The sequence below is a fragment of the bacterium genome (assembly GCA_037147175.1).
In the GTDB taxonomy this organism is placed as follows: domain Bacteria; phylum Cyanobacteriota; class Vampirovibrionia; order Gastranaerophilales; family UBA9971; genus UBA9971.
The window spans coordinates 1-42,610 of the sequence record JBAWVS010000024.1; the positions used below are offsets into that span (position 1 = coordinate 1).

At 33.7% G+C, this 42,610-nt stretch carries 44 protein-coding genes and 1 pseudogene; 14 read left to right on the forward strand and 31 right to left on the reverse strand.

All coding sequences use genetic code 11. The annotated features are described in order from the left end of the window. A partial coding sequence (locus WCG23_07100) for a hypothetical protein (GenBank protein MEI8389638.1) occupies window positions 1-725 on the reverse strand: 725 nt, incomplete at its 3' end. A 921-nt stretch (window positions 726-1,646) separates the two neighbouring features. Here WCG23_07100 and WCG23_07105 point away from each other — a divergent pair. Next, a complete protein-coding gene (locus WCG23_07105; GenBank protein ID MEI8389639.1) occupies window positions 1,647-2,255 on the forward strand; it encodes a tetratricopeptide repeat protein in 609 nt (202 codons plus the stop codon). An 8-nt stretch (window positions 2,256-2,263) separates the two neighbouring features. Here the strand turns inward: WCG23_07105 and WCG23_07110 are convergent, their stop codons facing one another. The 6 genes from WCG23_07110 to WCG23_07135 form a co-directional block, all read right to left on the reverse strand. Then, on the reverse strand, window positions 2,264-2,653 hold the full coding sequence (locus WCG23_07110) for a hypothetical protein (protein MEI8389640.1): 390 nt from the start codon (window positions 2,651-2,653) through the stop codon (window positions 2,264-2,266). 94 nt (window positions 2,654-2,747) lie between these two features. Further along, window positions 2,748-3,269 (reverse strand): hypothetical protein, encoded by a 522-nt coding sequence (locus tag WCG23_07115; GenBank protein MEI8389641.1) that lies wholly within the window; start codon window positions 3,267-3,269, stop codon window positions 2,748-2,750. 144 nt (window positions 3,270-3,413) lie between these two features. Further along, window positions 3,414-3,677 carry a YtxH domain-containing protein gene (locus WCG23_07120; protein MEI8389642.1) on the reverse strand — a complete coding sequence of 88 codons (264 nt, stop codon included), beginning with the start codon at window positions 3,675-3,677 and terminating at the stop codon, window positions 3,414-3,416. Window positions 3,678-3,718: 41 nt separating this feature from the next. After that, entirely contained in the window at window positions 3,719-4,093 is a 375-nt protein-coding gene (locus WCG23_07125) for a hypothetical protein (protein MEI8389643.1), read from the reverse strand. A gap of 83 nt (window positions 4,094-4,176) precedes the next feature. Continuing rightward, entirely contained in the window at window positions 4,177-4,497 is a 321-nt protein-coding gene (locus WCG23_07130; GenBank protein ID MEI8389644.1) for a YtxH domain-containing protein, read from the reverse strand. 44 nt (window positions 4,498-4,541) lie between these two features. Further along, window positions 4,542-4,928, reverse strand: a complete 387-nt coding sequence (locus WCG23_07135; protein MEI8389645.1) for a hypothetical protein — start codon at window positions 4,926-4,928, stop codon at window positions 4,542-4,544. A gap of 233 nt (window positions 4,929-5,161) precedes the next feature. Between WCG23_07135 and WCG23_07140 the strand changes: the two genes are divergently transcribed. Then, window positions 5,162-5,464, forward strand: coding sequence for a hypothetical protein (locus WCG23_07140; protein MEI8389646.1), 303 nt, complete (start codon window positions 5,162-5,164; stop codon window positions 5,462-5,464). Window positions 5,465-5,614: 150 nt separating this feature from the next. Then, window positions 5,615-7,015: a Mur ligase family protein gene (locus WCG23_07145; GenBank protein ID MEI8389647.1), complete on the forward strand. Its 1,401-nt coding sequence runs from the start codon at window positions 5,615-5,617 to the stop codon at window positions 7,013-7,015. On the opposite strand, the gene WCG23_07150 is transcribed toward WCG23_07145, so the two are convergent. The 4 genes from WCG23_07150 to WCG23_07165 all read right to left on the reverse strand — a co-directional run bounded on the left by WCG23_07150 (window position 7,010) and on the right by WCG23_07165 (window position 10,871). Then, window positions 7,010-7,234 (reverse strand): hypothetical protein, encoded by a 225-nt coding sequence (locus WCG23_07150; GenBank protein ID MEI8389648.1) that lies wholly within the window; start codon window positions 7,232-7,234, stop codon window positions 7,010-7,012. The genes WCG23_07145 and WCG23_07150 overlap by 6 nt on opposite strands. 463 nt (window positions 7,235-7,697) lie before the next feature. Continuing rightward, window positions 7,698-8,999: an asparagine--tRNA ligase gene (gene asnS / locus WCG23_07155; protein ID MEI8389649.1), complete on the reverse strand. Its 1,302-nt coding sequence runs from the start codon at window positions 8,997-8,999 to the stop codon at window positions 7,698-7,700. Window positions 9,000-9,458: 459 nt separating this feature from the next. Then, window positions 9,459-10,097 carry a prepilin-type N-terminal cleavage/methylation domain-containing protein gene (locus WCG23_07160; GenBank protein MEI8389650.1) on the reverse strand — a complete coding sequence of 213 codons (639 nt, stop codon included), beginning with the start codon at window positions 10,095-10,097 and terminating at the stop codon, window positions 9,459-9,461. Window positions 10,098-10,238: 141 nt separating this feature from the next. After that, on the reverse strand, window positions 10,239-10,871 hold the full coding sequence (locus tag WCG23_07165) for a prepilin-type N-terminal cleavage/methylation domain-containing protein (protein MEI8389651.1): 633 nt from the start codon (window positions 10,869-10,871) through the stop codon (window positions 10,239-10,241). Between the two features lie 320 nt (window positions 10,872-11,191). Here WCG23_07165 and WCG23_07170 point away from each other — a divergent pair, with 320 nt between their 5' ends. Beyond that, window positions 11,192-13,033 (forward strand): helix-turn-helix transcriptional regulator, encoded by a 1,842-nt coding sequence (locus WCG23_07170; GenBank protein MEI8389652.1) that lies wholly within the window; start codon window positions 11,192-11,194, stop codon window positions 13,031-13,033. Here the strand turns inward: WCG23_07170 and WCG23_07175 are convergent. The 5 genes from WCG23_07175 to WCG23_07195 all read right to left on the reverse strand — a co-directional run bounded on the left by WCG23_07175 (window position 13,014) and on the right by WCG23_07195 (window position 17,697). Beyond that, window positions 13,014-13,520, reverse strand: a complete 507-nt coding sequence (locus WCG23_07175) for a shikimate kinase (protein MEI8389653.1) — start codon at window positions 13,518-13,520, stop codon at window positions 13,014-13,016. The genes WCG23_07170 and WCG23_07175 overlap by 20 nt on opposite strands. A 4-nt stretch (window positions 13,521-13,524) precedes the next feature. Next, on the reverse strand, window positions 13,525-14,721 hold the full coding sequence (aroC, locus tag WCG23_07180) for a chorismate synthase (GenBank protein ID MEI8389654.1): 1,197 nt from the start codon (window positions 14,719-14,721) through the stop codon (window positions 13,525-13,527). 15 nt (window positions 14,722-14,736) lie between these two features. Further along, entirely contained in the window at window positions 14,737-15,102 is a 366-nt protein-coding gene (locus WCG23_07185) for a phosphomannose isomerase type II C-terminal cupin domain (GenBank protein MEI8389655.1), read from the reverse strand. A gap of 54 nt (window positions 15,103-15,156) precedes the next feature. Continuing rightward, window positions 15,157-16,299, reverse strand: a complete 1,143-nt coding sequence (locus WCG23_07190; GenBank protein ID MEI8389656.1) for a glycerate kinase — start codon at window positions 16,297-16,299, stop codon at window positions 15,157-15,159. A 198-nt stretch (window positions 16,300-16,497) separates the two neighbouring features. After that, a complete protein-coding gene (locus WCG23_07195) occupies window positions 16,498-17,697 on the reverse strand; it encodes a phosphoglycerate kinase (GenBank protein MEI8389657.1) in 1,200 nt (399 codons plus the stop codon). Between the two features lie 229 nt (window positions 17,698-17,926). Here WCG23_07195 and WCG23_07200 point away from each other — a divergent pair, with 229 nt between their 5' ends. Then, the gene (locus WCG23_07200; GenBank protein ID MEI8389658.1) at window positions 17,927-18,232 is read left to right on the forward strand and encodes a hypothetical protein; all 306 of its coding nucleotides are present in this window, start codon (window positions 17,927-17,929) and stop codon (window positions 18,230-18,232) included. Window positions 18,233-18,331: 99 nt separating this feature from the next. Further along, a complete protein-coding gene (locus tag WCG23_07205; GenBank protein ID MEI8389659.1) occupies window positions 18,332-18,628 on the forward strand; it encodes a hypothetical protein in 297 nt (98 codons plus the stop codon). A gap of 181 nt (window positions 18,629-18,809) precedes the next feature. Here WCG23_07205 and WCG23_07210 read toward each other — a convergent pair whose 3' ends face one another. Genes WCG23_07210 through WCG23_07230 form a run of 5 tightly spaced genes read right to left on the reverse strand, consistent with a single transcriptional unit; the run spans window position 18,810 to window position 25,163 of the window. Next, window positions 18,810-19,463 (reverse strand): HAD family hydrolase, encoded by a 654-nt coding sequence (locus WCG23_07210; protein MEI8389660.1) that lies wholly within the window; start codon window positions 19,461-19,463, stop codon window positions 18,810-18,812. Beyond that, on the reverse strand, window positions 19,463-22,396 hold the full coding sequence (polA, locus tag WCG23_07215) for a DNA polymerase I (protein MEI8389661.1): 2,934 nt from the start codon (window positions 22,394-22,396) through the stop codon (window positions 19,463-19,465). The genes WCG23_07210 and polA overlap by 1 nt, the downstream gene beginning before the upstream one ends. A gap of 15 nt (window positions 22,397-22,411) precedes the next feature. Beyond that, a complete protein-coding gene (metF, locus tag WCG23_07220) occupies window positions 22,412-23,308 on the reverse strand; it encodes a methylenetetrahydrofolate reductase [NAD(P)H] (GenBank protein ID MEI8389662.1) in 897 nt (298 codons plus the stop codon). Window positions 23,309-23,350: 42 nt separating this feature from the next. Further along, entirely contained in the window at window positions 23,351-24,313 is a 963-nt protein-coding gene (locus WCG23_07225; GenBank protein MEI8389663.1) for a methionyl-tRNA formyltransferase, read from the reverse strand. Window positions 24,314-24,359: 46 nt separating this feature from the next. Continuing rightward, window positions 24,360-25,163, reverse strand: a complete 804-nt coding sequence (locus tag WCG23_07230) for a carboxypeptidase-like regulatory domain-containing protein (GenBank protein ID MEI8389664.1) — start codon at window positions 25,161-25,163, stop codon at window positions 24,360-24,362. 361 nt (window positions 25,164-25,524) lie between these two features. Here WCG23_07230 and WCG23_07235 point away from each other — a divergent pair, with 361 nt between their 5' ends. From WCG23_07235 to WCG23_07260, 6 genes are all read left to right on the forward strand, one after another. Next, window positions 25,525-27,396, forward strand: a complete 1,872-nt coding sequence (locus tag WCG23_07235) for a hypothetical protein (GenBank protein ID MEI8389665.1) — start codon at window positions 25,525-25,527, stop codon at window positions 27,394-27,396. Window position 27,397: 1 nt separating this feature from the next. Then, a complete protein-coding gene (locus WCG23_07240) occupies window positions 27,398-27,721 on the forward strand; it encodes a hypothetical protein (protein MEI8389666.1) in 324 nt (107 codons plus the stop codon). A 106-nt stretch (window positions 27,722-27,827) separates the two neighbouring features. Continuing rightward, a complete protein-coding gene (locus tag WCG23_07245; GenBank protein MEI8389667.1) occupies window positions 27,828-28,175 on the forward strand; it encodes a hypothetical protein in 348 nt (115 codons plus the stop codon). Between the two features lie 75 nt (window positions 28,176-28,250). Continuing rightward, the gene (locus WCG23_07250) at window positions 28,251-28,634 is read left to right on the forward strand and encodes a hypothetical protein (protein ID MEI8389668.1); all 384 of its coding nucleotides are present in this window, start codon (window positions 28,251-28,253) and stop codon (window positions 28,632-28,634) included. A gap of 132 nt (window positions 28,635-28,766) precedes the next feature. Beyond that, window positions 28,767-29,099, forward strand: a complete 333-nt coding sequence (locus WCG23_07255) for a hypothetical protein (GenBank protein ID MEI8389669.1) — start codon at window positions 28,767-28,769, stop codon at window positions 29,097-29,099. A gap of 156 nt (window positions 29,100-29,255) precedes the next feature. Continuing rightward, complete coding sequence (locus WCG23_07260; protein ID MEI8389670.1) at window positions 29,256-29,942, forward strand: lysophospholipid acyltransferase family protein; 687 nt, start codon at window positions 29,256-29,258, stop codon at window positions 29,940-29,942. Here the strand turns inward: WCG23_07260 and WCG23_07265 are convergent. From WCG23_07265 to WCG23_07285, 5 genes are all read right to left on the reverse strand, one after another. Continuing rightward, the gene (locus WCG23_07265; protein ID MEI8389671.1) at window positions 29,939-30,502 is read right to left on the reverse strand and encodes an EF-hand domain-containing protein; all 564 of its coding nucleotides are present in this window, start codon (window positions 30,500-30,502) and stop codon (window positions 29,939-29,941) included. The genes WCG23_07260 and WCG23_07265 overlap by 4 nt on opposite strands. 90 nt (window positions 30,503-30,592) lie before the next feature. Beyond that, a complete protein-coding gene (locus WCG23_07270) occupies window positions 30,593-32,320 on the reverse strand; it encodes a proline--tRNA ligase (protein ID MEI8389672.1) in 1,728 nt (575 codons plus the stop codon). A 322-nt stretch (window positions 32,321-32,642) separates the two neighbouring features. Continuing rightward, window positions 32,643-33,089, reverse strand: coding sequence for an OmpH family outer membrane protein (locus tag WCG23_07275; protein ID MEI8389673.1), 447 nt, complete (start codon window positions 33,087-33,089; stop codon window positions 32,643-32,645). A gap of 250 nt (window positions 33,090-33,339) precedes the next feature. Beyond that, a complete protein-coding gene (locus WCG23_07280) occupies window positions 33,340-34,626 on the reverse strand; it encodes a (Fe-S)-binding protein (protein MEI8389674.1) in 1,287 nt (428 codons plus the stop codon). Further along, window positions 34,619-36,025: an FAD-linked oxidase C-terminal domain-containing protein gene (locus WCG23_07285; GenBank protein ID MEI8389675.1), complete on the reverse strand. Its 1,407-nt coding sequence runs from the start codon at window positions 36,023-36,025 to the stop codon at window positions 34,619-34,621. The genes WCG23_07280 and WCG23_07285 overlap by 8 nt, the downstream gene beginning before the upstream one ends. A gap of 157 nt (window positions 36,026-36,182) precedes the next feature. On the opposite strand from WCG23_07285, the gene WCG23_07290 reads away from it, so the two are divergent. Continuing rightward, window positions 36,183-36,917: a glycine zipper family protein gene (locus WCG23_07290; GenBank protein MEI8389676.1), complete on the forward strand. Its 735-nt coding sequence runs from the start codon at window positions 36,183-36,185 to the stop codon at window positions 36,915-36,917. Window positions 36,918-36,929: 12 nt separating this feature from the next. Here the strand turns inward: WCG23_07290 and lipB are convergent, their stop codons facing one another. The 5 genes and pseudogenes from lipB to WCG23_07315 all read right to left on the reverse strand — a co-directional run bounded on the left by lipB (window position 36,930) and on the right by WCG23_07315 (window position 40,929). Next, on the reverse strand, window positions 36,930-37,529 hold the full coding sequence (gene lipB / locus WCG23_07295; GenBank protein MEI8389677.1) for a lipoyl(octanoyl) transferase LipB: 600 nt from the start codon (window positions 37,527-37,529) through the stop codon (window positions 36,930-36,932). Next, window positions 37,529-38,650 (reverse strand): DegT/DnrJ/EryC1/StrS family aminotransferase, encoded by a 1,122-nt coding sequence (locus WCG23_07300; GenBank protein MEI8389678.1) that lies wholly within the window; start codon window positions 38,648-38,650, stop codon window positions 37,529-37,531. Before WCG23_07300 ends, lipB begins: the two co-directional genes overlap by 1 nt. A 142-nt stretch (window positions 38,651-38,792) precedes the next feature. Beyond that, window positions 38,793-39,776, reverse strand: coding sequence for a deoxyguanosinetriphosphate triphosphohydrolase (locus WCG23_07305; protein MEI8389679.1), 984 nt, complete (start codon window positions 39,774-39,776; stop codon window positions 38,793-38,795). Between the two features lie 160 nt (window positions 39,777-39,936). Beyond that, a pseudogene (locus WCG23_07310) lies at window positions 39,937-40,482 on the reverse strand (IS30 family transposase). 252 nt (window positions 40,483-40,734) lie between these two features. Further along, a complete protein-coding gene (locus tag WCG23_07315) occupies window positions 40,735-40,929 on the reverse strand; it encodes a helix-turn-helix domain-containing protein (GenBank protein MEI8389680.1) in 195 nt (64 codons plus the stop codon). Window positions 40,930-41,246: 317 nt separating this feature from the next. Here WCG23_07315 and WCG23_07320 point away from each other — a divergent pair, with 317 nt between their 5' ends. Then, a complete protein-coding gene (locus WCG23_07320) occupies window positions 41,247-42,500 on the forward strand; it encodes a methyl-accepting chemotaxis protein (protein MEI8389681.1) in 1,254 nt (417 codons plus the stop codon). Window positions 42,501-42,610 lie beyond the last annotated feature (110 nt).

The following is a 42,610-nucleotide window of genomic DNA, read 5'->3' on the forward strand; positions in this document are numbered from 1 at the left end:
CCGGTGGAAAAATGACCATTTCCTCCTGCAGTGGAATATCCAGCATTTAGATTTACCCCTTTTTTAGGTGAATATCCTAAACTTAAATTTGCTTCGTCACCTCTCGGGCTGTTTTTAGAGTAATCAACAGAGGCATTCATTCTTTCATCGCCTATTTTTGCTTGGAAGTTTAAGCTATTTTTTGAGCCAGCGCCGTATGTACTACTAATATTTACCCCTATTCCATTTTCGTTCTGATATTCTATTCCTGTTGTATTGGTAATTTGCAAACTGTCATTATCTTTTTTAACGCCAGCATGAATGGACTGGTAAACAGAGAAGGAATCTTTGGTAATTTTTACTTTTGTACTTACTTCGAGTGCTGCGTCATTACCACCATGACCTATTGTTGTTTTCCCCAGTAATGAATTTTCCAAATTTACGTTTTCCGCTAAAGGAATGTTATTTACAGCGTTAATACTTTTTATGTCAGACTGTTTTGTTTCACAAGTATTAATCTGTGGTATTTTTTTTGATTCAGGCAATTCAAGCCGTAAGTAAATTTTTTTGCGTATAGATAATACTGGCTCGTCTAAAGCATTTGCCCCATATTTAAAAGCACCAAATATTGAACTGTTTTCTAAGAGGTCATCTGAATCACTTTGATCAACACATCCGTATTTTCCAACATTTCCGTTAATAAAAGCTGTTTTGTTAAGACCTTGTCCACCAATCTCAAAGCCCATGATTTCTCTCCTCTTTTTACCCGACACCCCTTATGTTTATAAAAACAATAAAGAGACAGAAATTGCCTTTTTAAATAAAAAATCTTAAAAAATTTTTATTCAACACCTTCATGGCCAATAACCCCTAAACTCATGCCCCATGAGAATTATGCATGTTTTTGTATAGTGCTTAATGAATAAATTATTTATTAAGAACTAATTTATTCTAAAAAAGGCAATTTTTTAAAGTCCGATGTTTTTAATTAATTAAAGGGCAATTTGGATTGTTAAAATATAACCCTGAATTTTATTCAAAGTTATAAAGACCTGTTATTATTACCTACTAAAAGCACTTATAGATAAGGGGAAAGATGCATTCTGATTTAAAAATCGACAATAAGTTTATTACTCCTGTGAGTTATCGAATTCAAAAGGCAAGGGAAGAAATACCCCATCTAGACTTGTTTAAGTCAAAATTGTTACTCTCCTCAAGAGAAAAATCTTGTTCAGAAAGACGGCTGGATACCTTGGGATAAAAAATTTTGATTAATTAGAGGCAATAATGTGTAATTAGTATTAAGCGAAGCTAATTTGTTTTAAATAAAAAAACTTAAAAAAGTTTTACTCAACACCTTCATGATCAATAACCTCAAAAGTCATGCTCCATGAGAATTATGCATGTTTTTGTATAGTGCTTAATATAGCTATATTACAAAGCGTTAAGTTGAATTTAAAAAAGTTTTTTCATGCATGAAATCTGATTTTAAGCATGATGACAGGTTTAAAACCAAAACGGCAAGCATGATTAAGAAATAGCTTATCTCCGAATTAAAGTAATTGCCTACTTTATCATGAGTCAATTTTTTTATGAATCGTTTTGATATAAAAAGATTTTTAGTATTATTATATTAAGTCGTTTCGGAGGTTGGGGAAATTAGTTAAATGATGAATTTATTAAGTAATAATAATGATGTAAAACTAAGACCTGTAAAAAAAATTTTTAATATAGAAGCAGAAAAATTGGTTCGTGAAGCAAGTGATAATTTTATTTATTTCAGAGATTACGAAAAAACCATTGAACAACTAACCAGAGTGCTTGAAATTGAACCTAATCATGTTAAAGCCTTGATTTTAAAAGGAAACATTTTTTTCTGTATAGATAAAGATAATGAAGCTCTTGAATGTTTTGAAAAAGCGCTGAGTCTTGATCCTTTTTCTGCTGAAGCACATGGCTCAAAAGCAAATACCCTTGATGTTTTAGGCAAAGTAAAAGAAGCTTTTGCCTGTTGTGAAAAAGCTTTTAAGAACATTACCGCAAAAGATAAAGATTTGCTTCCTTCTTTATATGACCAAAAAATAGCGTTGTTAATCAAATTAAAAAAATATGAAGACGCAAAACAGACATTAAAACAGTGTTATAGATATTTAAAAACCGAAGATTCTTTCAAAATTGCTTCATGCTACAGAGATATCATTGATACTCTTTTAAAAGAACAAAGATACAGAAAAAAAATTGCTACAGAAAGATTTAAAATTATTCACAGCATTTAGGTGGCTCTTTAGTAAAACTTTGAATTATTATTTTGCATGGCTGTCAGCTTGCTGATGACATTTAATAATAAGTTTTTAGAATTATTAGCAGAAGTTGTTGTGGTTGTTTCTGTTGTTGAAGCTAGGAATCCTTTACTTACAAGATAAGCTTTTACTTCAGCTGAAGTTAATTTTCCGTCATGGTCGGAGTCTGCCGCATCAAAATCCTGAATCATATTTTCAATACCGGCAGGTTTGGTCAGTCCCATCGATATTAACTGTGTATTAAAGGCAGAAAGCTGCTCTTTAGACATACTTGTACTTGTAGACCCAAAATAAGTACTATCTACGTAAGTATTAGAAGTTGCAGCCGGATAAGTCCCGGACGATATTTTAAATATTTTTTCGAAAAAATTCATTTATCGTTCCCTTTGCAGGTTAAATATTCTTTCTTTAGCATCATTATAATAATAATTCTGATAAAATCATCATTTGAATATATTAAGATGATTTTCAGGAAAGATAATCTGCAATGCTTAAAGTTTTTCCGCTGGTTTCACTGTTTGATAATCCATAACTTTGTTTTAACTTATCCAGATATGAGGAAGAAGAGTCTAAAAGAGTAGAACTGTCAGATGAATTTCCGCCAAATAACCCTGAATTAAGAAGGCTGGATTGTTGAGAGGATGTTGAAGTGTTTGAATTGTTCAAATAACTTAGCAAACTTGAGTTTATCGAGTTGTTTACAGAGGTTGAAGACAAGCCTAGACTGCTTAACATTCCTGCGGGTGTACTTTTATAAGTGGTAAATTCTTTATAGCTCACTCCGTCACCGTTTTTGTCTATTTTGTCGTAGGAATCAATTATCCCCATAAGGTCAGAAGAAGGATCCTGTCCTTGAGTTATTTCGCCGGATAAGATATTGCCCAAATCTTTTTTCGTAATGTTAATCTTTCCGTCTTTAAAATCCTGTATTTTTTGTTGATTAACAGTATTAGTATCTTGCGCAGATACCCCCTGAAGTGATATTGTCATTGTTTTCTCTTCCCCGATTTTTTGAACATATGCTATTAAAATTATAAATTATCTATTATTAACTTCATCGTTTGTTTAAACTATAAAGACTAAAGCCTCCATAATTAAAATGGAGGCTTTAGTCTTTATAATAATTTTAATTTCTTATGCTTCACCGCGTTGCTGTTTGATTAAGTCCTGTACTTTGTTAAACAGTTCATCGCCTTTTTGCTGAATATTATCCATTACATGATTTGCTTTTGTTTGAAGGTCTTTGATAGAATCTTCAGAAGTTTTACAAACTTCTTCTGTTTTGTCGAGAAGCAGTTCTCTGGTCTCTTCACCGGAATGCGGCGCAAGAAGAAGTCCCAGAACCCCGCCAAAAGCAGCTCCGAATACAAAACCGCCCAGAAATTTTCCTAAACTCATAATTTAATCTCCTTTTGAAAACTATAAAACTTTAAAAAAAATTATTTTTTGCGGCTTAATAATAAGTAAAAACCTGAAAGAAGGTTTTTGCCGATGTATTTGCCGACTTCTTTTGCCTGGCTGCCTATAATAGCGCTCGCCCCTAAAAAAGCTTTAGCTCCTTTCTTGATTCCGATATTCATATTATTTAATTGACTGCTTACATTTAAAGAAAGCTGATTAATGCTAACCAGTGTGGTTTTTATCTCTTTTATTGTCGGCTCAAGCTCTTCTTGTGTGGCTTTAACAAAATTCTGTAAAGAGTTTACCAATCCTGAAAGATCGATAAGAAGTTTTATCAGAAATACACCAGTTATAATAATTAAAACTACTGATGTATAAATTAAAAACTCCAGCGGTTGATGTAAATTTTCCAATTTGTTTCTCCTTTGCGATGAAGGAGCGTTAATAGCGGAAATGATTAATTTTCGTATTTATAAGCTCATTCTTTCTCTGATGTCTATAAGTATTTATAAGCAGATTCCAGTTCTTCTCTTTTTTTGGCGGCAGCCATTCTGCCCGCTTTTATTGAATCAATAACTTTGTTGAACTGGGATTCAATTGTATATTGAAGCCTTACAATCGCATCCGAATTTATTTTATTGGTATAAATTATTTTAGGGGTTTTTTCCGTAATGATTTTTTTAGCAGCAACTGTTAAATCTTTTCTCATTTCTGCACCTGACTTTGGAGAGAATAAAATTGCTGCAACAACTCCGGCCAGAACGCCTACGAGTGTTCCTATTCCGAAAGATAGTGCATTTTCTGATTTTCCTGACATTTGTGTCCTCCAATTATATAATCTATAAACACGTATTTAAATAATTATCTTATAGTTTTAAATAAAAATAAGGGTTTTAATAATTTATTAATATTTAAAGCTTTTAAAATTGTCGACAAGATAAAAAATTTTTTGCCAAATTTTAAGGTTTTAACTCTAAATAAAATAATTTCCGTAAAAATTTGCCCGATTATAAAACCCAGTTTTTGAGGAGAAATAGGTTCAATATAAAGATGTTCGGACAATTCGGCATTGAAGCTTATTAAATCAGTTCTTATATCTCTTATAATCAGAGGCAAGCACAAATGTAATTCGTCAACTTCCTGCTGAAGCAGTTTTACCATTATATTTGCTCTGATAATAAGGTAAATAATAAGAACGAATGTTAATAACTCTATCATTCCAAAGATAATAATGTGATTTTGTATCATAATTTCAACTTATTTTATTTTGATTCAAATTTTGTAGTAAATAGTCTAACATATTTTACGTTTTCACTTTATAAAAACGAACTTTATTTATTATAGTATTTTTTTCGTTCTTTAATTGTAACAAATTGTTAAAAAACAAACAAATTTGTATCAACTTTTTTGTTCACGAGATTTATATAAGTATGGAAAATAATTTAATTTAAAAAATAAAAACGAAAGGAAAAATTATGTTAATGTCAGTAAGATCTTTGCAACCCAAATTAGCGTTTAAAGCGATTGAGTATGATAGACCTCATCCTCCAACTAATGAATATAATCAAAAAGAAGCAAAACTCAATAACGATGATGAGTATAAAAGAATTATGGGTGATAATGGTCATAGTTGTGATGTTGCAACATTTCAAAATAAGAAGGACACTGCTAAAATAGATTTAGCATTTAGTAGACCGGGAAATCCTAATAATGGAAGGGACGAAAAAACTTTATTTGAATTATTGCAAATTAATGGATTAAACCCAAGAATAGTTAAGGATTAAAATTATTAAAAAAAGTTTAATTCTTCTTTAAAACTGTCATTCTTTTTCTGGATGGCAGTTTTTGTACGTATGATTCAGCAGAATATTTTATTAACTAAAATAAAAAAGCTTTATAAAGATATATCCATTTATTTCACATATAATATATTTATGAAGAAAAAATTATCTTATTTTATATCAATACCCTTTACAAAACTGCTTGTACAACTCATAAAATTATCAGGAGGCGGAGCAGGAACGAATTTACCTGGCAAGATAGCAAGGAGACTTTCTCCTGATATACTTTCTTATCTTGTTAAACAAACAAAAAAAGAGATTCTTGTTGTAACGGGAACAAACGGAAAAACTACAACATCAGGTTTTATAGCGGGAATACTTAAAGCGGACGGGAGAAAAGCCGTACATAACAAAAGAGGGGCGAATATGCTTACCGGCATCACAACAGCTGTTGTGAGCAAGAGCAGTTGTTTTGCCGAATTAAATCCCGATAATTGTCTTTTAGAGATTGATGAAGCTTATCTTGTTAAAGCTGTTGATGAATTTACACCTGATGTTATACTTGTTACCAATTTATTCAGAGACCAGCTTGATAGATACGGTGAATTGAATACTACCGCGAAAAAAATTGATCAAGCAATAGAAAAAACTTTTGCTTCTGTGGAAAAATTGACTAATTCCCCAAAAACAAAACTTCCGAAGTTACTCTTAAATGCCGATGATCCTATAGTTTCATCTTTAGGCGAAGATTTTTCGGAAAGCCGTATTTTTTACGGGTTTGAAGATATAAAATTTGTTAATCAGGACGAAGCTATAAATTCTCCGCAGGAAACTACAAATTGCAAATGCGGTAATAGATATAATTATGAAAAAATTTTTTACGGGCATCTGGGGCATTTTTATTGTACATGCGGAAATAAAAGACCGATACCGCAAGTGTCTGCAAAAGCCATAATTGACGTAAACAGCTCAAAAATAATAATAAACTCGCAATATCATGAAGAATTCAGTATTAATATAAGAATGCCGGGTCTTTATAATGCTTATAACGCTCTTTCTGCCATAACTATGGCTCTTAATATCGGAATAAGTGCCGAAAATATCAGGCAGGGAATTGAAAATTATTCGACAATTTTTGGCAGAGCGGAAACACTTTGCATGAAAGGCAAGAAAGTACTTATTCAGCTTATTAAAAACCCGATAGGAGCAACAGAAGTCTTAAGAACAGTAAAAGATGATGTTAACGGCAGACTTTTAATTATCATAAATGATAATTATGCTGACGGGAGAGATGTTTCATGGCTTTGGGATGCAAATTTCGAGCTTCTTTCAACTTACAATAAAACTGTAATCGTCAGCGGAGTAAGAGCTTCTGATATGGCGGTAAGATTAAAGTATGCGGGAATCAAGTCAGAAAATATAATTATAATTGAAGACATAAATAAAGCTCTGGAAAAATCCCTTTTTGATGTAAAAAAAGAAGAAAAACTTTATGTTTTGCCAACTTATACGGCTTTATTAAGTCTTCAAAAAATTCAGAGAAATTTTTTATAAAGCTCGATTAGTAAATTGAGCTTTTTTTACTTTATTAATTTTTTTATTTTCTGATTCATTCTTTTTCGGAGAAATATTTATAAATCCCAAGCAGACAACAAAAATCAAAGAATTAAAAGCTGAGTGAATTTGTTGCATGGAACTAATAGAATGAAACTCCTTCAGAGCAGTTAATCCTGATACTATAGCTATTATTCCTAAAATAATTTTTATAAGCATAAAACCTTCTCCTTATAACAATTTCATTTGTTTTGGGCTGACTTGTTCATAATCATAGCATCCAATCTCATTATATACAGCTGAATTTCTAGCAACATTTATCAACTTTGCTTTACCTGAGGGACACTTATCAAAATAAATACAATTACCGCAAATGATCCATTCTCTTTTAGCCATTTGAACCCTCTTAATGTTACGACATGTTAACCGTAATATCTATAAAATATATAGAAAATAGCAATTTTTTCAATACCGGTGTTTTTATATATGTACAAGGATAAAACACACACAACACACTATCTACAAAACATTATATTTATTAAACAACGAGGCGCTACTAGATAATTAGAGAATGAGGTCAATGCCGGGGATAGTCTTTATTCCGGTTTTCACACTCGATTTTCATCGGAGGATTTAAGGCAGTTTTATAAACTGTCTTTTTTTTGCAATTTTTTATAAAATTTTAAGGTTTAATTCTATCCATAAGTCTTGCAAAAGGAATAGTTTCACGTACGTGATGTAGTCCGCAAAGCCAGCTTACTGTTCTTTCAATTCCCAATCCAAATCCTGAATGCGGAACGCTTCCATATTTTCTTAAGTCCAAATACCAGTCAAAAGCTTCTTCAGGAAGGTTATGTTCTTTTATTTTTCCGAGAAGAACATCAAGATCCTCTTCTCTTTGTCCGCCGCCTATAATTTCTCCGTAGCCTTCAGGAGCAATCATATCAACACAAAGAGCAAGTTTAGCGTTTTCGGGATCTTGTTTCATGTAAAAAGCTTTACATTCGGCAGGGTATCTGTGAATAAGAATTGGGCGGTCGAATTTTTCGGAAATAACCGTTTCTTCATCGCCGCCGAAATCATCGCCCCATTCAACTTCTTTGCCTGCATCTTTAAGAATTTGAATAGCTTCGTCATAGGTGATTCTGGGGAAAGGTTTTTTAATATTTTCCAGTTTTGACACGTCTCTTTCAAGAATTTCAAGTTCTTTTCTTCTGTTTGTTACAACCTGCTGAACAACGTATTCAACAAAATCTTCAGCTAAATCCATATCCATTTGCAGGTCAAAATAAGCCATTTCAGGTTCAACCATCCAGAATTCCGTTAAATGTCTTCTTGTTTTTGATTTTTCTGCCCTGAAAGTCGGACCAAAACAGTAAACTTTTCCGAAAGCCATTGCTGCTGCTTCCATATAAAGCTGACCGCTTTGTGTTAAATATGCTTTTTCATCAAAATAATTCACTTCAAACAGGTTTGTGGTTCCTTCGCAGGCAGCAGGCGTAAAGATAGGTGCGTCTACAAGTAAAAACCCGTTATTATTAAAATAATTTCTTACAGCGTTTATAATTTCATTTCTTATTTTCATTATTGCATGTTGTCTTGGGGAGCGCAGCCAGAGGTGTCTGTTTTCCATAAGAAAAGCAACACCGTGTTCTTTAGGGGTTATCGGGTAGTCATGAGATTCTCCTACGACTTTTATGTCTTTAACCCCGATTTCAAAGCCTATGGCTGATCTTTTGTCTTCTTTAACGGTTCCGTAAACTTCGATAGAGGTTTCTTGTGAAATTTTGTCCCCAATTTCGAAAGTTTCAGGAGAAACATCTCCTTTAAATATGACCGCCTGAATAATTCCGCTGCCATCTCTTATCTGGAGAAAATGCAGTTTGCCGCTGGATCTTTTGCCGTAAAGCCAGCCTTTTAAGCAGACATCTTGACCTTCATAATTTGCTATTTCAGAAATATAAACATGTTTTAATTCAGACATAATGTTTTAATACCTTTTCATTTTAAATTATTAGCCGATAACCAAGAACACTACATTATTATATTAAATAGTAATACTAAATTGCAATCTATCAAGTAAAAACATAAAGATATCATTCTGAGGCAAAGCCGAAGAATCTGTCTAATTAACTCGAATTACTGGTTAGCGAAAATAAGCATGAATATAGGTATTGTCATTCTGAGCGACCAACGGGAGCGTGAGAATCTATCCAATTAATAGCCAAAACAGATTGCCACGTCAACTCTTTGGCTGCCCCCTCCTTTTTTGATAATTAATCAAAAAAGCGGGTACCCTTCGCAATGACAGGTTGATTAATTTCCGTAACAATTCGAGTTAATTAAGCTTATAGACTTGATTCTCAAATGGACGGATGCTTCGTTTCACTTAGCAAGACAAAAAGAAAATACGCTACTATAGAAAACCATATTTATGCTAAATCTATGTTGTACCGCCTGTAATAGCGTTTAGAGAAGCATTTCCCGGGGTAATGGTTACGGGGTAAGGAATACCAGGAGAAGTAATATCAACTCCATTAATATCTTTAACGAAATTAGCGGGAAGAGTTATGGCTGTATCTAACCCGCCTGCCGGAACTACGCCATTTGCCGAGACACCAAGTACATATATATCTTTAAAAATAGTCCCGGTAGATCCAAAATTAGGACCTTTATCTCCGTTTACATCAATAACAGCATAACATTGTGTAGCCGCTGCTGTAAAAGGAGTAACACTTGTTATTAAAGCGCAACCGTTGGCTCCTACAAAGGTTATTTTTGTACCGTCCGCTAAATATATTGTGTCACCCGCCGTATTGATTTTTAATGTATTTAAAGAATCTTTAAGAAGGGTTACCAGCGCAACACCTGTCTCTCCTGCAGTTGGAATAGTTGCTCCATCTATCGAAGTTGTCATTAATGCTTGATTTAGAACGCTGGTAGTCTTTTTTATATCTACCTTGTATTTGTCTTTATTTGTATCTTGAATAAGTGTCGGAATAGTTATGGCAGCTACTACGCCGATTATTGCCAGAGTTACAAGAACTTCTGCAAGAGTGAAACCTTTTTTTGAATCGGGCATGATGCTCCCTTTGCGTACTATACTATTTTGAAAATTAATTTAATATAAAAATTATACATCATCTTATAAAAAAGAGTAAGAAATTTTCATATTTCTTACTCTTTTTTTATTTTGATTCAGAAAATCAGATTTATGCTAAATCTATGTTGTACCGCCTGTAACAACGTTTATAGAAGCATTTCCAGGGACAGGGTTATCTGTATACGGAATACCAGGAGCGGCAATAGTTGCTCCATTAACATCTTTCATGAAATTAGCAGGAAGGGCGAAAGCAGAATCTAATCCTCCTACAGGAACTATACCGTTTGCCGAGACACCAAGTACGTATACATCGTTAAAAGTAGTACCTGTAGCGCCCTTATTAGGACCTTTATCTCCGTTTACATCAACAACAGCATAACATTGGGTAGCCGCCTTCGTAAATGGAGCTGAGTTGGTTATTAAAGCGCAACCATTGGCTCCTACGAATGTTATTTTTGTACCGTCAGATAGCCATATTGTATCAGAATTGATAGTTAATATGTTTAAAGAATCTTTAAGAAGAGTTACCAGCGCAGCGCCTGTCTCACCTGCAGTTGGAATAGTTGTTCCATCAACGGAAACTGACATCAATGCCTGATTTAGTGTTCCAATAGTCTTTTTTAGACCGACTTTGTATTTGTCATTGTTGGTACTTTGAATAAGTGTCGGAATAGTTAAAGCAGCTACTACACCGATAATTGCCAGCGTTACAAGAACCTCTGCAAGTGTGAAACCTTTTTTTGAACTGTGCATGATTTTCCCTTTCGATTAATATTATACTTCTTACAAATGGATTATAATTTTAGTATCAAATATACATAAATTATAAAGTTAAATAAAATTAATTAATATACTGTTTTTAAATTATTTTTTTAACTTCAACATTTCTGATTTAAATTATATGACATTAATTAAAATATGGCTAGTTCTTATTTTATTTAATTTTAAAAAAATTTGTAGAAAAACTTTAACTGATATTTTATAATAAATATTGATATAGATATAACATGTTTTTTGTTATTGCTAAGGGTAGTTATTTGTTATAAAAAATTTTAATATAGAGGCTGGAGTGAATGGACAGTTACATTTTGAAAAGCGGAAGTGAAAAAATTGAAAGTGATGATGTTTCAATTTTAACGAGCATTCTTTCTGATAATGATTCTAAAATAATAAGTTTTCCGATTGAAGAATATTTAAAGACTTTTAAAGAGGAACCTGATGGTTTTGAAATAACTAATATTATTGCTCAAGCGTTGGGCTGTTTTTGTTTTTGCGTGGCGGCATCTGAATTTTTAAAGGATATTAAAATAAAGCCATCTTTTGAGCATCCTGAATGTGATTTTACTTATATATTAAGTGATTTTGAAAAAAACCATCTTAACGTTACTTCTTTAGTCAGGAAAAATAAATTTTTAGCTTCCAAAAATTATGCTGTAAATTTTGAAAAGGGAAATGTAATTTCCGGTAAAGCGTTTATAAATTATAATTTATTAAATGAAAGCAGTATTAAATTAAAAATAAAGATAGATTTTGAAAATTTAAAAACTTCTGAGTTAAAAGACATGAATATTTTATTTGAGTTAATTTGGTCTAAACTCCAGCCTCAAATAAATAAAGCCCAAAGACCTTGTATGCAAAAGACTATAAATTGTATTCCCGATTATTTAAAATTCGCTACAGCGCCGTTTATGCAAGAATTGCGAAGGTTGATGACTTCACAGAATGATAAAATTTTTATCGGAGAAAACGACGTTATTGCTAAAAAAGTTACAAATACAGGCTGTTATGTTTTTAAAAAAGCACAGCTTTCCGAGAATGATTTTTTAGCACAGAATGGCAAAGCTAGTTCTTCGGAAGCTACTTCTGCTTTTTCTACCCATTCTTTGCAACCAGACAACGAAATAAATAAAGAAATAGATCATCAAATTATAAGCCAACTTTCAAAAATGAATGATTTAACTGTCGATGTATTAAACGGAATAGTGCATATTCTTATGGAAAAATCTAAAAAGACAGATGGAGAAGTCTTTTTGAGTATTGATGATTTGTTATTTATACGCGGCAAAAAAGCCAGCAAAAATCAAAAAGGTTTGAGAGGCGGTTATAAGGATTCTCAGCGTAAAGAAATTTTAGAGCATCTGGAAATACTCGCTAATTTAAAAATTAATATTTCAAATACTTATATTCCAGTAATTGATAATAATGGAAAAAGAAATTATGAGGTTTTTAGCGGAGAAAGCCCGCTAATTTACATAAAAAAAGCTGAAAACAAAGATTATTATTTTTATGTAAAAGCAGGAGAAGTTTTAGCTTTAACCCTCAGTGGAGCGGCTGCAAAAACAGGCTTAATCCATAAAAAAGTATCCGAGTATGATTATTACAGAAATTTTTGGGAAAAAAGAATCGGAAACTATCTGGCATGGATTTGGCGGAGCAGACAAAATAATGCGGATTTTCTTGTTCCTTTAACGGTTGGAACTTTGTTAAGTCAAATTAGGGACGAAAAAGAAAATAAACGACCTCAATCTATTAGAAATAGGCTCGAAAAAGCTCTTTATAATCTTGAAAATGACCTTGTTATAAAAAGTTGGCAGTATAAAGAAATTGATGAAGATGTTTTAACGGGTAAAAATTGGTTTGAAAGCTGGCTAAAGCACAAATTGATTATAGAACCGCCTATTGAAATACTTGAAGAATACGCTAAAATAAAAAAAATTAAAAATAACAATGCAAATAAAATCGATTTTTCAGAAATTATCGCAATAATAAAAGAAAAAAATCTAAGCCAGATGAGAGTTGCCGAAGAAACAGGCATAAAACATGATGCATTGGCAGGCATTTTAACAGGAAAAATGCTTCCGAATCCTTCTGAAAAAAGAAAACTACAGACATGGATTATGAAACAAAAAGGTTGATTATTTCGTTTGCTGTTTCTTCAGGCGTTTTTTCGCAGGTATTTATTTTGAAATCGGCTTGATTGTAAAAGATTTTTCTTCTTTCTTGTATTATTTTAAGTGTTTCGACAGGGTTTTCTGTATTTATAAGAGGACGTTCGTTGTCATCTTTTATTCTCTTAAAAAGCTCATCTGCCGGCGCATAAAGATGAAACAAGATTCCGTTTTTCTTTAGATTATGTATGTTTTCCTCTATTAAGACAGCTCCACCGCCGGTTGAAACAACAATATTTTCTTGTGAAGAAACTTCTTCTATAGCTTCTGACTCAAGCTTTCTGAAAAAAGCTTCTCCGTTTTCGGCAAAAATAAGTTTTATGGATTTTTGGGCTTTTTGGATAATTAATTCGTCCGTATCTGCGAATTTCATGTTTAATTTCTCGGCAAGTTTTCTTCCGATAGTGGTTTTCCCTGAACCCATAAGTCCTATTAAAACAATATTTTTTGGCATAATTTTATCTTGATTGGCATAATTTTTTGTAATTTTCAAAATTCGATTTTATTTCAGTAAGGCTGTCTCCGCCGAATTTTTCGAAAAATGCATTAATTAAAGTAATTGCTAACATTGCTTCGCCGACAACGCTTGCAGCAGGAACAGCGCAAACATCTGATCTTTCATAATGAGCAGAGTGTTCTTGTCCGTTTTCAAGGTCTATTGACCTTAAAGGTTTTTTTAGAGTCGGTATAGGTTTCATTGAGGCCTTTACGATAATGGGCATTCCGTTTGACATTCCGCCTTCTATTCCGCCTGCGTTGTTTGTTTCTCTTTGATAGTTGCTCGAATCTTTTTTTGGAAAAATTTCATCGTGCATTTCAGAACCGAATATTTTACCCGAATCTTCGCCAATACCGATACTGACAGATTTTATAGCCGGAATACTCATAACTGCCTGAGCGATTTGTCCGTCAAGCCTTCTATCCCAATGAACAAAGCTTCCAAGACCTATCGGAACATTTAATGCAATTATTTCAAATATTCCGCCGAGAGAATCTCCTTCTGCTGCTGCTTTATCAATTGTTTTACGCATTGCTTCGGAGGTTTCTTCATCAGCACATCTTACATCAGAGTTTTCAGCTTTTTCTTTCAATGCAGAAAATTCTTGTGGCAAATCTTTTTCGTTAACTTTAGCCGTGCCTATTTGAGTTATATGGCTAAAAAGTTCTATTTCAAACTCGCTTAAAATTATTTTGGCTAAAGCTCCTACAGCTGTTCTAATGGCTGTTTCCCTTGCACTTGAGCGTTCAAGGATATTTCTTACGTCTTTATGGTTGTATTTTAGAGCTCCTGATAAATCTGCATGCCCCGGTCTTACATGTGTGATTGCTTTTTGGGAGATAATTTCTTTTATTTCAGGATTTTCTTTGTCAACAGGTTCTGCGGACATCGCAATATTCCAGTTTTCCCAGTCTTTGTTTTCTATAACAAGAGTAATAGGTGCACCGGTTGTATAACCATGCCGGATGCCGGAATTTATAATTACTCTGTCTTTTTCTATTTTCATGCGACCGCCGCGACCATAACCCTGTTGGCGTCTCGCAAGCTGTTTATTTATATCTTCAGGATTAATCTTTATTCCTGAGGGAACTCCTTCAATAATTGCGGTAAGACACTTCCCATGGGATTCTCCCGCTGTTAAAAACCTGAATGTCATTTTTGATTTCCTAATTTAAGAATTTGTTCTGCCGTAAATATCGTCAAATCTGACAATATCATCTTCTTCAAGATAATCTCCGTTTTGAATTTCAATTATGCTTAAGGGTGTAGAGCTGGGATTTTCCAGTCTGTGTTTCGCTTCTTTCGGTATATCAATGCTTTCGCCCGGTTTTAGAGAAATTATTTCTTCCCCTTTTGTGATTTTGGCTTCTCCTGAAAGTACTACCCAATGTTCGCTGCGTTGATGATGCAGTTGAAGGCTTAATTTTGAACCGGGATCAACTTCTATTATTTTAATTTTGTATCCTGCTGCTTCGTGAAGAACTGTATAGCTTCCCCATGGCCTGCAAACCTTTTCATGATTAGAATTTTTATCCATCAAGATAATTCCTTTTTTGTAGTCCCCAATATTTTAAATATAATATCATATTATTTATTTAATATCTTTTGATTTTATATGCTTTATTACTTGTATTGCAGTTTTTTCGAGGAAATAAGATGCATTTTTTATAGACTCCTCTTGAGAAATTGATTTTCCTGTCATCTGAAAAACCGCCGTAATACCTGAATTTTCCAAATTTAAATCGTTTTGCGCTGAGCCAGTAATTATAATAGCCGGAATATTATTTTTTTTAGCTAACATGGCAACCTGAAATGGTGCTTTCCCTTGTAATGTCTGGGAGTCAAGCCTTCCCTCTGTTGTTATTACCACATCGCTGGCTTTAATTTTTTCTTCAAGATCTGAAAGAGTTGCTATAAATTTGAAGCCGTCTGTTAATTCAGCGTTTAAAAAGGATTTCATTGCAAAACTAATACCGCCTGCCGCGCCAGCTCCAGGGAAATTTCTATAATCATGACCTATAGTTTTTGATGTAATATCAGCAAAAACAGACAAAATATCATCTAAAAGTTTCACATGTTGATTGTTTGCCCCTTTTTGCGGAGCATAAATAAAGCTAGCACCGTTTTTTCCACAAAGAGGATTTTTTACATCACAGGCGACTAAAATTTTTATATCTTTTAATTTAGGATTCAACCCTGATATATCTATAGATTTAAGATTTATTAACCCCTCTGCGCCTTGAGATATGGGGTTATTTTTTTTATCGAGAAGTTTTATTCCAAGTGCCTGAAGAATCCCTGCACCGCCGTCGTTGGTGGAGCTTCCTCCGATTGTTATTATGATTTTTTTGCAATCGCTTTCGGCAGCTTGATTTATGAGTTCTCCTACACCGAAAGTTGTCGTTTTGAGTGGATTATATTCTTGTTGCTTTAACAGACTTAATCCACAGGCTTGAGCTGCTTCTATAACTGCAGTTTTTTCTTCATTGTGATTTATTATAAGCCATTTTGCAGAAATATTTCTGCCTAAAGGATCGCTAACAAAAGAAATTTTTTCTTCAAAATCTGTATAGAGCTTTATTGCATCAAGTGTGCCGTCCCCTCCGTCAGCGATTGGGATTTTTTTAATTATTATTTCTTTATCTACGCTTAAAGCAGCTTTTTCTATAATATTTGCAGCTTCTACAGCGGATAATGAGCCTTTAAGGTAATTTGTTGCAAGAAGTATTTTCATGGATTAAAATTTTTTGGTTTAAAAGGAGTTAGATAAAACTGTCATCCTGAGCGAAGCGAAGGATCTGTCAATTTAGGAATCAAGGCTATTAATTGTTTGTTGGACAGATTCTTCGGGCTAAATCCCTCAGAATGACAATTTTAAATAATTAGATTGCAATGTCATTGCGTTGCACTTTCCGGCAAGTGCAGTGAGTATTTATTTGTCGTCTAAAGCTGCAACACCGGGAAGAACTTTACCTTCTATAAATTCAAGGCTTGCTCCACCGCCTGTGCTTATATGTGAATAATTTTCAGGGGCAATATGGAATTTTTCTATTGCAGCAACTGTATCTCCACCGCCAAGCACGCTTTTTGCGCCAAGTTTTGTTGCTTCCGCAACAGCTTCTGCAATTGCTTTTGTTCCTGCTGAGAATTTGTCTATTTCAAAAACTCCTACAGGTCCGTTCCAAAGAATTGTTTTAGCCTTAAGAATTACTTCTTTTGCATTAGCTACGGCTTTAGCTCCGGCATCAACGCCTTCCCATCCGTCAGGAATTTCTTTTGCGGAAACAACTTGTGTGTTTGCAGTTTCAGAAAAAGCGTCAGAAACTAATACATCTTCTGAAATAAGAAGTTTAACTCCTTTTTCTTCTGCTTTTTTCATTAAATTTCTTGCTATATCAAGTTTATCTTCTTCGCAGATAGAATTTCCTACGCTAAAGCCTTGAGCTTTCATAAAGGTGTAGGTCATTCCGCCGCCAACTATAAGTGTATCAACTTTGTCGATAAGGTTGTCCAGAACACCGATTTTTGTGGAAACTTTGCTTCCGCCTACTATTGCCACAAAAGGTCTTTGAGGGTTTTGAAGCAGTCCTCCGAGGGCAGAAAGTTCTTTTTCCATTAATAAACCTGAAACAGCAGGTTTCACAAATTCTGCGACTCCTGCGGTCGAAGCATGCGCTCTATGAGCTGCGCCAAAAGCATCGTTTACATAAATATCAGCAAGCTCAGCAAGCTTTTTTGCAAACTCAGGATCATTTTTTTCTTCTTCTTTATAAAATCTTATATTTTCAAGAAGTGCGACTTCACCGTCTTTTAATTCAGCAAGTTTTGCTTTAACTTCATCGCCTATACAGTCATCAAGTTTCATCACAGGTGCGCCAAGAAGTTCTGAGAGCCTTTTTGCGATAGGAGTCAGTCTCATATCTTCTTTGAATTCGCCTTTTGGTCTGCCAAAGTGAGCAACAACAATAACTTTAGCGCCTTTTTCTTTTAAATAATTAATTGTGGGTAATGCCGCACGAATACGTGTATCATCGGTAATGTTTTTGTTTTCGTCGATAGGAACGTTAAGATCCTCTCTTACAAGTACTCTTTTGCCTTTTAAATCGGCAAGATCTTTGATTGATTTTTTCATAACAAACTGCCCTTTTATCTTGATTATCACTCCTGGTTGATATGCGTTTTTATTTTTCTTTTATGCAAAATAACGTTATCAAGGCTATTGTAAGCAATCCAAGCAGAAATTCAAGTAGGTAGATATGTAGAGTTTTTAAAATCTTAAAGGTTTCTACCTGAAAAATTTAATACATGTCATGATTTTGCAAAACACGGATTTTTATAAAAAAAATACAGAAGGAGTAAAAATGAAAAGAAATATGAAATCATCTTTAGTTTTTTTGTTTACGGCTTTAATTCTTGCTTCAAACATTGTTCCGTCTTTTGCAAAAGCAAAAAATGAGGCTTTAGCCGATAAAATTACGCCAAAAACCGTTATTGCAGGAGCTTTATCTCTTCTTGTATGGCCGGGAATAGGTCAGGCTATAAATGAAAATAAAGGTGAAAAAATTTTAACACATGCAGCGCTTGGTCTTCTTCCTCCTTATCGTTTTTGGTCTTGTTATGATGCTGTTGTTGACAGAAAAGACGGCTACTGGCATGGTCGGATTTAATAAATAGTTTTTTCCTATACTTATTTTTATATAATCAGGTACTTTAAATTTTTTTTATTTAAGGTAGAATAAAATATGTAAAAATTAAAGAAAGTTAAAATGATGTCAGCAATAAATTCATTTATCAGTATGTATTCAGCTATGAATAGAATAAATGCAGGAAACAACTTGTTTTCCGGTTTTAATGCTATGAATCAGAATGTTGCTGCTGTTTCTCAACAGGCAATGGCTTTTGGATCTCAAGGGATTCCGATGCAGTCACTTGCTGCGGCTCAGCAAACAGAAAAGAATTTGATGATGAATAATCTCCAAAACAGTCTTATGTATAAAATTGGCTTAGCGCAAGAAGATGCTCAAGAAGCAAAAGAAAAGAAAAAATTGGATTATATGGCATAATAAATTTTATAAAATTATTTAAAAAGCGATTCTTAATAAAGAATCGCTTTTTTATGTTTAATTGCGGGGAACTTTTTAAAATTAAATTTGTCTTTTATATAAGACAACTCCTTAACACTCAAACTCCCCTTACTCCAGATTTTATAAATAATTTGGAGTTTTTTATTTTAATATTTATTTTTTATTTATTCTCGGTAATTTGTTCAAGCCAATGTTTAAAATCACTTATTTTTGAAAATATTTTATAAGGATTTTCTTTTTCCAGAAGTTCTGTATCTGTAGTTGAAGCCCAGGTTACAGCTATCGGTAGAACGCCGGCTTTTTGGGAACAGGTAATATCAGAAGGCTGATCGCCTATATAAGCTGCCTGATTCGGGAGAATTTGCCAGTGGTTGAGGATTTTTGTGATGCATTTGTCTTTAATTACGCCTTCGGCAGAGCCTGTTTCCACGTATTCAAAATAATTTTTAATTTTGAAATAATCAAGAGTAATATCAGCCGAAGGTTTTCCTTTTCCTGTAACCAGTGCTATTTTATAGTTATTTTCTTTGAGAAAATCCAGTATTTCTCTTGTTCCATCGAAAATATCAGGATAAAGGTGATGATTTTCACTATAAATTCTTATATATGCATCAAAACATTCTTGCCATCTGTCAGGAGCGATACTTTTTGCTATACCTTCTTCTGTCTGACCAAAATACTTAGTAATTGTACTTTTAGGATGATTTATTCCTGTAACTTCTTCAAATGCAAGTTGAAATGACTTTATACAGAGTGGCAACGTATCTGCCAGAGTCCCGTCAATATCAAAAATTATGCCCTTTATTTTATTCATTAATCTTTAGCTTCCATCCATGTAGATCCGTAAGTTATATCAATAACAAGCGGTACTATTAAAGGCTGATCAAGTTCCATACATTCTTTAACGAGGGCTGTTATCTCATTAATCTCATCTTTATGGACTTCCAGCACAAGTTCATCATGAACCTGAAGGATTATTTTTGACTTATAGTTAGAATTTTTAAGTTTTTCATAAAGTTTTATCATAGCTATCTTGATTAAATCAGCAGCAGTTCCCTGTAAAGGCGCATTAATTGCTGCTCGTTCTGCAAATTCCCGTATAGTCTTAATTCTACTGTGTAAATCATCTCTGAGATAACGTTTTCTTCCGTAAAGAGTTTCTACATAACCCAAAGAATGTGCTTTATGTATTGTATCATCCATATATTGCTTAATTTTGGGATAAGTTTCAAAATATTTTGTAATTATATCTTTGGCTTCACCAGGCGTAATTCCAAGAGATTCGGAAAGTCCGTAGCTTGTTTGGCCATAAATTATACCGAAATTTACTGCTTTAGCTCTTCTTCTCATCTCTTTTGTTACGTCTTCAAGTGCTACACCAAAAACTTTGCTTGCGGTTTCGGCATGTATGTCTTCATTATTCTTGAAAGCCTCTACCAGAATTTTATCTTCTGTCGCATGCGCAAGTAATCTCAGCTCTATTTGTGAATAATCAGCTGCAAATATAACGTAATTTTCTTTGTCCTGAGGAACAAAAGCTGCTCTTATCCTGTTTCCTATTTCAGAGCGGATGGGAATGTTCTGTAAGTTAGGATTACTGCTTGATAATCTTCCTGTTGTAGTTATTGTCTGGTTAAAACTCGTGTGTATTCTTCCTGTTTTTGTGTTTATAAGCAGAGGAAGAGCATCCACGTAAGTTGATTTTAGTTTCGCATAGTGTCTTTGTTCCAGCAATAAATCAACTATGGGGTGAACATGCGCCAGAGATTCAAGAATTTTGGCGTTTGTGCTGTAGCCGGTCTGGGTTTTTGCCACACCTTTTATGGGAAGTTTTAATTTTTCAAAAAGGATTTCTCCTACTTGTTTCGGAGAATTAACATTAAATTTTTCCCCTGCAAACTCATAGATTTTTTCTTCAAGGTTGTAAATCTTAGTTTGAAGCTCGTTTGAGAGACTTTTTAAGTATTTTGTGTCAATGCTGACACCGTTTCTCTCAATTTCAGCAAGTACTGGAACAAGCGGCTCTTCTATTTCATAAAAAAGTTTTTCCTGATCCGGTTCAAAGTGTTCTGCGTAATATTCCCCAAGTTCAAGAGTCGACTTTGCATCACCGCAGGCATAATCTGAAACTTTTTCAATTGAAACCTGATCCATTGTAATAGCTGTTTTGCCTTTTCCAATAAGTTCTTCAATTTCGGTCATCTCGTATCCAAGGTGTCCAAATGCCTGCTGCTTTAATCCATGCTTAAAAGTAGGGTTTTTAACATAGCTTGCAATCATTGTATCCATAATAATCCCGTCTAAATATATGTCATAGTTTTTCAGGACGTTTATTTCGTACTTTGCATTCTGGATAATCTTGAATATTTGCGAATTTTCAAGAATTGGTTTTAATTTTTCGATGACATAATCTGTCTTAAGCTGATTTCCTTCTTGATGTCCCACAGGAATATAAACGGTTTTTGTTTCTTCATTAATTGATTTATCAACTGATACTTTGTTGTTTTTGGCTGTAATCTTGGAGTTCCAGCCAAAAGACATTCCCACAAGCTTTGCATTAAATACATCAAGCGAAGTTGTTTCTGTGTCAAAAGAAAATATAGCTGCTTTTTCAATGGTTTGAACAAATTTTTCGAATTTTTCTTCCGTATTGATTATTGCAGTGTCAACTTTAAACGTTTTTTGCGATTCTTCTTTTAAAAACTGTGTTAACCCCAGATTAAGCTGCATTTGGCCTTGTTGAGGCGGATTAATAATTTGAACAGGTTCTTTTTTAGGATTTTCTTCAGGTTGTTCAATTTTTGTTTCAGCAAGCTTTTGATTTTTGTCGCTATTTAGGCTTTTATATCCTGCTTCGCTGTTAAAATGGGATAAAATTTCAGGAAGCTGCTTGATAAGGCTGTGAAACTGCATTTTTTTTAAGAAAGCACTGAGATTTTCAACATCAGGCAAAGTTACATGTGTATGTTCAAAATCAAAGTCAATAGGAACTTCTCTGCAAATTGTAGCCAGATATCTGCTTTTGAACGCCATTTCCTTGTCATTTTCAAGCTTTTGTTTAACGCTTTTCGATTGAATTTCATTAAGGTGCTGATAGACATTTTCAAGAGAACCGAATTGCTCGAGCAGTTTTACTGTTGTTTTTTCGCCTATCCCCTTAACCCCTGGGATATTGTCTGATGAATCTCCGCTTAAACCTTTGTAGTCAGCAATTTGTTCCGGCCATACACCGAGTTTTTCGTGAACTTTATTTCTGTCAAATTCTATAAGTTCCCCTTTTGAAGGAATCAAAACAGAAACAGAAGCTTCAGAACTTATAAGCTGGAAGGAGTCTTGATCTCCGGTAAGTATAAGCGTTTTGTGCCCTAATTCACTTGCTTTTTTTGTTATAGTTCCGATAACATCGTCTGCTTCATATCCTGCTATTTGATAAATAGGTATATCAAGTGCTTTAACGCCTTCTATAATTAAGCCGAGTTGCGTTCTTAAAGAATCAGGCATGCTTTGTCTGTTGGCTTTGTACTCGGGATATTCTTTTAATCGAAAAGTCTCTCTGCCTTTATCAAAAGAAACTGCTATTGCGTCAGGTTGAACATTTCTAAGCAGGTCAAAAATGGATTTAAGAAAACCATAGACAGCCCATGTCGGTGTATTATCAGTTGTTTGCATTCTTGTTCTCTCAAGAGCAAAGAAACACCTGTAAGCAAGTGCATGTCCGTCTATTAAAATTAATGTTTTTGATTTCATCTTTGAATAGCCTGATTACCTAATTTTTTGTTCTATTTTGAGATTTTCAAGGACTGATTTTACTGCAAAAGCCTTGTTTAAAGGATAAAAATGAATTCCGTGAACACCGCTTTTCAAAAGTTCATTACACTGATTAACAGCAAATTCAATGCCTGTTTGTTTTATTATTTCATTATTGTCTTTATTTTCAGCAAGTTTCTTTGCAAGCTTGGCAGGAAGTTTGCACCCGCTAAGTGTTGTAATTCTTTCAATTTGAGCATACGAAGTTATAGGAAGAATCCCCGGTATTATCGGGATGTTTATTCCTTGTTTTTGAGCTTTTTCCAGAAATTCAAAATAACAGTTATTATCATAAAATACCTGTGTTATTGCAGCATCTGATCCGTTATCAATTTTTCTTTTAAGATTTATTATGTCTTGATCAATAGAACCGCATTCCTGATGACATTCAGGGTAGGCAGCAACAGCAATATTTAGACTGGTATTTGATTTTATAAATTCCACAAGTTCGTTTGCATAACCAAAGCCATCTTCAGGTTTAACAAATTTTGTTTCTCCTTTAGGAGGATCTCCTCTTAAAGCAAGTATATTTTCAATTTCAGCAGATTCAATTTTTTTCAAATACTCAAGAATAGTGCTTTTTGAAGAACCTACGCACGTAAAATGAGGAATAGGCTGAATTTTTAGATTATTTTTAATCTTTGTGACAATATCAAGAGTTGTTTCTCTTGTGCTTCCCCCTGCACCGTAGGTTACAGAAATGAAAGCAGGGTTAAATGCCGATAAAATACCCAATTCATCAAAAAGATCGTTTATTTTTTGGTTTAATTCGTAATCATTTTGAGCTTTTGGCGGAAAAATCTCAAAAGATATTACAGGTTCGTTTGAATTATAAATTTCTTTCAGTTTCATTTTTATCTCTTTTTATCTTTATTTACACATCATAAGTTAAATTCATACCTCTTGTAAATAATCACCAATTTGAATTTTTTTATTTATATAATGATTTGACCATAATTTGCTCAAAAATCCGTAAGTTTCAACGGCTTCTGCCAAAATAGCTTTATTTGTGTCGGACGTTGAGATTAATAAGCCTTTATCGGTTTTATCAAGAATTTTGCCGGGAGTGGTGGTATTAGTATTTAAGTTAATAATTTTTGTCGACAGTATAAATAAAAAAGTATCTTTATGAAGCGTATAGCTTTTCATCCAGGGGAGAAGCGCTCTTATGTCGTTGTGGATTTCCATTGCGGGTTTTTTCCAGTTGATTTTTGCATCGTTGGGGCTTAGTCTTGGAAAATAGCTTGCCTTTGATTCATCCTGTTTTTTAGGAATCAACTCGGCATTTTCCAGCTTGTCCAAGAACTCTGAAATACTGTTTTTGGCTGTAAAAGCACATTTGTTTCTTAAACTTCCGCCTGTGTCTTCATCGGAAATATTTACATCTTTCTGAAATAAAATTTCGCCGGTGTCAATGCCTTCGTTTAAAAGATGAAAAGTTATCCCTGCCTTAGTTTCACCGTTTTTTACAGCAGAAGTATAAGGGTTGCTGCCTCTGTGAGTAGGAAGCAGTGAAGGATGACAGTTAATACATGCGATTTTCGGAAGATTTATGACTTCTTTTTTGATTATTTCGCCCCATGAGCCTACTAAAATCACATCAGGAGCAAGTTTTTTAATTTTTTTAATAAATTTTGTGCTGTTTGCCTTATGTGCTTTTATTTCATGGATATTTTTCGCTCTTATTATTGAAGTTAAAGCATCAGGGACGAAGAGATCTCTTAAAAAAGCAACAGGTTTGTTAGGACGTTCACATTCCCACCTGAGAACTCCGACAATTTTATGTCTTGACTCTATCAATCCTATTAAAAGCGATTGTGCAAGCTCACCGTAGCCTATTAGAACAACTTTAAGCATATATTAATAAGAAACCTGTACTCTTTTTCTTTCTTATATTTTACCATTAAAATGCAAGCAGTAAATTCATAAACTCCATGTCGTCATAATCAACATAGCTTGTTGCCTGTTGATTTATACCTGTTTTTATCAAAATTGTATTATTGGAATTTTGTTTAAGAAGGTTTACAGGTAAAGGAATCTCCTGATCATCACCGTTAATTTTGATATCAGTAACTTTTTTTGAATTAATATAAAGCTGCATGGAAGAGCTATAAGCTTTTATTCTTGCTTTGCCATCTACAGTGTGCGCCATTTTTGTATCTAAACCTATTATTGTGCCAATTTTTAAGACAGGATTGCTTTTGTTGTCAATTTTGTTAACAAAAAATTCTTTAAAAAAATCGGCCCCTTCTGATTGTAGTTTAAAATCCTCCGCATTTGCAGATTTTTTAGAATAATTATCATCCCCGAGATGGTGAATTTCGCTGTCTATAACTATCTCGTTACCAAAAAGTTTTGTTATGGCTATAGTTAAAGGATTGCCGTTTTTGCTTTCGTCTATTGTCAAAGAAAATGGCTTATAGCCGTTAGCCTTAACAGAAAGGATAGCAGGGCCTTTAAAAGAAGTATCAAGTTTAAATTGTCCAGAATTGTTAGTTTTTGTAAAAAGACCTTCCGCTGGAATTGAGACTTCAGCCCCGGAAATGGGGTTTCCTGTTGTGCCATCAACAACAATATGTGATTTTTCCAGAAATTCTTCTTTGTTTATATTTCCGGAAAGAGTTTGTGCGGCACAAAATTCGCAAAAGCACGTGTTAATAAAGACTGATAAGGATAAAAAAAGAATAAAAACATTAAATTTTTTCATTTTCCCGAGTCTAATTTGTATATGTAACCAATAAAATTCAGTTTATATGTGAATCGTTTAAATTTTAAAAGCAAACAGTATATTTTACATTCGAGAGTGGAACTAAACCGTCAAGCCATTTTTTTGAAATTGGTATAAAATCTGGACTATCTTTACATAAATCTGGATTATGTCAGCAAAAGTCTGGATTATCGTTGTATAAATTTATTTTGAATCAGAGTGTTTATAAATGTTTTATCCATACAAAAATTGTTAACTAATAAAACAAAATTAACTCTTTGTTGAAAGAATAACGGGGTTTTTCCCGTATGTTATTCTGTGGAGAAAATAAAAAAAAGATATTTAGCGGGAAAGGAGTCTTATGACAAGTATTAACAATTTAACGCAGTTTGTTCCGGGAACAAAAGCCCTTGCAAGTGAGATAAACGATAATTTTGAAACTCTAAGGCAGGGGCACAATAGTCAGGAAACAAGATTAGGCACTCTTGAAACTAATTTTACAACTCTTGAAACTAATGGCGGCGAGGATCTTATAAATGTTGAAAAAGCAGGTGCAAAATGTGACGATCTTACTGACGATACGGCTATTATTCAAAGTATTCTCGATTCAGGCAAAAATCCGTTTATTCCTGCCAATAAAAGTGTAAAAATTACAAACACCCTCGTTTTTAAGGCTTTAGGGCAGGGGATATTTGGCGCAAATTCTTATACATCAGTTCTTCGCTGGCATGGTGCAGCTAATGGACTTATGATAAATGCTTCTTATAATAATGTGAGAATTGAAAATATAAAATTGGACGGGCTTAGCACTTCCGGAGTAAATGGAATTAACCTTGCAAAAAACAGCAGTACTTATAATCAGATTTTGAGGAATGTAAGAGTTTCATCTTGTGGCGGAGTCGGAATTCAGGGGTTTGATGCAGATAGCCCGCAATATTTTGCAAATGATGTTTATTTCGAAAAATGTCAGGTTTCTTCTTGTATAACCGGCATGTCATTTAGAGTTCCGACACAGCATTTAACAGATTGCAGGTTTGATGGATGCTCAACAGCTCTTGCAGCTTATGCAAACTCAAAAATAAACATTTCCGGCGGAATTTTTTCTGCAAACGAATATGATATAAAGTATGATAATGCTGAAATTACTTGTTCAGGTTCAAAATTTGAAAATGGAACACAGAAAATATTTTCAACATTTACGGGTTCTTCTGCAAATTTAAGCCTGTTATCGATGATTGGCTGTCATATTCATACTCTTACAACGCAAGTTTATGCTATAGACCTGTCAGAAGTTACAACGAGCGGCTCTTTTGTTTTTCTCGGAAATACTTTTGCAAGTGATTCGGCAACAAAAAATATTAATCTAAGCAGCAAAGTAAGCAATTTTATCAGTCATAATAGTAATATAGGCAGTATAAAAGGAGCTTTTAACCTTACCAAAAGCGGATATGTTCCTTATTCAGTCTCAAGCGGTTCTATTGATGCCAACGGTTATGCTTCATTTATTTCTAAAGTAGATAATTCAACGGTAACAATACAGGCTACAAGTACAAATATTGTTTTAATTTATCCGGATTCCTCACAGGAAATAATACCGGCAGACCAAAACGTTGCTTCTATTGCTGATAGTTCAACAACCGTATTTATTAAAGAAAAAAATAACGATATAGTTCAAAAAGCCACCGGCGTTACGGAAAGTTATCAAGTACCTTCAGGCGGCTCCGACGGAGATTATTGGTTACAAATATCCGTTAAACCTTATAAACCTTTTAAAAAAATATCGGGAGTGTGGACAGAAACACAATTTGTAAAGCTCGGAGAAGCGACAAAAACATCTGGTACTCTTGGAACGCCTATAAGTTATGCCTTTAACGGGCAATGTATTTCTCTAGAATACACAGGGGCAACCTCAACAACAACAGTTATAAATCATAATATCGGAACAACAAAAATAAAAACAAAAGCTATGGCAAGATGCGCTACCGTAGATGGTTCTTATGCCGTTAATGATATTGGAGAAGTCTTTACAGGATCAGATCCCGCAATAATGGATCAATATGGGACAGTAGTCCATTTTATACATGGAAGAGCGCCAATAACAAAAATCACTAAAAATACTTTATCTGTTAGTATATCTTCATTTTTTCTGACAGATATTGAACCTTCAAGAGGTGTAACAGCGCAAACAGCAGGTTCTTGGAAAATATACACAATTTCAGAAAGGGCATTTTAATATGTTGAAAAATTGCAGAATTTTAAATAAAAATACAAATGAATTATTTTTTGGTCAAATAGATACCGAATTTGAAAATTTATCGGAATATGAACTTGCTGAAATTCCCGATGATCAAAAATTATACAAATTTGAAAACGGACAAATTGTTGAGTATGCCGAAAATCAAACAGAAAATCATAATTCTTTAATAATTCAGCAAATACATCAAATAGAAGCATCGCAAAGCAGGGCTTCAAGAGAAGCCATTTTGTACGGTGATAAAACAAGGCTTGAACAGTATGAACAGCAAATAATAAATCTAAGAAATCAGATAACTAATTAAAAAAATAAAAATAAAAATTTTGTTATTCTCCGGCAATAAACTTTGTTATAAGATGTTGCTGGAGTTTTTATTTTTTGAATACAAATTTAAATAAAAGGAGAATGTTATGAAAAAAGTTTATTTTATTTTTGGAATATTAATTATTGCAGATTTATTTTATTTTTCTTTTGTAAATCACGGTCCTTCTTTAACACTTAATTATAAACCTTTGATTAACGGTATTCCGGTTGATTCGGGCTGGATATATTTAATTATCGGTTTATATGGCGTTTTAGCAGGCTTTTTGCTCACTTATTCAAAAAATATTGAACTTAAAGAAAAAATTAAAAAATTATCAAGAAATGTCGAAAAAACTTCTATAGTGTCAGAAGAAAGTTCTGATAAAGTAAAAGCACTTGAAGCTAAAATTCAGACTCTTGAAACTGCTTTAAAAGAAGCTTTGAATAAAAATTAATAGTATTATAAAATATAGTTGTATAATAACTATTACTTTTTCGGGAAAATAGGCATAATATCGGGAGATACCAACATGGCAAAGGCAATTAATTGGCCTAAAGAATTTTATGACGAAGTGATTTCAGAGGACATGGAATCTGTAAGAATAGCAATTAGACCCGGAAGTCTTTATTTTGATAATTGTTATTATACTCCTGACGAGGTTGTTGATATCAGGGTTGATCATAAAATTGTCAGACAAGGCATTATAGTGGGCGATCTTGAACTTGTAAAAATAAAAGATATCTCTGATGAAAATTTGGCAAAATATAAAAAAAGCATGTCGAATAAAAAAGATTTGATAGATTTTTTGTCAAAAAATTATAATCAACAGATAAATGACGATGATGAAGTGACTTTAATAACTTATAAAAATCTTGAAATAGCAGCTCCTGACGACGATGATCCCCACATGTAAAAAATATGTTAAATTTTGTAAATTGTATGTGCGTCAACTATGAATTTTTTGTTATCACGAGTTTTAAGTAATTAGATAAAAGAAAACAAATTTAAAGCGTGAGGGAAATTAAGAAATAAACGGGTCTAAAAAATGAAAAGTATGAAAAATTTAAAGTTCACCAATGAACTAAAAGGTATCGGTCCAAAGTTACGATGGTTTTTGTTTACCCAGATGCAGGATCTCAAATTAACATCAGAGTACATTAATTTTATTTGTCCTGATTCCGGTAGAAAAAACAATGAAATGTCCAATCCGATTGAAAGTTTGGAAAAAATGGTGAAACAGGCGCTTATTAGAGAGTTTTCGCCAGAAATTCAGAATTTAAAGTCATTTGATCTTCTTGTGGCTACTGTCATGCATAACATTCAGGTAAAAGCACTTCAAGGCGATGTCGTAACCGATGAAGAGCTGGATCTTGATTAAAAAACCGTTTTGATTTAAATTTTAAACTTTAAATTTTGAAAGATTATCATTCTTTTTTCCCAAAAATCCATTTTTTTGCTAAATTGTTATTATACAGCTCCAAAAAAATAATTGTTTGGTTTAGGTAATAAGTTTAATAAGGATTGTAAGATAGCAATGGCAAATAAGTTTGCAAAAGTCAAACCGGAAAGTTACAACAAATTTAAAAAAATATTTCAATATTTCGTAATTTATTTTATAAGTTATCCGTTTTTTAAAATTTTTTTTAGGGTAGAAATTAACGGCAGGGAAAATGTTCCAAAAGACGGAGCATATATAGTTGCATCAAATCACTCTTCTTATTTTGATCCGTTTATAGTTTGTCTGGCAACAAAAAGGTCTGTAGCTTTTATGGCAAAAGAAGAACTGTTTCATGTGCCTGTTCTTTCCCCGATTATTCAAGCTTTGGGTGCTTTTTCCGTCAATAGAGAAAAGCTTGAAATTTCAACAATTAAATCCGCAAAAGATGTTTTATCCAAAACAAAATGGCTTTTAGGAATTTTCCCTGAAGGAACAAGAGTAAAAGCTAAAAAAGTAGGCAAAATAAATTCAGGTTTTGGCTATCTTGCAAAAACAACAAAAACAAAAGTGCTTCCTGTCGGAATAGACTTTAGAAGACCTTTTTGTCCGTTTTTTGGGAAACTTGTTGTAAGAATAGGTCCGTTAATAGAAGTTTCCAGCAATCCTGAAGAACTACTTGATAAGTGGGGAAAGTCAATTTCTGAGCTTACAGGTTTTTATTACAGCAAAGAAGATTCTATACAAAGCGAAACTGATACGGCTACAGATTCTACACCTGCTTAATAATTAGTAAAAGAAGTTTTATTTTGGTTTGTTGTATTAGTGTCTGTTGAATCAGCAGTATCTGTGCTGTTGCCATCATAAAATACCGATATATTCGAAGCTTTAAAGTCACATAATTCTTTTTTCTTGTCTTCAATTTCTTTATTAAATTTATAAGTGTTTATTTCTGCTTGAGAAACATGCCCGTCATGATTTGTATCTATTTTATTAAAATTTTGGATTACTTCATCAAGTAGTTTTTTAGAAGTATTTACCGAATTACCTGTCTGCCCCGATAAGGTTTTTAGCTGGGCATAAGTTAAGCCTTGTTTATCAATAGAATTTAGCAAATTAGTGAGTTCTTCTTTTGAAATGAACTGGTTCTGATTTGTATCTATATTGTTAAAATTGAGTTTTAACAGGTCAGAAAAAGGCAAATCTGATGTTGCAATCTGGTTTTGATTTACAAAATCTCCAAGGGAAATTCCGTTTAGATTAGTCTTGTCTAGTGTGTCATAAACTCTTTGCAAGCCGAATTTTGCATTTAAGAATAACTGGTTTGAATTATATTTGTCCAACATGGCAAATTCCCCACTTTGGTTACAAAGCTAATTATAATTATATTTTTAAAAAAATCACCATATGTTTGAGTTATTTTTGAAGTGATTTGTTTATATGGAGGTTGTAATCAGTTCAAGGACTTTGTTGACGGCTTCATCTTTTGGAACGATTGTCATTTCGCCTGTTGAGCGGATTTTTATTTCAACATTACCCTCAGTTATGGTTTTTCCGACAGTTATTCTTACAGGAATACCTATTAAATCAGCATCTTTGAATTTTACTCCTGCTCTTTCAGATCTGTCATCAATGATAACTTCAATATTTTTCTCTGTAAGCTCTTTATAGAAAGCTTCTGCTGTTTCCATCTGAAGCGTATCATTTATATTTACGGGAACTATAATTACATGATACGGTGCTATAGCCATAGGCCATTTGATTCCATTTTCATCATGATATCTTTCAATAGCAGCCGCAGCAGTTCTTGAAACACCGATTCCGTAACAGCCCATAATAAAAGGGTTTTCTTTGCCGGTTTCATCCGTAAAAGTTGCTTTCATTTTTTTGGAATATTTTGTCCCGAGTTTAAAAATGTTCCCAACTTCGATTCCTTTGGTAATATCAAGTTTTCCGCTGCAGTTAGGACAGATTTCACCTGCCTCGGCAAGCCTGATATCGGTTAATGTTTTAGGAAGATCAATATCTTTGCCCCAGTTAGCCCCGACTAAATGCACATCAGCTTTGTTAATTCCAACCACAAAGTTCTTTAAGTCCGCTATGCTGTTATCGCCTATAATTTGAACATTAAGTCCTTTTGATCCGATAAAGCCTGTTTCTAATTCAAGATTAAATTTTTCTCCCAGTTCTTTTACGTCTGCTTCTGTTGCAATTCTCAATTCATTTGCATTAAGAGCATTTTTGAGTTTAATTTCTTCTATTGTCTTATCGCCTCTGATAAGAGCAAGAACATATCTTTGGTCTGCCACATATACAAGTGATTTACAGATAACAGAAGGTGGAATATTCAAGAACTGTGATAAAGTTTCGATGGTTTTTACATTAGGAGTATCAACTTCTCTGGCTTCTGTAAATTTGCCGTCAGTTTCCGCAGGAAGCATTTTTGACTCGGCTCTGTTTGAATTTGCCGCATAACCGCAGGAATCGCAAAAAAGAACATCGTTTTCTCCGCTGTCAGTTCTGGTTAGTACCATAAACTCATGGCTTACGCTCCCGCCTATCGCTCCTGAATCGCTTCGTACCATTTTTGTTTCGAGTCCGCATCTGTTGAAAATATTTATATAAGCTTCGGTCATCTTTTGGTAAGAAACATCAAGACCTTCTTCATCAGCGTCAAAGCTGTAAGCATCTTTCATTATAAATTCTTTGCCTCTTAAAAGTCCGAATCTTGGTCTTATTTCGTCCCTGAATTTGTCCTGAATCTGATATAAGTTGACAGGAAGCTGCCTGTAAGATTTAATTTCATCTCTTGCGAGGGCTGTAATAATTTCTTCGTGTGTTGGTCCAAGCGCACACATTTTTCCATGCCTGTCTTTGAGGCGCATTAGTTCTTTTCCATAGACTTCCCATCTTCCTGATTCCTGCCATAGTTCTTCAGGTTGAAGTATAGGAAGAAGCAATTCTTGTGCATCTTTGGCATCCATTTCTTCACGGATTATATTTTCAATTTTTTTAAGCACTCTGTACATAAGAGGCATGTATGTATAAATTCCGCTGGTTGTTTTTCTTATATAGCCTGCCCGTATAAGTAGCTGGTGGCTGATTACTTCTGCATCAGCCGGAGTTTCTCTTAATGTGTTAAAAAACAGTTTTGACATTTTCATGATAAATAACCCTTTAAAAAAAATTTAAATATGTTAAAATAAAAAGGTGGATAGGCAGGGAGCGCTAACTCCCGTTTACTCTATTCATTTATTAAAATGGTTATTATTTTTAAGATTAGCTCTAGAATTTCTAGGGCTTTTCTTATTATTTTATTCCCATCTATCATAAGCATCACCACCTTTGCTAAGAAATTTTTACGATTTGCAGTCGTAGCTTAGCGGTAGCGATTAGAGTGCCTACCCGAAAATAATTATACAATTAAAAATTAAAATAATAAACGCACCGGGTAAAAATCCGGTGCGTCTTACTCTGTAGAAAATTTTACTTGTTTAATTCGGAAAGAACTTCCTCTGTAATGTCTTTTCCTCCCATAATGATATTGTCTTTCTTGAAAATAAAATCGATTTTTTTATGGTCAGCAACTTTTTTTACTGTAGTGATAATATTGTTCTGAAGTGCCTGCACGTTTTTTTCGTAATCAGCTTTAAAAACATTATTTTTTTGCTGAATTTCTTCGCTTAATTTTTTTTCAAGTTCGGCTCGTTCCGTATCTGTTTTAGCTTCGCCAACCTGAGTTCTTGCTTCTGTTATCATTTTTTGAATTTCATTCTGCTGGTCTTTAATTTCGTTGGTAATTTCCTGCGCTTTTGTATAATTTCCAAGAATTTTAGTCATATCAACAAAACCGATTGTTTGTGAAGCAGATGCTCCCAAATTTGCACAAAACATTGTTCCAATTACCGAAAGTGAAATAATAAACTTTTTCATAACAATCTCCTCTTTAATCTATTTATACTAAAACGAGTTTATATTTTCGAAAACTCATCATTTCCGAAAATAACGCTCCTACTGACGAATACCGCTTTTCTGCCGGTTGTTAAAATCCTGAATTTATTGTTGAAGCGGTATATAAATTAAATTACTAAATAAATTAAAAATAAAGTGATTTAGTGGTATTTTAGCCGGCTGTAACTAAACTATAGCCAGCAGAATTAGTTTGGTTAATTAAAAAATTATTTTATTTTTCGTCTATAAGATATAATTCTGCGAGAAGTTCAACGGGGTGATAGATTGGTATTGTTGAGTTTTTTTCTGTTAATCCCTGAGAAAGGCCTATTTTGCAACCTGCACAGCTTGTGCAAACTATATCTGCTTTAGTATTAATTATATTTTGAGCTTTTTCCGATGAAATTGCCTTTGATATTTCAGGTTGTGAAATACAAAAAGTTCCTGCTGCTCCGCAGCATACGTCAGAGTCTTTCATTTCTCGAAAATCTATCCCCTGTATTTTTTTAAGTATTTTTCTCGGCTCTTCAAATACTTTCTGGAATCTTTTTAAGTGGCACGGGTCATGATAAGTTATTTTTTTATTAATTTCAGCGTTTTCAGGAATGTAAAGTTCTCTTTCGGCAAGGAATTTATTAATATTTATTGTTTTTTCAGTAAGGAGTCGGGCTTTATTGACAAGTTCCTGACGGACAAAATCAGGGTAAAATTCCCAAACAGAACCGCATGAAGCACAGTCTGTAATTATATAGTCAACATTATCAGGAATCTGGTTTAAATTATTTTCTGCAAGCTCAGAAAAGCTTTTGTAATCTCCGGCACTTCTTGCTGCTATTCCGCAACAGGTAAAGTTTTTTGGAATATTTACCTTGAAACCGTTTTTTTCAAGCACCATTAAGACAGCATTTTTGACACTGGAGTTTACATAGTTGTTTATACAGCCGGGAAAATAAATTATATTGATACTTGATGGTTGTTTTAGCGGTTTAAGTTTGTTGTATTTTATGTGTTCTTTGAGCTGCGAGTTAAATAAATTTAAAAAATTAATAATTAATTTTGGTTTTTTAAAAATGCCTGCAAGATTCTTCGGGATAAAACCCTCAAAAAAAGAAAAGATAAATCTATAAGCGTCTAGTATCATTTTAAGCAAACCCAGCCTAAAGTTTGACTTGAAATTAGCGAGTATAAATCCTTTAATAAAGCCTATTCCGTTGACTTTCGCACTTTCATGCCTTGCTGCTGATATGATTTCTTCTGCCGAAATACCGCTCGGGCAAAAATCATAACAAGCTTTGCAGCCAAGACAAAGTTCAAGGTTTTTAGCGACTTTTTTATTGAATTTCAATTTACCGTTGATTATACCGTTTAAAAGAGTAAATTTGCCTCTTGAAACAGAAGTTTCCAGGCCAGTTGCTTTATAAACGGGGCAAACTGACTGGCATAAGCCGCATTTTGTGCATTTATACACATCTTCCGCATAGTTATTTAAGCTTTTAAAATTTGTTTTTTTTTCACTCATGGAAAATCTTGCCCGGGTTTAAAATGTTTTTAGGGTCAAAAAGTTTTTTAATCTCTTTCATATACTTGATAGAATTTTCATCAAGAGCTTTTTTCATAAAGCTTGACTTTAACATACCGATTCCATGTTCTCCGGATAAAGATCCGCCAAGCTCTATAGCGGCATCAAATAGTTCTTCGGCAGCTTTTTCAAAGTTTTCTGCCTCTTTTTTGTCTCTCAAGTCCAGCGAGAAATTGGGGTGAATATTGCCGTCTCCGGCATGTCCCATAATACAGACCGTTAAATTATATTTGTCAGAAATTTTTCTTATTTTACTTATGAATTCGGGGATTTTATCTCTGGGGACAACAGCATCTTCCGTTAAGACATTTGGTCTTAGTCTTGCGACTGCTCCAAATGCGGATCTTCTGGCAAACCATATTTCGTCTGCTTCTTGCTGATTTTTGGAAACTCTTATGTTTTTAGCCCCAAATTGGTTGCAGATATCAATTATTTGTTGAGTTTGAACCTTCACAGATTCTTTAAATCCGTCTGTTTCAATCACTAAAACAGCCTCCATATCAGATGGAAGTCCTATATGATGGAAATTTTCTATTGTTTCCATTGTGTTTTTGTCCATAATATCAAGAGTGGCAGGAGTTATTTTAGCGGAAATTATGCCTGTAATTGCTTTTGCTGCGAGATTCATTGATTCAAAATATGCCAGCATTACCTGCTGTTCTTCAGGTTTTGGGATTAGTTTAAGCGTTGCTTCTACTATTATGCCAAGAGTTCCTTCCGAACCAACGAAAAGCTGGGTTAAATTGTAACCTGTGACGTTTTTAACTGTGGTTCCGCCTGTTTTCATAAGAGTTCCATCAGCAAGGATGATTTCAAGCCCTAATACATAATCTTTGGTTGTTCCGTATTTAAAACCGCGAGGTCCTCCGGAGGACTGGGCAATGCTTCCGCCGATTGTGGAAATTTTTAGGCTCGCAGGATCAGGAGGGTAAAAAAGACCGATATCATCAACTTCCTGTTGAAGATTTCCCAGCGCAACGCATGGTTGAACTGCACAAATCAGATTATTTTTGTCTATATCTAAAATTTTGTTCATTTTTGATAAGTGTAAAATTATACCGCCTTTTAAAGGGATACATCCGCCTACAAGATTTGTTCCTGCCGCTCTGGTAATGACAGGAATTTCGTTTTCGTTTGCTATTTTTATAATTTGACAAATCTGTTCTTTATTTTCCGGCAAAGCAACAACATCGGGAAGGTATAAATTTTCTCCTATAGCTGTAGCGTCATAAGCATAAACATATCTATCCTCGTAATCAGTCAATACGTTTTGATTTCCAAGAATTGTTTTAAGTGAATTTATGATTTTATCGTTTATATTTGAAGTAAAGTCAGACACTTTTCGAGCCTTTTAAACTGTAATTTCTTTTGACAACATAATTTTAGCACTTCATATAAAAAATCATATTTTTTGTTTATTTACAAAATTCGAAAAATAAGGAAGAATTAAAATAATATGATTTTAAGGGAAAGAAGAAAGAAGGACGGTAAAAGCAGTGAAATTCAATAAATTTGCTTCATTATTTTTAACTTTATCGGTTTTAGGAAATTTAAGTTTACCGGCGCTGGCTGCTCAGGAAATCATGGTGCTTCCTCCGGTAACTGACGGGACGACCCAGAGTCCGGGTTATTCACCTTATGTTAATAATTATCAAACACCTGTTTTAAAAGGAACGGTAACAACAGTTCCGGTGGGAACAGCGTTTGAAATTATTACAAATTCAGAAATAAATACAAAAAAAAATCATGTCGGTGAAATCTTCACAGCTACACTTAACCAACCGATTTCTGTGGGCAGCGATATCGTAATTCCCGCAGGAAGTGAAGTTTACGGGCAGGTTACTTATAGCGAAGATGCAGGAAGAATCGGTAGAAATGCTATTATGGAAATAAAATTCACCAGTGTTAAGCCTCCTTACGGGCATAAAATTCCTATGATAGGCAAAATCGTAACAAAAGATAATACCGGTGTTTTAAGAGGCGGTTCATTAAAACAGCAATTGGTTAAAAACGTTTCTTCTACTGCTGTAACAACAGTAGGTGGCTTAGCAGTAGGAACAGGAATCGGCGCAATTGCCGGTGAAGCTGGTATAGGTGCTGCAGTGGGTTCTATTACAGGCGGTGTTGTCGGGCTTGGCTATATAATTATCAAAAAAGGTCGGGAAGTTAATCTTCCTATAGGTACAAAAATGGTTGTAACTCTTGAACAGCCATTAGTTGTAGGACAATAAAAGCCGATCTTGTTAAAAAATCTTATAAAATTCCTCTATTATTATGTCTTGAACTAATGATAGAGGAATTTCTTCTTTGATTAATTCTTTTACAGAAGTCATTGTTTCAGAACTTAATCCGCACGGGTTTATTCTGGAAAAACCTTCCATTTTATTATTTATATTAAGAGCAAAGCCATGCAAGGTTATCCCTTTTTTTATTCCGATACCGACAGAAGCTATTTTTTTTTCTCCAACCCAGACGCCTACTAAATCAGGATGTTTTCTGGCTTCAATATTAATTCTTGAAAGCGTATTTATGATTAATTTTTCAATTTTATCCAGAAAAGCCTTAACACTAAGTTTTTCTTCTCTTAAATTAAGAATAATATAGCCTACAAGCTGACCCTGCTCGTGATAAGTCAAATCACCGCCGCGATTTGTCATCACAACAGGAATATTTTTATCAAGAATGCTGGTTTCTTTTGAACCCTTTCCCCTTGTAAAAACAGCGTCATGCTCGCATAGGAGAAAATAATTATCTTTCGAACTTTCTTTTTTTTCTACAAGAGAAAGCTGAAAGTCATAAGCTTCCTGATAGGGTATTTTTCCAAGTTTTTTTATGTTCCACATTAAGCTTTGACTGAAAGTTCCACAAGACTTGATTTAATAGCATCGGTAACTTGTTTTTGCTGTTCTCTGGTGATTTCAGGGAACATTGGCAAAGAAAGTACCTGTATTGTGCATTTTTCTGTATTAGGCAACAACCCTTCGGCAAATCCGAAATTTTTGTAAGCTGCTTGCAAATGTATCGGCACAGGGTAATAAATCATTGCCATAACGCCTTTTTGCCTTAAGGATTCAACGAGACTGTCTCTAACGGGCGCTTTGATTGTGTATTGATGGTAAACACAATAAGCATCTTTAAGTTCTTTAGGTGTTTGAATCTCTTTTACATCTTTAAGCAATTCATTATAATAATATGCAGCTTCTCTTCTTTTTGAGTTCCATTTGTCGATATGAGGGAATTTTACATTAAGGATAGCGGCATGAATTTCATCAAGACGGCTGTTTAAACCAACTTCATCGTGATAATATCTGACTTTACTGCCATGATTTCTTAAAGAAGCCAATCTTTCTGCCAGATAATCGCTGTTTGTTGTTACCATTCCTCCATCGCCAAAAGTTCCGAGGTTTTTTGTGGGGAAAAAACTAAAACAGCCTATATCACCGAGAGAACCGACTTTTTTACCTTTGTATTCCGCTCCTATTGCTTGAGCGCAATCTTCTATTACATAAAGATTGTATTTTTTAGCAATTTCAAGGATTGATGACATATCAACCGGCTGACCGTAAAGATGAACAGGAATTATTGCTTTTGTTTTCGGTGTGATTTTCTTTTCAAGTTCTTTCGGGTCAAAGTTAAAAGTATCAGGGTTTATATCCACAAAAACAGGAGTTGCCCCAACATAACTTATAGCTTCAACTGTTGCTATGAAAGTGAAAGAAACAGTAATAACTTCATCACCGGGACCTACATCAAGAGCTCTGAGCGCAAGATGAAGAGCGTCAGTGCCGGAAGCCACTCCAAGTGCATGGTTCACTTCGTTATATTTGGTAAAACTTTTTTCGAGTTTTTTGACGTTTTCGCCAAGAATATATTGTCCTGACGATAAAACTTTTAATACTGCTCTTTCTAAATCTGTTTTTAATTCTTCGTATTGATGACTTAAGTCTAAAATTGGAATCATAATTATTACCGCCTGTCTTTAAATTTTTTAAAGATTATCACTTAAGAAAAGTTTAGCATACACAAACACGTGCTTTATAAAATCTTAACAAGGTTTAAGATTGCGGCAGGATAGAGGCTTTAATCAATGAACAGTTGTTGATTTTTCAGGATTTTGTCGTGAATTTATCGATATAATCCTGCAAAGCAAATCTATCAGTCATGCCGGCTATATAATCTCCTACAATTCTTTCTTTTGTGTCTGATTTTGTTTTTGATTCTTGCTCTAATTGCTGCGAATTTTCCATGTAATAGTTAAAAAGCTCTAAAACAGCTTTTTTTGCTTTAGACTCTTCTTTTTTTGCAAGAGATTCTTTATAAACATTCTCGAACATCCAGGTTCTTAGTTCATTCATTGCTTTTTTGCACTCTGTAGACATTTTTATGCTGTCTTTGCTGTTTGAAACAATATCTTTTATTGTTGTTGTTATTCTTGTATTTATATTTAAACCGAGTGTGCCTATTGCATTTTTGGGAAGATCAGTTTCTTTTATAATGCCTGCTCTTATTGCATCGTCAATATCGTGATTTAAATACGCAATTCTATCTGCAATTTTAACTATTTGACCTTCAAGAGTAAAAGGAGCTTTTTCTCCTGTGTGATTAAGAATTCCATCAAGGGTTTCCTCCGTAAGATTGAGATTTTCAAGAAATTCAACCACTCTTAAGCTTTGTTCATTATGTTTGAAACCTCCCGACAATAATTCGTTAAGAACTTCTTCTCCTGTATGCCCGAAAGGAGTATGTCCTAAATCATGCCCGAGGGCGATTGCTTCTGTCAAATCTTCATTTAGAGCCAAAGCTCTTGCTATTGTCCTTGCTATTTGTGAAACTTCAAGAGTATGCGTCATTCTTGTTCTATAATGATCACCTGCCGGAGAAATAAAAACCTGAGTTTTGTGTTTCAACCGTCTAAAGGCTTTTGAGTGAAGAATCCTGTCTCGATCCCTCTGAAATTCTGTTCTGATAGGGCATGGTGTTATTTTTATTTTCCTGCCCCTTGTTTGAGAACTTTTGGCGGCATATTCGCTTAAATATGTTTCTTCAAATCGAATTTGTCTTTCTCTTATTTCAGAAAATTCATTATTCATTTTTTTGTACCCATCTTAAATTTGTAGAGGAAAGTCTTGGAAGTTGTCTTGTTAAACAATTCGTTTGTGATTTTAACCGCAGTTTCTAAACGAGCCTTAAAAGCTTATATATATTAATTTTAATATTTTAGCAAGATCAGCTCTTAGTAAAACTTTGTATTTATAAGGTTAGCTGAATGCAACAAGCAATTGCAATATTTAGTTCAAAAGCCTTTTGATTAGGGGATTTAAAGCCCAAACATTTCATAGAGCGATTGTTAATCCAATCTTCGACATATTGGATTTGTTCTTCTGAAATTGTATCAAAATCAGTTCCTTTAGGAAAGAACCTTCTGATTAAACCGTTAATGTTTTCCACAGTACCTTTTTCCCAAGCGTGATAAGGCTTACAGAAATATATTTCAGTGCCTAAAGCATCCTTTATTTTTTCGTGGTAACAAAATTCTGAACCATTATCAAAAGTCATTGTTTTTAAATCAATAATATTGTAATCTTTAAGTGCAAATATAATATTGGAACTGGCTTGCAAAGCGGTTTTGCGAGTCAGTTTTTTAATTTTTGTTCTTCTTGTCAATCTGTCAGCAGTTACAAGAAGTGCAGATAAACTTTTCTTTGAAAATATTGTATCCCCTTCAAAATGACCGAATTCTTTTCTTTCATTCCCTTCTATTGGCCTTTTATCTATATCGATTCTGTTTGGAATAAGAGTACGTTTAGATTTCCGTCATTTTCTTCTGGGTTTTCTTCCCAAATGTCTTCTGGTTAAAAATACTGTTAAATCGTTTCTTTCCTTGTATACAAACTGATAAACAGCTTCATGGCTTACCGACATTCCAATTTCTTCTTTTATTTTATTTGATATTATTTCAGGAGAATAACCAATTTTTAGATTAAATTCAATATATTCAATGATTTTGGAGTTCAGTCTCTTTCGTCTATGAGAGTTTTCCCAATTTCTTTAAATATTTTTATGAGATTGACTTCCAACATATTTATCCCGATAAAGTACTGAGGTTTCTTTTTTCAGTTCTCTGATTATTGTAGATCTATGTCTGCCGATAATTTTACCAATTTGAGCAGGACTTTTTCCTTCTGCCTTCAGGATAGAGATTTCATCTTTTTCTTTTTCTGTTAGATGTTTTGCTCTTCCCATTTGCAACACCTTATCTTTCTACATATCTATAATATATGTTTGTTCTGATAACGTGTTGCAATTAAAAATTGAACTCAAGCAATGGGTTAAAATTAAGAAATGTAACCCTGTTAATCTGTTTATTTTACTGGTCACAAAGACTATTTTCTTTGTTTATAACAAAAAACGCTTATTCTTGACACACGATATATGTTATTATTTAAAAAACAAACAAATTGTCAAAGTTTTGTTTGTTTTGAATAATAAATCAAATTATTTTTATTAGATTATGAAAAAAGCTAAAACGTCTTTTGTGTTAACTGGAAAGGGTGGTCTTTATGCAGTGGTTCAAGAATTTAAAAATAGCAGGGAAAATAAATCTGATAACATGCTCAATTGTTGTTATAGCCTTATTTATTCTATCAACAGTATTATTGGATAATATTTCAGTTAAAAGTACTAAAAGAGCTGAAGATTTCGCAAAAAAAGAAGCTTTAATCGGGGCGCAAGATGTCTTAAAGAAGTTTGAGATAACAAAAAGCGAATTATCCAAAATAAGGGATACCGTTCAGTTTGCAAGTGAAACTCATTCCATATCAAGAGAACAAATTATAAATCTTTTGCATAAATATATTAGCAATACTCCTGATGTTCTGGGGTTTTATACACTTTGGGAACCTAACAAGTTTGATGGCATAGATGCCAGTTATATAAACAGAAAAGGGTATGACGGCACAGGAAGGCTCATTCCTTATCTTGTCAGGTCAGGTAATGAAATTAAATTAGAACCGCTGGTTGATTATGAAAAAGAGGGCGCAGGGGATTACTACCTGTTGCCAAAGAAAACAAAATTGCTGACTTTAACAGAACCATACTTCTATAAAATAGAGGGAAAAGATGTTTTAATGGCATCATTAACAATGCCTATTTTAAATAAAAACGGAGATTTTCTTGGAATAGTCGGTGCTGATATTAAGCTGGATAAGCTTCAGGCATTAGTTGAAAAAACAAAACCTATGGGCGGTTATGCGGCATTACTCTCAGGAAAAGGAATTTTTGTAGCTCATGGAGCTGACCCGTCAGTTATTATGCAATCAGGCTCAAAATATGGACTGAAGTCAGTTATTGAACAAACGATTCAAGGAAAAGAGGTTAAAGAATATAATTATTCGAAAATATATAAAGGCGATGTATACAGAGTATTTAGCCCTATTCATCTTGAAGGTACGAATACATATTGGTCTTTTGTTTCAGTTCTGCCAAAGAATTATATTTTAGCTGACTTTTATTTCTATCTTAATTTAATTTTATGGGGTGTATTTTTAGCAATATTATTACTTGTTTTTGCCAATATATATTTTGTTAATCGCACCATAAACCCGATAAATCTTGTTGTAAAAGCATTAGATGAGGTTTCCAAAGGAAATTTAAAAGTAAATATAGATGAATCGACTTTATCGCGTGACGAAGCAGGTAAACTCGGATCAGCTCTTAATTTCACAGTAAAAAATCTTAGAGAGCTTGTGGGCGCAGTTGCTCAGTCAACAGAAGATATATCAGCGAGCTCGGAAGATAATGAGCTCATCTTCTGAACAAACGGCACAGGGTGCGCAGCAAACAGCAAGCAGCACGACTCAATTAGCACAGGGTGCGCAGGAAATTTCCAGAAACGTGGAACAGGGTGCTGCTAATTTGAACAAAA

Coding starts and splice junctions, on each gene's coding strand:
- WCG23_07105 (MEI8389639.1), top strand. CDS start 1,647: ATGATGAATTTATTAAGTAATAATAATGATGTAAAACTAAGACCTGTA.
- WCG23_07110 (MEI8389640.1), bottom strand. CDS start 2,653: ATGAATTTTTTCGAAAAAATATTTAAAATATCGTCCGGGACTTATCCG.
- WCG23_07115 (MEI8389641.1), bottom strand. CDS start 3,269: ATGACAATATCACTTCAGGGGGTATCTGCGCAAGATACTAATACTGTT.
- WCG23_07120 (MEI8389642.1), bottom strand. CDS start 3,677: ATGAGTTTAGGAAAATTTCTGGGCGGTTTTGTATTCGGAGCTGCTTTT.
- WCG23_07130 (MEI8389644.1), bottom strand. CDS start 4,497: ATGTCAGGAAAATCAGAAAATGCACTATCTTTCGGAATAGGAACACTC.
- WCG23_07135 (MEI8389645.1), bottom strand. CDS start 4,928: ATGATACAAAATCACATTATTATCTTTGGAATGATAGAGTTATTAACA.
- WCG23_07140 (MEI8389646.1), top strand. CDS start 5,162: ATGTCAGTAAGATCTTTGCAACCCAAATTAGCGTTTAAAGCGATTGAG.
- WCG23_07145 (MEI8389647.1), top strand. CDS start 5,615: ATGAAGAAAAAATTATCTTATTTTATATCAATACCCTTTACAAAACTG.
- WCG23_07150 (MEI8389648.1), bottom strand. CDS start 7,234: ATGCTTATAAAAATTATTTTAGGAATAATAGCTATAGTATCAGGATTA.
- asnS (MEI8389649.1), bottom strand. CDS start 8,999: ATGTCTGAATTAAAACATGTTTATATTTCTGAAATAGCAAATTATGAA.
- WCG23_07160 (MEI8389650.1), bottom strand. CDS start 10,097: ATGCCCGATTCAAAAAAAGGTTTCACTCTTGCAGAAGTTCTTGTAACT.
- WCG23_07165 (MEI8389651.1), bottom strand. CDS start 10,871: ATGCACAGTTCAAAAAAAGGTTTCACACTTGCAGAGGTTCTTGTAACG.
- WCG23_07170 (MEI8389652.1), top strand. CDS start 11,192: ATGGACAGTTACATTTTGAAAAGCGGAAGTGAAAAAATTGAAAGTGAT.
- WCG23_07175 (MEI8389653.1), bottom strand. CDS start 13,520: ATGCCAAAAAATATTGTTTTAATAGGACTTATGGGTTCAGGGAAAACC.
- aroC (MEI8389654.1), bottom strand. CDS start 14,721: ATGACATTCAGGTTTTTAACAGCGGGAGAATCCCATGGGAAGTGTCTT.
- WCG23_07185 (MEI8389655.1), bottom strand. CDS start 15,102: ATGGATAAAAATTCTAATCATGAAAAGGTTTGCAGGCCATGGGGAAGC.
- WCG23_07190 (MEI8389656.1), bottom strand. CDS start 16,299: ATGAAAATACTTCTTGCAACAAATTACCTTAAAGGCTCATTATCCGCT.
- WCG23_07195 (MEI8389657.1), bottom strand. CDS start 17,697: ATGAAAAAATCAATCAAAGATCTTGCCGATTTAAAAGGCAAAAGAGTA.
- WCG23_07200 (MEI8389658.1), top strand. CDS start 17,927: ATGAAAAGAAATATGAAATCATCTTTAGTTTTTTTGTTTACGGCTTTA.
- WCG23_07205 (MEI8389659.1), top strand. CDS start 18,332: ATGATGTCAGCAATAAATTCATTTATCAGTATGTATTCAGCTATGAAT.
- WCG23_07210 (MEI8389660.1), bottom strand. CDS start 19,463: ATGAATAAAATAAAGGGCATAATTTTTGATATTGACGGGACTCTGGCA.
- polA (MEI8389661.1), bottom strand. CDS start 22,396: ATGAAATCAAAAACATTAATTTTAATAGACGGACATGCACTTGCTTAC.
- metF (MEI8389662.1), bottom strand. CDS start 23,308: ATGAAACTGAAAGAAATTTATAATTCAAACGAACCTGTAATATCTTTT.
- WCG23_07225 (MEI8389663.1), bottom strand. CDS start 24,313: ATGCTTAAAGTTGTTCTAATAGGCTACGGTGAGCTTGCACAATCGCTT.
- WCG23_07230 (MEI8389664.1), bottom strand. CDS start 25,163: ATGAAAAAATTTAATGTTTTTATTCTTTTTTTATCCTTATCAGTCTTT.
- WCG23_07235 (MEI8389665.1), top strand. CDS start 25,525: ATGACAAGTATTAACAATTTAACGCAGTTTGTTCCGGGAACAAAAGCC.
- WCG23_07240 (MEI8389666.1), top strand. CDS start 27,398: ATGTTGAAAAATTGCAGAATTTTAAATAAAAATACAAATGAATTATTT.
- WCG23_07245 (MEI8389667.1), top strand. CDS start 27,828: ATGAAAAAAGTTTATTTTATTTTTGGAATATTAATTATTGCAGATTTA.
- WCG23_07250 (MEI8389668.1), top strand. CDS start 28,251: ATGGCAAAGGCAATTAATTGGCCTAAAGAATTTTATGACGAAGTGATT.
- WCG23_07255 (MEI8389669.1), top strand. CDS start 28,767: ATGAAAAGTATGAAAAATTTAAAGTTCACCAATGAACTAAAAGGTATC.
- WCG23_07260 (MEI8389670.1), top strand. CDS start 29,256: ATGGCAAATAAGTTTGCAAAAGTCAAACCGGAAAGTTACAACAAATTT.
- WCG23_07265 (MEI8389671.1), bottom strand. CDS start 30,502: ATGTTGGACAAATATAATTCAAACCAGTTATTCTTAAATGCAAAATTC.
- WCG23_07270 (MEI8389672.1), bottom strand. CDS start 32,320: ATGAAAATGTCAAAACTGTTTTTTAACACATTAAGAGAAACTCCGGCT.
- WCG23_07275 (MEI8389673.1), bottom strand. CDS start 33,089: ATGAAAAAGTTTATTATTTCACTTTCGGTAATTGGAACAATGTTTTGT.
- WCG23_07280 (MEI8389674.1), bottom strand. CDS start 34,626: ATGAGTGAAAAAAAAACAAATTTTAAAAGCTTAAATAACTATGCGGAA.
- lipB (MEI8389677.1), bottom strand. CDS start 37,529: ATGTGGAACATAAAAAAACTTGGAAAAATACCCTATCAGGAAGCTTAT.
- WCG23_07305 (MEI8389679.1), bottom strand. CDS start 39,776: ATGAATAATGAATTTTCTGAAATAAGAGAAAGACAAATTCGATTTGAA.
- WCG23_07315 (MEI8389680.1), bottom strand. CDS start 40,929: ATGGGAAGAGCAAAACATCTAACAGAAAAAGAAAAAGATGAAATCTCT.
- WCG23_07320 (MEI8389681.1), top strand. CDS start 41,247: ATGCAGTGGTTCAAGAATTTAAAAATAGCAGGGAAAATAAATCTGATA.